51 protein-coding genes (1 of these 51 running past the window's edge) are annotated in these 57,671 nt (G+C 49.8%); 16 read left to right on the top strand and 35 right to left on the bottom strand.

The genetic code is table 11. From position 1 onward, the window contains the following. The first annotated feature begins 871 nt into the window (after nucleotides 1–871). Entirely contained in the window at nucleotides 872–2,104 is a 1,233-nt protein-coding gene (locus tag O4H47_RS11935) for a hypothetical protein (RefSeq protein ID WP_269394203.1), read from the top strand. 31 nt (nucleotides 2,105–2,135) lie between these two features. On the opposite strand, the gene O4H47_RS11930 is transcribed toward O4H47_RS11935, so the two are convergent. The 4 genes from O4H47_RS11930 to tpiA all read right to left on the bottom strand — a co-directional run bounded on the left by O4H47_RS11930 (nucleotide 2,136) and on the right by tpiA (nucleotide 5,322). Continuing rightward, complete coding sequence (locus O4H47_RS11930; RefSeq protein ID WP_269394202.1) at nucleotides 2,136–2,315, bottom strand: DUF4169 family protein; 180 nt, start codon at nucleotides 2,313–2,315, stop codon at nucleotides 2,136–2,138. Between the two features lie 12 nt (nucleotides 2,316–2,327). After that, nucleotides 2,328–3,956: a CTP synthase gene (locus O4H47_RS11925; RefSeq protein WP_269394201.1), complete on the bottom strand. Its 1,629-nt coding sequence runs from the start codon at nucleotides 3,954–3,956 to the stop codon at nucleotides 2,328–2,330. Nucleotides 3,957–4,070: 114 nt separating this feature from the next. Continuing rightward, entirely contained in the window at nucleotides 4,071–4,469 is a 399-nt protein-coding gene (gene secG / locus O4H47_RS11920) for a preprotein translocase subunit SecG (protein ID WP_269394200.1), read from the bottom strand. Nucleotides 4,470–4,569: 100 nt separating this feature from the next. Beyond that, on the bottom strand, nucleotides 4,570–5,322 hold the full coding sequence (tpiA, locus tag O4H47_RS11915) for a triose-phosphate isomerase (RefSeq protein WP_269394199.1): 753 nt from the start codon (nucleotides 5,320–5,322) through the stop codon (nucleotides 4,570–4,572). Nucleotides 5,323–5,470: 148 nt separating this feature from the next. On the opposite strand from tpiA, the gene O4H47_RS11910 reads away from it, so the two are divergent. Genes O4H47_RS11910 through glp form a run of 7 tightly spaced genes read left to right on the top strand, consistent with a single transcriptional unit; the run spans nucleotide 5,471 to nucleotide 13,037 of the window. Continuing rightward, nucleotides 5,471–7,351, top strand: a complete 1,881-nt coding sequence (locus O4H47_RS11910) for a peptidylprolyl isomerase (protein ID WP_269394198.1) — start codon at nucleotides 5,471–5,473, stop codon at nucleotides 7,349–7,351. A gap of 19 nt (nucleotides 7,352–7,370) precedes the next feature. Beyond that, nucleotides 7,371–8,879, top strand: a complete 1,509-nt coding sequence (gene trpE, locus O4H47_RS11905; protein ID WP_269394197.1) for an anthranilate synthase component I — start codon at nucleotides 7,371–7,373, stop codon at nucleotides 8,877–8,879. After that, nucleotides 8,876–9,490, top strand: a complete 615-nt coding sequence (locus O4H47_RS11900) for an anthranilate synthase component II (protein WP_269394196.1) — start codon at nucleotides 8,876–8,878, stop codon at nucleotides 9,488–9,490. Before trpE ends, O4H47_RS11900 begins: the two co-directional genes overlap by 4 nt. Next, complete coding sequence (trpD, locus tag O4H47_RS11895; RefSeq protein ID WP_419719628.1) at nucleotides 9,484–10,506, top strand: anthranilate phosphoribosyltransferase; 1,023 nt, start codon at nucleotides 9,484–9,486, stop codon at nucleotides 10,504–10,506. The genes O4H47_RS11900 and trpD overlap by 7 nt, the downstream gene beginning before the upstream one ends. After that, nucleotides 10,506–11,312, top strand: coding sequence for an indole-3-glycerol phosphate synthase TrpC (gene trpC, locus O4H47_RS11890; protein WP_269394194.1), 807 nt, complete (start codon nucleotides 10,506–10,508; stop codon nucleotides 11,310–11,312). The genes trpD and trpC overlap by 1 nt, the downstream gene beginning before the upstream one ends. Beyond that, a complete protein-coding gene (gene moaC / locus O4H47_RS11885) occupies nucleotides 11,313–11,792 on the top strand; it encodes a cyclic pyranopterin monophosphate synthase MoaC (protein WP_269394193.1) in 480 nt (159 codons plus the stop codon). It begins immediately after the preceding gene. Nucleotides 11,793–11,795: 3 nt separating this feature from the next. Continuing rightward, nucleotides 11,796–13,037, top strand: a complete 1,242-nt coding sequence (gene glp, locus O4H47_RS11880; RefSeq protein WP_269394192.1) for a gephyrin-like molybdotransferase Glp — start codon at nucleotides 11,796–11,798, stop codon at nucleotides 13,035–13,037. On the opposite strand, the gene O4H47_RS11875 is transcribed toward glp, so the two are convergent. Next, a complete protein-coding gene (locus O4H47_RS11875) occupies nucleotides 13,026–13,346 on the bottom strand; it encodes a hypothetical protein (RefSeq protein ID WP_269394191.1) in 321 nt (106 codons plus the stop codon). The genes glp and O4H47_RS11875 overlap by 12 nt on opposite strands. 280 nt (nucleotides 13,347–13,626) lie before the next feature. Between O4H47_RS11875 and O4H47_RS11870 the strand changes: the two genes are divergently transcribed. The 5 genes from O4H47_RS11870 to O4H47_RS11850 all read left to right on the top strand — a co-directional run bounded on the left by O4H47_RS11870 (nucleotide 13,627) and on the right by O4H47_RS11850 (nucleotide 19,416). Next, on the top strand, nucleotides 13,627–15,777 hold the full coding sequence (locus O4H47_RS11870; RefSeq protein ID WP_269394190.1) for a hypothetical protein: 2,151 nt from the start codon (nucleotides 13,627–13,629) through the stop codon (nucleotides 15,775–15,777). A gap of 133 nt (nucleotides 15,778–15,910) precedes the next feature. Further along, on the top strand, nucleotides 15,911–16,807 hold the full coding sequence (locus O4H47_RS11865; RefSeq protein ID WP_269394189.1) for a metal ABC transporter substrate-binding protein: 897 nt from the start codon (nucleotides 15,911–15,913) through the stop codon (nucleotides 16,805–16,807). A 5-nt stretch (nucleotides 16,808–16,812) separates the two neighbouring features. Further along, nucleotides 16,813–17,709, top strand: a complete 897-nt coding sequence (locus O4H47_RS11860) for a manganese/iron ABC transporter ATP-binding protein (RefSeq protein ID WP_419719627.1) — start codon at nucleotides 16,813–16,815, stop codon at nucleotides 17,707–17,709. After that, nucleotides 17,702–18,562, top strand: a complete 861-nt coding sequence (locus tag O4H47_RS11855) for a metal ABC transporter permease (RefSeq protein ID WP_269394187.1) — start codon at nucleotides 17,702–17,704, stop codon at nucleotides 18,560–18,562. The genes O4H47_RS11860 and O4H47_RS11855 overlap by 8 nt, the downstream gene beginning before the upstream one ends. Further along, on the top strand, nucleotides 18,559–19,416 hold the full coding sequence (locus tag O4H47_RS11850) for a metal ABC transporter permease (RefSeq protein WP_269394186.1): 858 nt from the start codon (nucleotides 18,559–18,561) through the stop codon (nucleotides 19,414–19,416). Before O4H47_RS11855 ends, O4H47_RS11850 begins: the two co-directional genes overlap by 4 nt. Nucleotides 19,417–19,466: 50 nt before the next feature. On the opposite strand, the gene O4H47_RS11845 is transcribed toward O4H47_RS11850, so the two are convergent. Continuing rightward, the gene (locus O4H47_RS11845) at nucleotides 19,467–19,664 is read right to left on the bottom strand and encodes a hypothetical protein (protein ID WP_269394185.1); all 198 of its coding nucleotides are present in this window, start codon (nucleotides 19,662–19,664) and stop codon (nucleotides 19,467–19,469) included. A gap of 514 nt (nucleotides 19,665–20,178) precedes the next feature. Between O4H47_RS11845 and lexA the strand changes: the two genes are divergently transcribed. Further along, on the top strand, nucleotides 20,179–20,898 hold the full coding sequence (gene lexA, locus O4H47_RS11840; RefSeq protein ID WP_269394184.1) for a transcriptional repressor LexA: 720 nt from the start codon (nucleotides 20,179–20,181) through the stop codon (nucleotides 20,896–20,898). Between the two features lie 265 nt (nucleotides 20,899–21,163). Here lexA and O4H47_RS11835 read toward each other — a convergent pair whose 3' ends face one another. Next, complete coding sequence (locus O4H47_RS11835) at nucleotides 21,164–23,290, bottom strand: ComEC/Rec2 family competence protein (protein ID WP_269394183.1); 2,127 nt, start codon at nucleotides 23,288–23,290, stop codon at nucleotides 21,164–21,166. Between the two features lie 134 nt (nucleotides 23,291–23,424). Between O4H47_RS11835 and gltX the strand changes: the two genes are divergently transcribed. Then, entirely contained in the window at nucleotides 23,425–24,843 is a 1,419-nt protein-coding gene (gltX, locus tag O4H47_RS11830; protein ID WP_269394182.1) for a glutamate--tRNA ligase, read from the top strand. Nucleotides 24,844–24,998: 155 nt separating this feature from the next. Further along, entirely contained in the window at nucleotides 24,999–26,288 is a 1,290-nt protein-coding gene (gltA, locus tag O4H47_RS11825) for a citrate synthase (protein WP_269394181.1), read from the top strand. Here gltA and O4H47_RS11820 read toward each other — a convergent pair whose 3' ends face one another. The 28 genes from O4H47_RS11820 to nuoG form a co-directional block, all read right to left on the bottom strand. Beyond that, nucleotides 26,289–27,392: a lipid-A-disaccharide synthase gene (locus O4H47_RS11820; RefSeq protein WP_269394180.1), complete on the bottom strand. Its 1,104-nt coding sequence runs from the start codon at nucleotides 27,390–27,392 to the stop codon at nucleotides 26,289–26,291. Beyond that, on the bottom strand, nucleotides 27,393–28,190 hold the full coding sequence (lpxI, locus tag O4H47_RS11815; RefSeq protein WP_269394179.1) for a UDP-2,3-diacylglucosamine diphosphatase LpxI domain-containing protein: 798 nt from the start codon (nucleotides 28,188–28,190) through the stop codon (nucleotides 27,393–27,395). It abuts the gene before it with no gap. After that, nucleotides 28,183–28,989: an acyl-ACP--UDP-N-acetylglucosamine O-acyltransferase gene (gene lpxA / locus O4H47_RS11810; RefSeq protein WP_269394178.1), complete on the bottom strand. Its 807-nt coding sequence runs from the start codon at nucleotides 28,987–28,989 to the stop codon at nucleotides 28,183–28,185. The genes lpxI and lpxA overlap by 8 nt, the downstream gene beginning before the upstream one ends. Nucleotides 28,990–28,991: 2 nt before the next feature. Next, nucleotides 28,992–29,450 (bottom strand): 3-hydroxyacyl-ACP dehydratase FabZ, encoded by a 459-nt coding sequence (fabZ, locus tag O4H47_RS11805; RefSeq protein WP_269394177.1) that lies wholly within the window; start codon nucleotides 29,448–29,450, stop codon nucleotides 28,992–28,994. 15 nt (nucleotides 29,451–29,465) lie between these two features. After that, nucleotides 29,466–30,503: a UDP-3-O-(3-hydroxymyristoyl)glucosamine N-acyltransferase gene (gene lpxD, locus O4H47_RS11800; RefSeq protein WP_269394176.1), complete on the bottom strand. Its 1,038-nt coding sequence runs from the start codon at nucleotides 30,501–30,503 to the stop codon at nucleotides 29,466–29,468. Between the two features lie 70 nt (nucleotides 30,504–30,573). Further along, nucleotides 30,574–32,886, bottom strand: coding sequence for an outer membrane protein assembly factor BamA (gene bamA / locus O4H47_RS11795; protein ID WP_269394175.1), 2,313 nt, complete (start codon nucleotides 32,884–32,886; stop codon nucleotides 30,574–30,576). Nucleotides 32,887–33,075: 189 nt separating this feature from the next. Beyond that, on the bottom strand, nucleotides 33,076–34,185 hold the full coding sequence (gene rseP, locus O4H47_RS11790) for an RIP metalloprotease RseP (RefSeq protein WP_269394174.1): 1,110 nt from the start codon (nucleotides 34,183–34,185) through the stop codon (nucleotides 33,076–33,078). Between the two features lie 29 nt (nucleotides 34,186–34,214). Continuing rightward, entirely contained in the window at nucleotides 34,215–35,075 is an 861-nt protein-coding gene (locus O4H47_RS11785; protein ID WP_269394173.1) for a phosphatidate cytidylyltransferase, read from the bottom strand. A gap of 5 nt (nucleotides 35,076–35,080) precedes the next feature. Then, nucleotides 35,081–35,827 carry an isoprenyl transferase gene (locus tag O4H47_RS11780; protein ID WP_269394172.1) on the bottom strand — a complete coding sequence of 249 codons (747 nt, stop codon included), beginning with the start codon at nucleotides 35,825–35,827 and terminating at the stop codon, nucleotides 35,081–35,083. 21 nt (nucleotides 35,828–35,848) lie between these two features. Beyond that, nucleotides 35,849–36,406 (bottom strand): ribosome recycling factor, encoded by a 558-nt coding sequence (frr, locus tag O4H47_RS11775; RefSeq protein ID WP_269394171.1) that lies wholly within the window; start codon nucleotides 36,404–36,406, stop codon nucleotides 35,849–35,851. A 12-nt stretch (nucleotides 36,407–36,418) separates the two neighbouring features. Continuing rightward, nucleotides 36,419–37,144 carry a UMP kinase gene (pyrH, locus tag O4H47_RS11770; protein WP_269394170.1) on the bottom strand — a complete coding sequence of 242 codons (726 nt, stop codon included), beginning with the start codon at nucleotides 37,142–37,144 and terminating at the stop codon, nucleotides 36,419–36,421. A 53-nt stretch (nucleotides 37,145–37,197) separates the two neighbouring features. Further along, entirely contained in the window at nucleotides 37,198–38,130 is a 933-nt protein-coding gene (gene tsf, locus O4H47_RS11765; protein WP_269394169.1) for a translation elongation factor Ts, read from the bottom strand. 68 nt (nucleotides 38,131–38,198) lie between these two features. Next, nucleotides 38,199–39,227 (bottom strand): 30S ribosomal protein S2, encoded by a 1,029-nt coding sequence (gene rpsB / locus O4H47_RS11760; protein ID WP_269394168.1) that lies wholly within the window; start codon nucleotides 39,225–39,227, stop codon nucleotides 38,199–38,201. Nucleotides 39,228–39,427: 200 nt separating this feature from the next. Then, the gene (gene dnaE / locus O4H47_RS11755; protein ID WP_419719626.1) at nucleotides 39,428–42,895 is read right to left on the bottom strand and encodes a DNA polymerase III subunit alpha; all 3,468 of its coding nucleotides are present in this window, start codon (nucleotides 42,893–42,895) and stop codon (nucleotides 39,428–39,430) included. 331 nt (nucleotides 42,896–43,226) lie between these two features. After that, the gene (locus O4H47_RS11750; protein ID WP_269394166.1) at nucleotides 43,227–43,919 is read right to left on the bottom strand and encodes an ABC transporter ATP-binding protein; all 693 of its coding nucleotides are present in this window, start codon (nucleotides 43,917–43,919) and stop codon (nucleotides 43,227–43,229) included. Then, nucleotides 43,912–45,276 carry an ABC transporter permease gene (locus O4H47_RS11745; RefSeq protein ID WP_269394165.1) on the bottom strand — a complete coding sequence of 455 codons (1,365 nt, stop codon included), beginning with the start codon at nucleotides 45,274–45,276 and terminating at the stop codon, nucleotides 43,912–43,914. Before O4H47_RS11745 ends, O4H47_RS11750 begins: the two co-directional genes overlap by 8 nt. Before the next feature lie 3 nt (nucleotides 45,277–45,279). After that, a complete protein-coding gene (gene proS, locus O4H47_RS11740; protein WP_269394164.1) occupies nucleotides 45,280–46,629 on the bottom strand; it encodes a proline--tRNA ligase in 1,350 nt (449 codons plus the stop codon). A gap of 362 nt (nucleotides 46,630–46,991) precedes the next feature. Beyond that, nucleotides 46,992–47,240, bottom strand: a complete 249-nt coding sequence (locus O4H47_RS11735) for a DUF1467 family protein (RefSeq protein ID WP_269394163.1) — start codon at nucleotides 47,238–47,240, stop codon at nucleotides 46,992–46,994. A 21-nt stretch (nucleotides 47,241–47,261) separates the two neighbouring features. Then, nucleotides 47,262–48,926 carry a ribonuclease J gene (locus O4H47_RS11730; RefSeq protein ID WP_269394162.1) on the bottom strand — a complete coding sequence of 555 codons (1,665 nt, stop codon included), beginning with the start codon at nucleotides 48,924–48,926 and terminating at the stop codon, nucleotides 47,262–47,264. After that, nucleotides 48,926–49,717, bottom strand: a complete 792-nt coding sequence (locus tag O4H47_RS11725) for a biotin--[acetyl-CoA-carboxylase] ligase (protein WP_269394161.1) — start codon at nucleotides 49,715–49,717, stop codon at nucleotides 48,926–48,928. The genes O4H47_RS11730 and O4H47_RS11725 overlap by 1 nt, the downstream gene beginning before the upstream one ends. After that, entirely contained in the window at nucleotides 49,718–51,166 is a 1,449-nt protein-coding gene (gene nuoN / locus O4H47_RS11720) for an NADH-quinone oxidoreductase subunit NuoN (protein WP_269394160.1), read from the bottom strand. A 9-nt stretch (nucleotides 51,167–51,175) separates the two neighbouring features. Then, a complete protein-coding gene (locus tag O4H47_RS11715) occupies nucleotides 51,176–52,693 on the bottom strand; it encodes an NADH-quinone oxidoreductase subunit M (RefSeq protein ID WP_419719619.1) in 1,518 nt (505 codons plus the stop codon). Beyond that, complete coding sequence (nuoL, locus tag O4H47_RS11710; protein ID WP_269394159.1) at nucleotides 52,690–54,738, bottom strand: NADH-quinone oxidoreductase subunit L; 2,049 nt, start codon at nucleotides 54,736–54,738, stop codon at nucleotides 52,690–52,692. The genes O4H47_RS11715 and nuoL overlap by 4 nt, the downstream gene beginning before the upstream one ends. A 4-nt stretch (nucleotides 54,739–54,742) precedes the next feature. Further along, complete coding sequence (nuoK, locus tag O4H47_RS11705; RefSeq protein ID WP_269394158.1) at nucleotides 54,743–55,057, bottom strand: NADH-quinone oxidoreductase subunit NuoK; 315 nt, start codon at nucleotides 55,055–55,057, stop codon at nucleotides 54,743–54,745. A 12-nt stretch (nucleotides 55,058–55,069) separates the two neighbouring features. Further along, complete coding sequence (locus tag O4H47_RS11700; RefSeq protein ID WP_269394157.1) at nucleotides 55,070–55,678, bottom strand: NADH-quinone oxidoreductase subunit J; 609 nt, start codon at nucleotides 55,676–55,678, stop codon at nucleotides 55,070–55,072. A gap of 9 nt (nucleotides 55,679–55,687) precedes the next feature. Next, a complete protein-coding gene (gene nuoI / locus O4H47_RS11695; RefSeq protein ID WP_269394156.1) occupies nucleotides 55,688–56,176 on the bottom strand; it encodes an NADH-quinone oxidoreductase subunit NuoI in 489 nt (162 codons plus the stop codon). A 12-nt stretch (nucleotides 56,177–56,188) separates the two neighbouring features. Then, nucleotides 56,189–57,241 (bottom strand): NADH-quinone oxidoreductase subunit NuoH, encoded by a 1,053-nt coding sequence (gene nuoH / locus O4H47_RS11690; protein ID WP_269394390.1) that lies wholly within the window; start codon nucleotides 57,239–57,241, stop codon nucleotides 56,189–56,191. Nucleotides 57,242–57,293: 52 nt separating this feature from the next. Beyond that, on the bottom strand, nucleotides 57,294–57,671 hold the final stretch of the coding sequence (gene nuoG, locus O4H47_RS11685; protein WP_269394155.1) for an NADH-quinone oxidoreductase subunit NuoG. The gene runs 1,719 nt beyond the window's last position; only the last 378 of its 2,097 coding nucleotides appear in the window; the start codon falls outside the window, past its right edge; its stop codon occupies nucleotides 57,294–57,296.

The raw sequence follows: 57,671 nt of genomic DNA, 5'->3' as shown, positions 1-57,671 counted from the left end.
CCGTCTTGTTGTTCGGCCATCCCCTTTTCTCTAAGAGTTACGCGCCGCCGTCGCAGACTTCGTCTGCTTCTTTTGGCGCTCTCGCCGCGCAGGCTACCCGGCACCCGAGCTTTTTACGCGCCGCCGTCGCAAGCTTACGCTTGCTTCCCCGGCACCCCTGGCTCTTTTTTCGCGCCGCCGTCGCAAGCTTACGCTTGCTTCCCCGGCACCCCGGCCAATTGGTGCAAAACACCAATGACTTTCGGGGGTAGTTAGACCCCGGATCAACCCGCGCGGCGCAAGCGCCACTTGATTGTCCGGGGCGGTGCGGGTGGAAATCAATTGTTCCTCTCGCACCGTCCCGCACTCGATGCGGGACCTCTTTAAAAAGCCCCCCACCCTTAATCCCTCCCCACAAGGGGGAGGGAAACTAGGGCAGCGCCATCACAACCCTCACCGCCCAACATTCGTCAATGCCCTGCGACGGTTTCAAGAAAAGGTCCGATCATTGTGGCATGAGCTTTTGGGTGCGGGGATAGATTTTATCAAAAAACCTCATCGAAGAGCCTGTCGAAGGATAAACTGCCGTGCACCAAATCCATGGCTCGACCAGCTCGCCATTAGGTTGGGGAAAAGCCGCACCCCCAAAAAAAACGCCTCACCTCACCCCGCACGTCATCCCGGATTTAGTCCGGGATCCAGGCGAGAACAACCGCCAACAAATGCGTTCGTGGTTTACTCCGGCCTGGATCCCTGCCTGCGCAGGGATGACGGATAATATTGGCGCGAGCTCCGTGCCCGTAGCGCTGATCGAAATGAGCGCTTCTTCATCTTCATCCTTGCAATTTGGCGGTTTAATCGTAATATTACGATAAAGGGAAAAGGTGAACCTATGCAAATTCAGAATATTGCGGAAAAACTGAACTTTAACAGAGCGCAGTGGCTCAATCAGAATTGCCCATGTACATCGCTTGAACGCAAATTGCTGCCAAAACTGGAGGCGGCAGGATTGCTGTTTTCTGAAACGCCAATGTTTCTTTCCCAAGCTGAGTTTAAGCAAATCGAGCAACAAGTGGCGGCTTTAGAAGCAGTCATCAAGTTGCCAGATTATCAAAAGGCAACTCTTGCCCACACACCGTCCGTTACATCGCATGGCAAGGGTCCGAGCGGCATGTTCATGGGATATGACTTTCACATGAGCGACGACGGTCCTCGCCTCATCGAAATCAACACGAATGCAGGTGGTGCTTTTTTGGTGGACGCCCTGTATCGTGCGCAAGATGTTTGTTGTTGGAACGGCAAACCCAAAGGCAACAAAGATTTTTCAAACACGATTGCAGAGATGTTTCGTAATGAGTGGCGCAGTGCAGGTCATCAACATCAATTAAAAACAATCGCAATCGTGGATGAAAATCCAACGGAGCAGTTCCTTTACGACGAGTTTTTGATTGCAAAAGAATTGTTGGAAAAACAAGGCTTTGAGGTCCTCATCGCTGATCCGAATGATTTCACTTTTCGGGAGGGTGCGCTATGGATTGGAGAAACAAAAATCGACTTGGTTTACAATCGATCGGTTGATTTTTATTTCGACAAGCCAAGCCATGCAGCATTGCGAGAGGCATTGATCAACGAAGCCGCCGTTATTACGCCCAATCCACGCCACCATGCACTTTTCGCCGCCAAACAAAACCTTACGATCTTATCCGACCCAAAGCGCCTTGCAGAAATGGGCGCGACTTCAGATCAGATAAGTGCCCTCTCCCCAATCCCAAAGACCACGCTGGTTAATGCTGAAAACGCGGACGAAATTTGGAGTAAGCGCAAAAACCTGTTTTTCAAACCATTGGCAGGTCACGGCGGCAAAGCGGTCTATCGCGGGGATAAGGTCACCAAAAAGACCTGGGCGCATATTCTTGAAAATGCCTATGTGGCACAAGAAATAGCTATCCCATGTGTCCGACAGGCAAAATCGGACTGTGAGGCCGGTGTTGCGCCACTGAAATCGGACATCCGACTATATACCTATCAAGGCAAGATGATCCTTGCCGCTGCAAGGCTCTATCAGGGGCAAACCACAAATTTCCGCACAGTTGGCGGCGGCTTTGCGCCTATCTATGTGGTTTAAAAAAAATGGCCGCCCAAAGGCGACCATTGAATTAGTCTTTGTCTAGTTTTTGCTGGTCTAGCTTTTTGGCGTCCAACTTGGCTTCCGCTTCCGTTTGCTTGCGCTCGGCTTTTGTGCGGCCAAACTTTAGGCGATTGGCATCGGCTGTCTTTTCTTTTTCCGCCCGCGCTTTGTTTTTGCGCATTTGTCGAAGATTGACGATTTCAGCCAATGCCTTTGCTCCTTAAACCAATCGGCTCTGCTCAACAGCCGCTGCAATAAACGACGAGAACAAAGGATGCGGCTCAAACGGACGCGACTTGAGTTCTGGGTGATATTGCACACCAATGAACCAGGGATGATCTGTGCGCTCAACGATTTCAGGCAAAGTGCCATCCGGTGAAAGGCCAGAGAACAATAGGCCATTCGCTTCGAGCACCTTGCGGTAGTCCATATTAACTTCCCAACGGTGACGATGGCGTTCTGATATCTCTGTGGAACCATAAATATCAGCAACACGGCTACCACGCACCAATTGTGCAGGGTAAGCCCCTACCCGCATCGTGCCACCCAAATCGGTGTCGTCCGTCCGCTCAAGCTTCTCGTTGTCTTTTGTCCATTCGGTCATCAAACCTACAACGGGCTCTTTGCTAGGGCCGAACTCAGTAGACCCCGCATCGCGAATGCCAGCGGTGTTGCGGGCAGCTTCGATACAAGCCATTTGCATGCCGAAACAAATCCCGAAATATGGGACATCGCGCAGCCGTGCAAATTTTGCCGCTGCAATCTTGCCTTCTGATCCGCGCTCACCAAAACCACCTGGCACCAAAATGCCGTGAATACCTTCAAGGTGCGGTGCCGGATCGCCTTTTTCAAAGATTTCAGAATCAATCCACTGCAGATTGACCTTCACTTTGTTTGCGATGCCGCCATGCACCAAAGCTTCGCTAAGCGACTTATATGCGTCGAGCAAACCTGTGTATTTGCCAACAATGGCAATGTTTACTTCACCATCAGGGTTATGAATACGATCGGAAACTTCAAGCCATTTGCTCAGATCAGGTTTTTGATCTGCTTCCAAACCAAAGGCCTTAAGCACTTCAACGTCCAAACCTTCGTCGTGATAAGCGATGGGCACATCATAGATGCTTTTAACGTCTAAGCCCTGAATAACAGCGCTTTCAGGCACATTACAGAACTGGGAAAGCTTGCGGCGCTCGCCTTCAGGAATTTCCCGATCACAACGCACCAACAAGATGTCTGGCTGAATACCAATTGAGCGCAACTCTTTTACAGAGTGCTGCGTTGGTTTGGTTTTAAGTTCACCCGCGCTTGGAATGTACGGCATCAACGTTAGATGCACATAAATCGCATCGCCGCGTGGCAACTCGTTGCCTAATTGCCGGATTGCTTCAAAAAACGGTAGCGCTTCAATGTCGCCAACCGTGCCGCCAATTTCGCACAACACAAAATCAAACTCATCGTTATCTGACAGAACGAAGTTTTTGATTTCATCGGTTACATGCGGAATAACCTGCACCGTCGCGCCCAAATAGTCGCCACGTCGCTCTTTTGCGATGATGTTTGAATAGATACGGCCCGTGGTAATATTGTCCTGCTGATTAGCAGAACGCCCCGTGAACCGTTCGTAATGTCCAAGATCCAGATCAGTTTCCGCGCCATCGTCGGTCACGAAAACTTCCCCATGTTGATAGGGTGACATTGTACCAGGATCAACATTTAGATAGGGGTCCAGCTTACGCAAGCGGACTTTATATCCACGCGCTTGAAGTGCCGCACCTAGTGCAGCTGAAGCTAGTCCCTTACCTAATGAAGAAACCACGCCACCAGTAATGAAAATATACCGAGCCATGGGCCTTTACCTTAATGCTGAATTTGATTGATTCGAAGCTAAAACTTCGCGTTAAACCCAAAAAAAGACGGGGGCCACAAACCCCCGCCTAAATTCTTCTTCAATTTCCGCCCCTTACTGGGAAGGAGCTTGATCTGTTGATGCTGGCGTTTCCGCCGCTGGAACCGGAAGATCAAGCCCGGAGGAATCATTGGATGGCTCCCCGTTCAGATCGTTCAAAGCATCCAGAACTGTTACGTTGCCATCAGTTTGCTCGGTTGCCCGCTCAAGAATGGCTGATGATTCATTGTTCAATTGGCTTAAAACAGTAAGGCCAATCGACGTCGCAAAAAACAGCGCCGCCAAAATACCGGTTGTTCGTGTCAAAAGGTTTGCTGAACCGCGTGCAGACATCAAACCGCCACCGCCGCCACCGCCGATACCAAGCGCCCCGCCTTCTGAGCGTTGCAACAAGATTACGGTAATAAGCGCAATAACGATAAACAGATGCGCAACAATAAGAACTGTTTCCATTTTGGAAATCTTCTCTTGAATTAGTTTGTGAATTTTGGGGTTCTACACACTAAAGCCGCGCTTGGCCAGAGCCAATACGCGCTTTTGTGTGATCTGGCAGCTAAGCGGCCGAAATGATGCCCCAAAAATCGTCAGCTTTTAGGCTGGCACCGCCAACCAAAGCCCCATTCACATTCTCAACACCAAGCAATTCTTCAGCATTGGCAGGCTTTACCGAGCCACCATAAAGAATTTTGATTTTTGCGCCTGCATCGCCAAAACGCTCCACAAGTGCTGCGCGGATAGCATTGTGCATTTCATCCACATCGCCAGATGATGCTGTTTTGCCCGTGCCAATTGCCCAAATTGGCTCATAAGCCACAACAATTTCTTGGGATTGGTCAAAATCAGGGCACGAAGCAATGATTTGCGCCACCACAACATCTATGGCCTTGCCGCTTTCGCGAATCTCTAGTGATTCACCACAACAAATAATGGGCACAACACCACCGCCCAGCGCAGCAGCGGCCTTGGCTTTAACATCTGCATTGGACTCAACATAAGATTCGCGGCGCTCAGAGTGGCCAACAATCACATATTCACCGCCTGCTTCGCGCACCATTGCGACGCTGATATCCCCAGTGTGTGCGCCACTTGGCGCAGCGTGGCAGTTTTGCGCACCTGTTTTAGCTGCGCTTTCGTGCAGAGCAACGCTGACCCGATGTAGCAACGTTGCCGGCGGGCAAATCACAACTTGTGCGTTCACTTCATTTGCGGCCAAACGATCTTTGATCACTTCCACTTCCAAGAATGAGCCTGCATCCCCATTCATCTTCCAATTTCCAGCAATTAGCGGCGTGATTTTTTGTGTCATGTTGGTCCCTCACGAAATAAAATTAGTCTTAAGCCAAAACAGCCCATTCTGTCTCTTGCGATTTTCTTCACACCCTGTCTATTATGCGCCGCTCCAAGCTGGGGAATTCTTCAGCTGGAATTCGGCAATAATAATAAACGGATGCGAAATGCTAGATACCTTTAAACGCTATTCAAACACTTGGGTCGCCAAAATCCTGATGGGCTTGTTGATCTTAAGCTTTGGCCTCTTCGGTATCGCAAATGTGTTCACAAATCTAGGGAGCACAAATGTCGCGCGTGTAGGCAATGTGTCTATATCCGCTGTCGACTTTGATCGCGCCTATCGCGGACAGCTAAACGATTTCGCACGCCAATACGGCCAAGTGCCCACGCCCGAGCAAGCAGCGGCCTTTGGCATTCCGGGTTCAGTGATCTCCCAGCTTGCAGGCAATGCAACGCTTGATAACCTCGTTGAGAGCTTTGGCGTTGGCGCATCCGACGAAATGGTTGCAAAACTTGTTGCCGATGATCCAAATTTTTCAAGCACACTTGGTTTGTTTGATCGTCAACGGTTCAACCAAATTCTGCGTCAAAGCGGCTACACAGAAAGCGAATATGTAAACTCGCAAGCTGACAACGCTAAACGCAGCCAGATCATAAACGGTCTATTTGGTGGCATTACCGCGCCAAAAACCATCCTTGAAATCTCAAACAGCTACCAAAACGACAATCGCTCGATCGACTTCTTCACATTGAGTGAAGCAGCGCTCGGCGAAATCGCCGCACCAACAGATGAAGAGCTAACAACCTATTTGGTTGAAAACCAGCAATTCTATCGCACCGAAGAAGTGCGCAACATTGACATATTGGTCCTGACCCCAGAAATACTCGGCAAAACGATTACAGTTTCAGACGCTGAAATCGAGGCGGAGTACGCTAAAACGGGTGCGTCATTTGTTGCGCCACAAACCCGCAACATTAAAACAGTTACCCTTGATAATCCTGGTCAAGCAGCATTGTTGGGCGGCCTTTCCGTCAATGGCCCTGAATTTGCAAATTTGTTGGCCAACATGGGCCTTGCCGATAAAGTGACCGATCTTGGTCAAGTTGCTCAGGCCGATGTTGCAGATCCTGCCATTGGTGATGCTGCATTTGCGATGGCAAATGAGGGACTGACGGTTGTTGTTGGCGAAACTGGCACAACTGCGCTTTTGGTCTCCAACATTGTTGAAGGTGGTCCGCAACCACTGGACCAAATTCGCGATCAAATCGCACAAGCGGCAGCCGAACGTCAGGCAAAGGCGATTATCATCGACAAAATCGATGAAATTGAGGAGCTTCGCGCAACGCTTTCCCCAATTAAAGAGATTGCGGCGCAACTCGGCCTAACGGCGCAAAGCGTAGAAGTTACACCTTCGGGTGGCGGATTTGCTGCCATTGATGGCCTGCCTTCTGGCGCAACGGCGCGTTTGCTTCCTGTCATTGGGTCAGCTGAATTGGATAAGCTACTTCCTGCAATCGCTTTGAGTGCAGATTCAATGGCTTGGTTCGACCTGAACCAAATCACGGAAGCACGTGACCAAACACTTGAAGAAGTGCGCCCCCTTGTTTTGGCATCTTGGATGCAAGGCAAAAAAAGCGATGCTTTGGAAACAAAGGCAGAGGAACTTGTTGCAGCGCTTAAAAGCGGCGAGGAACTTGAAGCCGTTGCCGCAACTGCTGGGGTTGAAACTCAAACAGCCATCAACCTCAATCGTGGCGGTAACGACGAGATTTCAAGAGAAGTTGCCTCAGCCGCTTTCCAAGGTGGTGAAGGTTACGTTGGTTCAGCCCTTACAGCTGATGGCGAACATGTGATTTTCAAAGTGACATGGCTAAATGCCGCTTCGGCTCAAGAAATCGATGAACAAATGCAAAATAGCATTGCCGCAGGGCTTGCCGATAATGCCTATCAGCAGTTTATCAATGCAAAACGCGATGATCTTGGTTTCAACGTAAATCAAGCAGCAATTAATCAACTCCTGTCGCTCAATGTGGCCGGACAATAACAAACCATAGGGAACTGAGATGCATGACGCACACTATGCCGCCTTTGCTGAAATCTACAATCAAAGCAAATCGCAAGTGGTGTGGCGTCGCGTGGTGGCCGACCTTGAAACACCAGTCGGTGCATATCTAAAGCTCTCTCAAGGACGCAAAAACACATTTCTACTCGAATCCGTTCATGGTGGTGCGACACGCGGTCGTTACTCCATGATCGGGCTAGAACCTGATCTGTTGTTCAAGATTCAGCGCGGCAAAGCCTCGGTTAATTTAAACCCACAGTTCGAGCCCGACAGTTTTGAGCCCTTGCCTGACGCACCCCTTGATGAGCTGCGTTCACTGCTCAAATGCTCAGCCCTTGAAATACCGCAAGACCTGCCGCCTATGTCAGCGGGCATATTCGGCTATCTTGGGTACGACATGGTGCGCGAGATCGAAGACTTGCCTGATGAAAACGAAGACACAATTGGTGCACCAGATGCCCTATTGATGCGCCCTTCTCTTTTGGCGGTGTTCGATACCATCAAAGACGAGCTTTATTTCGCAACGCCGGTACGTCCAAAAGAAGGTGTTAGCGCAGACCAAGCATATGATGCTGCACATGAGCGTCTTGATGGTGCAATCTCTAGACTGTCCAACACCGCACCGCTGGCCAAAGAACGAATTGACACAGCAAACATTCAGTTTGAAAGCAACACCACAAAAGAACAATTCGCTGGCATGGTGGATACAGCGAAGGAATATATTCGCGCTGGCGATGTGTTTCAGGTTGTTTTGAGTCAGCGGTTCACTGCAGACTTCACCTTGCCCCCGGTCGCTTTTTATCGCGCCCTTCGACGCACCAACCCAAGTCCTTATATGTACTTCTTGGATTTTGCTGATTTTGCTATCGCAGGTTCAAGCCCAGAGATTTTGGTGCGGGTGCAAGACCAAAAGGTCTCCATTCGCCCAATCGCTGGCACCCGCAAACGCGGCGCAACGCCAGAACGCGATCGCGAAATGGCTGATGAATTACTTTCTGATCCAAAAGAATTGGCAGAACACTTGATGCTGCTCGATTTGGGCCGCAATGACGTGGGGCGCGTTTCTGAAATTGGCACTGTAGAAGTCACTGACAGCTATTTCCTCGAGTATTACAGCCACGTGATGCACATTGTCTCGAATGTTGAAGGTAAGCTAAAGGCAGGCCTTGATAACATTGATGCGCTAGCCGGCGGTTTCCCCGCTGGTACGGTTTCTGGCGCCCCCAAAGTGCGGGCCATGGAAATCATCGACGAGCTGGAAAAGCACCGCCGTGGCATTTACGCGGGCTGCGTGGGCTACTTCAGTGCTGACGGTTGGATGGACACCTGTATTGTGTTGCGCACCGCCGTGATCAAAGACGGGAAAATCCATGTGCAAGCCGGCGCAGGTATTGTTGCCGACAGCAGGGCCGAGCTTGAACAGCTTGAATGCGAGAACAAAGCCAGAGCACTCACAAGTGCCGCGCAAGAAGCATTGCGCTATGCTGATGAGCCGGAGATGGGCCAATGACCAAACTGCTCGTGATCGATAATTATGACAGCTTCACCTACAATCTGGTTCACCTAATTGGTGCACTAGAAAATGTAGAAATGGAAGTTGTGCGTAACGACAAAATCACCATTCAAGAAATCGAAAAGATGGCGCCAGACGCCATTGTGATTTCGCCCGGCCCCAAGACCCCAAAAGAAGCTGGCATTTGCGTGCCCATGGTCGAACGTTTTAAGAATGAAATCCCAATGTTTGGTGTCTGCCTTGGCCATCAATCCATCGGCGAAGCTTTCGGAGCAGACGTGGTGCGCGCTTCAGCATTGATGCACGGCAAAACCTCAACCATTCGCCATCAGGGCAAGAGCGTGTTCAAGGGGTTGAACAAGGACGGCATCACCGCTACCCGTTATCATTCCTTGACCATTGACCCCAATAGTATGCCAAGCGAACTGGAAGTTACGGCAACTTCTGACGACGGCATGATCATGGGCATCGCCCACAAAACGCTGCCATTGCATTCCGTTCAATTTCACCCTGAAAGCATAGCAAGCGAAAGCGGCACCCAAATGGTGCAAAATTTCATCGATATCGCCAACGCGTTTAACGCGGCCAATCCCCGGAGCGCATCATGAACATCAAAGAAACGCTCAACTACCTCGGCGACAGCAACGATTTGTCATTCGACCAAATGCGCGATGTGATGAATATCATTATGTCTGGCGAAGCCACACCATCCCAAATCGGCGCTTTTTTGATGGCGTTGCGGGTCAAAGGCGAAACCGTTGAAGAAATTGCCGGCGCCGTTTCTATCCTGCGCGAAAAAATGAGCCCGGTAGCCGCACCTGCCAATGCCATCGATATTGTAGGCACTGGCGGCGATGGCGTTGGCACCTACAATATTTCCACCACCGCTTCGATCATTGTGGCTTCCGCAGGTTGCCCTGTGGCCAAACACGGCAACAAAGCCCTCTCGTCAAAGTCTGGTAGCTCAGAAGCACTATTGGCGTTGGGCGTAGAACTCGATCTACCCGCCGCAGGCATTGCCGCTTGCATCGAGCGCGCGGGCATTGGCTTTATGTTTGCCCCCAACCACCATGCCGCCATGCGCTTTGTGGGACCTTCACGCCAAGAAATGGGTGTGCGCACCATATTCAACCTGCTCGGCCCTCAGTCAAACCCTGCTGGGGTCAAAAACTATCTGCTTGGTGTTTTCGACAAACAATGGGTCCGCCCCGTCGCAGAATCGCTTTTGAAAAACGGCGCAAAATCCGCATGGGTTGTGTTCGGCAATGATGGTCTTGATGAATTGACGACGACAACCACCAGCTCCGTCGTGCAGATTAAAGACGGCAAAATCACCGAGTTTGAGATTTCCCCAAAAGATGCTGGACTGCCTTTAGCTGAAACAAAAGATATTTTGGGTGGCACACCGCAAGAAAACGCAGCGGCCATGCGCGAACTGTTTGATGGCAAACTTTCCCCATTTCGCGACATTGCGCTGCTCAACGCAGCGGCGGCTTTTTTGATCTTAAACAAAGTCGACACCCTCAAAGCTGGTGTAGACCTTGCCGCAAAACAAGTTGATAGCGGCGCAGCAAAAGCCAAGCTTGAAGATTTAGTTCGCGTATCGAACGAGGTGGCCAAATAATGACCGATATTCTAAAGAAAATCGAAGCTTATAAACGCGAAGAAATTGCGGCGGCCAAACTCGATTTGCCGTTTGGCGATCTTGAAACATTGGCCCGAAACGCCGATGCGCCACGTGGTTTTTTGAACGCCTTAAAAGCCAAACGCGACAATGACCAATATGCGCTGATCGCTGAAGTTAAAAAAGCCAGCCCATCCAAAGGCTTGATCCGAGAGGATTTTAACCCAGCCGCTCACGCATCTGACTATGAAGTTGGTGGTGCGGCTTGTCTTTCAGTTCTTACCGATGGCCCTTCGTTTCAAGGCGCACCTGCATTCCTCAAAGAAGCGCGGGCAGCAACGTTCCTGCCCGTTTTGCGCAAAGATTTCCTTTACGACACCTATCAGGTGGCAGAGGCCCGTGCATGGGGCGCTGATTGCATTTTGATCATTATGGCAGCGGTAGACGACAAACTGGCTGAAGATCTAAACGCTGCGGCCAAATATTGGAACATCGACGCGCTGATTGAAGTGCATGACGCCGAAGAACTCGAACGTGCGCTCAAATTAGACGCCGAACTGATCGGCATCAACAACCGCAATTTGCGGACCTTTGAAACCAGCTTAAACACCACGATTGAACTAGCGAAAAACGTGCCCGACGATAGATTGCTGGTCAGCGAAAGCGGCATTTTCACATTTGACGATGTGCAAATGCTCGAGGACAAAGCCAATGTGGGCACTTTCCTTGTGGGTGAAAGCCTGATGCGCCAACCTGACGTTGCGGCTGCAACACGATTGTTGCTAACAGGCAACGAGGCAGCTTAAATGGCCGACAAACTCACCCATATCAACGATGATGGCGAAGTCCACATGGTGGATGTAGGCGACAAGAATGTCACCCAACGCCAGGCGACTGCAACATCTCGCATTTCCATGAGCGAAGCAGCATTTGTAGCGGTGAAAAGCGGCAACCTGAAAAAAGGCGATGCGCTTGGCGTTGCTCGGGTTGCGGGCATTATGGCGGCGAAAAATACGTCGCAAATGATCCCGCTTTGCCATCCGCTCATGCTGACGAAAATTGAAATCTCGATCGAGCCTGATGACAACACAAACAGTTTTGATATCAAAGCCTTGGTGCGCGTTGAAGGCAAAACGGGAGTTGAAATGGAAGCGCTCGCCGCCGCGTCCGTTGCCGCGCTGACTATTTATGATATGGCCAAGGCGGTGGACAAATCCATGGTGATCGGCCCAACCCAATTGGACCAAAAGTCGGGCGGCAAGTCCGGCGATTACAACCGCGAGTAAAATATGAACCTTTTGCCTGTCGCTGACGCGCTTAAAACCATCATTGACGCCATTTCACAAACGAACAATGAAGTGGTGCCGTTGGCCAAGGCAAATGGCAGAATTCTGGCCCACGACATTGCCGCCGTGTTCGATCAGCCCCCGTTTGATGGCAGCGCCATGGATGGTTATGCCCTCAACGCCAAAGCGGGCGCCAAAGGCACACAACTTGATGTGATCGGCGTATCTGCTGCGGGCGAGGCGTTCGAAGGCACCTTGACCGCAGGGCAATGCACCCGCATTTACACCGGCGCGCCAATGCCAAAAGGCGCCAACGCGGTGATCATGCAGGAAAAAATTAGCCGCGATGGTGACATCATCACCCTAGAGGATGATGTGGTTGCGGGGCAAAATGTGCGCGATAAGGGCAACGACTTTGCTTTGGGCGATGTTCTGATTAGTATGGACACCAAACTATCGCCGTTCCACTTGGCACTGGCAGCGGCCGCCAACCATGCAACGCTGCAAGTGCGCAAAGCGCCTAAACTGACTTTGGTGGCAACCGGCGACGAATTGGTGCCCCCGGGATCAACGCTAGAAAAAGATCAGATCATTGCCTCCAACGGTTTTGGCCTAACGCCTTTGTTCGCCCATTTTGGTGCAGAGGTGAAAGATGGCGGCATTATCAAAGATGATCGGCAGACGCTGAAAAATGAACTGAAACGCATGTTGGATGAAAAACCAGACGTTTTGGTCACCACAGGCGGCGCAAGCGTGGGCGATCGCGACTATGTCAAAGAAGTGTTAGAAGAATTGGGCGTTGAACTCAGTTTTTGGAAAATCGCGGTGCGCCCCGGCAAACCGCTGATGTTTGGCACTAAAGGCAAAACCACCATTTTTGGCCTGCCCGGCAATCCGGTTTCAGCCTTGGTTACAGGCACCGTGTTTGTGGTGCCCGCCATCAAAGCCAAACTGGGCCAATCTCCAGATCACATGATCACCCAATTACCGCTCACCGCCGATATGGCAAGCAACGGCCCGCGTCAACACTATCGCCGTGCAAAGCTAACCCAAAATGCCAACGGCAGCCTAGGCGTTGACCCACACATGCAATCCGACAGCGCCCACCTCACCTCGCTCTCTGCAAGCGATTGTTTCGTGGTGCAAAAGCCGCTTGAAGAAAGCAAAAGGGTTGGTGAGATGGTGGATGTGTTGGTGATGCCCTGGGCGGGCGGTTGGATGAAAAAATCCGCGTTAGCGGATTAGCTCACAAACCACCTCATGACCGCCGGAGTTCTGCCGGATTTTGATGTAGCCTTTGTACTTCCACATTTCGAGCGCTCTCTGCTGAGAATACTTGCTGTAGTACATATCAACACCGCATTTCGTGCCGAAACCAATACAGCTATCGGTTTCCCCATCACAACTTGGATTGGTGTAAAGTGCTTGCGGGTTACTATTTTGGTCTTGAAAGTAATATGGCGCTGCCTGTGCAATGCCTGAGCTGCCAACGCTTACTATCACCGCTGCGACAAATGCCGCTGCGGTTCGTTTTGTCCTATTCGAAAATGTCATTATTGTTTTTTCGCTTTCGTTAGAAATTTATGTACAACAGTAGATGAGATTATCGATTGCAAGATATCTAAAACTTGACATTTATCAAGGGCGCCTTCATCCCGCACGGCGATAAACATTTCATTCATGCCGTTTGCTCAGGTTTAAAGCCCACGCTTTCCGATTGATCCAAATGTTTTCAATGCTGATTGGTAGTTTCAGGACCTATGGGCTAACATGCCTACATTCGTTGCGTTCGGAGTACACTCAAAAATCAATATGCTGAGACAAGGTGGAACCAATGTGGAAATTAGCAATTGCTGCAATAATGTTCGCAGGCGCGACCCTCAACGCCCTTGCAGACGATTGTACACTTCCCAAATTTGACCCCACTAATTTACCCACCAGTGGCGAAGAACATCGCGCGCTGATTGTCAAACTCACAGAATATAAGCTTTGCATTGCGCAAAAGGACGACCAAGCCGCGGCAAGAATAACTTTTCCAGGACAAGCAGAAATGCTTGCTTCGCACATTGAACGGCTCAAATCTGAATTAGAGCTTTGGCGCACCCGAAAAACAGTCCCAAATCTTAGCAAATATCGAGAAGCCTTGGCGGTTGAAGGCATAGCAGAAACCTACACGAACTTCGTTGTAAGTTTGAACATTGCTGGCGCTCTTTTTGTCGAAAATGAAATGCACATTCCCTCCCCCTATTTGGCGCAAATGCGAGCAGAAGGAAAAAATCCATCCCAAGAAGCCACGCGCATGTCCGCAAGCACAAGGTTTCCACCTCCTAAGCCGTGGTTTACGGTCACGAGTGTTGAAATATCACGTGCCAACCAAGACATCGCTTTGCAAAGGGCAACCAAAAAGTTGGACACGGCTAAAAAACGATATGCGGAAAGCAAGGCATATTACAAAAGTGTACAAACACGCGTCGATGACATTCTTACTGCACGCCGTGAATTCATAATCAAAAGCACTCAGAAACTGCAAACGATCAATGTGAAAATACTTGACGCAGTGCAAGCCAATTTGCCGCCCGGAGAAGACGATATTGATGCATTTGCGCGTGCTCAAAAAGATCAAGCCGACCACATCAAAGCCTATCATGAGACAGATTCTGAATTAACAACGACATTGGAAAATGTGAAAGCCAGCTTAGACGCAGTGGAACAAGAACTAAGCGCTGCGACACTTGAGTTTGTTGATGTTAAATCGCGGTATGGTAGCGCGATCAAATCCATACAAAGCAAGGACGCCCGACTGGTTCCGGTTTCTGCCGATGAGCAAAACGCACTCCGTGAGGAGGTCTATTTTCTCAGTGCAGAAATCGCAGGTCGCCGCGAAGCCTCTTTCGAATTGGACAAAAGGCGTTTAGCCGCCCGAGAACATCACGAAAAAGCAGTCAATGAGGCTTCTAATCAAGCAGATTGGCACGCCCTATCTGGAATCGCTTCGACCATCATTCAAGCGCAAATAGAATTACACTCCTCGGCATTGAATTTGGCGTTGGCGGCAAAAGGTGGTCCTACGGGCGTATTAGCAGAAGCCACAGGCCAACTCGCTGGAAACCTGATTTCTGGCCCGACCTATTATGACGCGAGTGGTATTGGCCGAGATATTGCAGTGATCCCACAGAAAAAAGGCAACGAAGAAAACGAGCAATCTTGGTGGGACGAGCAAGGTAAGGAGGCTGCACTAAATCAAATATATAAAGAGGCGATATCAACGCCATTTCGCACTTCCGGCAGTTATGCCAAACTAAACAAAGCAGCCTTAGAACACGAAGCCGCCAAGTTTGGCGCAGATGTATATAAGAGCTTTCGTCGCCCCCAAGACTTGGTCAATGGAAATTTCAGCTTGCCGGACCGCATCGCAAGCAAAATCGCTAAATCAGAAGAGAAGGTACTCAAAGCGGCTGAAGAATTTGGCAAAGCAACTGGAAAAAGGGGCATAGGGGCGCTCGTTACGAGTATTGGCCGGGACATTGGAATTAGCGTCGCGAAAGAATTGACCAAAGAAGCAATGAAAAAAGCGGCAGCAGAACTGATTGAAGGTGGTCCTTTGCGCGATTACATGGCCGCCCAGCTCGCCACACATGAGGCCTACGCCGATTTTTTGGCAAAAAGCCGCATCTACTGGGCCAATGAAGAGGCGATTGAGGTGGCACGTGTTCGCCGAACCGCTTTTCTTGATAGATTAAAATTTGGCGACCTTATCGTTGAAAAGAGCGACGCATTCTTTCCAATTCCTGGTTATCGCTTTGTGATTGAGCTTGAGCCAAACACCAGCATTAACCCGAAAAACTTCCGCGCCGGCGTAGAACTCGGAAATGTAAAGCTGGTTCGAGACCCCAAAAGTACCGAGTTGGCTTGGATTGTCCCGGATGAGGCGGAGTTCGGACTCGAGCTAGACGAAGAGTTGAAGATCACGATTACGATCAAGTGAGACACTATTCAAGTTCCGAGCAGTTAATAGCCACAACGGCTTTTGCAAATCATTCGCAATAGCTCTTGCAAACGATTTGCAATTGCATTACTGATTCTAATCAACGGATTATGTTTGTTGATAGGGTTCATCCATGAAGTTCAAAAAGCCAATTCTTGCCGCCGCGCTTATTGCTGCAAGCGCGATGTCGCTTGTCGCCACCCCCGCGATGGCTAAGTTCAAAGCGGTCACCACATTCACTATTATTGCCGACATGGCGCAAAATGTTGCGGGGGACACGGCGATCGTTGAATCGATTACCAAACCCGGAGCTGAAATTCATAACTACCAACCAACCCCGCGCGATATCATTCGTGCGCAGGGGGCGGATTTGGTTTTGTGGAACGGGCTGAACCTTGAATTATGGTTTGAAAAATTCTTTAACAATCTGCGCGATATCCCAAGCGTAACCATCACCGATGGCATCGAACCAATGGGCATCGCCAATGGCCCTTACACTGGAAAACCCAACCCCCATGCTTGGATGTCGCCAAGCGATGCTTTGATCTATGTGGACAATATCGCCAAAGCATTTGCTGAGCATGATCCTAAGAATGCTGCAGTCTATTTGGCCAACGCTGAGGCATATAAGGCCGAAATAACCGCCACAGTAGAACCGATCCGCAAAGCGATCCAAGCCATCCCCGCAGATCAACGCTGGCTGGTGACCTCTGAAGGGGCATTCAGCTATCTCGCCCGGGATTTTGGTTTGAAAGAACTCTATTTGTGGCCCATCAATGCGGATCAGCAAGGCACACCGCACCAGGTGCGCGATGTGATTGACCAAGTGCGCAAAAACAATATCAAAGCAGTGTTTTCAGAAAGCACAATATCCTCAGCTCCCGCAGAGCAAGTTGCGCGCGAAACAGACGCAGACTACGCTGGTGTATTATATGTTGACTCGTTAACAGACGAAAACGGTCCCGTACCCACCTTTTTGGACCTCTTGCGCGTCACATCGCAAACCATCGCAGACGGATTGTCAAAATGAATGATATGACCGGGGCGGAGAATTCCTTCGTCACCACTTCGGGCCTAAAAGTTTCAAACGTCACGGTGACGTACCGCAATGGCCATACCGCTATTCGTGATGCTTCATTTCAGTTGCCGCGCGGCACCATTGCTGCCTTGGTGGGCGTAAATGGTAGTGGCAAATCCACCTTGTTTAAATCCATCATGGGCTTTGCCCCGGTGACTGAGGGCGAGGTGCAAATTCTGGGTCGACCCATTCGTGAGGTTTTAAAAGAAAACCTTGTCGCCTATGTGCCCCAAACTGAAGATGTGGATTGGAATTTCCCAGTTCTGGTGGAAGACGTGGTGATGATGGGCCGCTATGGCCATATGGGCTTTTTGCGCCGCCCCAAAAGAATTGATCATGAAAAAGTCACAGAGGCACTTAACCGTGTGGGCATGGAAGAGTTCCGACTTCGCCAAATCGGCGAACTCTCCGGTGGGCAAAAGAAACGGGTATTTTTAGCTCGCGCTTTGGCTCAAGAAGGCGAAGTCATTCTGCTCGATGAGCCGTTTACCGGTGTCGACGTTAAAACCGAAGACACCATCATCGCCCTGCTGCGCGCGCTACGCGACGAAGGCAAGGTGATCCTTGTTTCCACTCACAATTTAGGGTCTGTACCAGAGTTTTGTGACCGCACTATTTTGGTCAAAGGCACTGTGCTCGCTTATGGGGATACCAAGGAAGTATTCACCCAAGACAACTTGGAAAAAGCCTTTGGCGGCGTATTGCGCCACTTTGTGTTCGGTGGCACCGACTTGCACGACGATGAAGATGCACGCCACATCGCTATTATTTCGGATGATGAACGTCCGCTGATCATGTATGGCGAACAAGACAATATGGAACACAAACGCAGCGGGTCAAACGACGATGATTGATCTTTTGTTTGAACCCCTCACTTATGGCTACATGCGCAACGCCATTTGGGTGAGCGCATTGGTTGGCGCTGTTTGCGCGTTTCTATCTGCCTATTTGATGCTGAAAGGCTGGTCGTTGATTGGCGACGCGCTGTCCCACTCTATCGTGCCCGGCGTTGCCGGCGCCTATATGCTGGGCCTACCTTTTGCTGTTGGAGCCTTCTTCTCGGGCGCATTGGCCTCTGCTGCCATGTTGTTCCTTAATCAACGCACAAAACTGCGTGAGGACGCCATCATTGGGTTGATCTTTACATCCTTCTTTGGCCTAGGGCTCTTCATGGTGTCCTTGTCCCCAACGTCGGTGAACATTCAAACCATCGTCTTGGGTAACATATTGGCGGTCACCCCAACCGATACTCTGCAGTTGGTCATTATTTCGCTGATCTCACTGGCGGTTCTGCTGCTCAAATGGAAAGACCTAATGGTCACCTTTTTTGACGAAGCGCACGCCCGCTCTATCGGCATCAACCCAACCGCGCTCAAAATTCTGTTCTTCACCCTATTGAGCGCCTGCACAGTTGCTGCATTGCAAACCGTTGGCGCTTTCTTGGTGATTGCTATGGTAGTCACCCCAGGAGCCACAGCCTATTTGCTTACGGACCGCTTTCCGCGCCTCATCATGGTCAGCGTGGCCATTGGCACGCTCAGTGCGTTGTTTGGTGCATATATCTCTTATTTCATTGATGGAGCCACTGGCGGCATTATTGTTGTGCTGCAAACCGCAATGTTTTTGCTCGCATTTGTCTTTGCCCCCAAACACGGCATGCTGGCCCAACGGGCACGCCGCAATGCAGAACCGGAGGCCGCGCAATGATTGACCTCTTAATTTCGGACCCACTTGCGCCCTTTCAATTTGAATTTATGCGCAATGCATTTTTGATCTCGGTTCTGGTGTCTATTCCCGCCGCGCTTTTGTCATGCTTCTTGGTGCTCAAAGGCTGGTCTTTGATGGGCGACGCCATTTCCCATGCTGTGTTGCCGGGCATTGTACTGGCTTATGTCATGGGTATTCCGCTGGCCATTGGAGCATTTTTTGCGGGCATGACCTGCGCAATATCCACGGGCTTCATTACCGAAAACTCGCGGGTAAAAGAGGATACCGTAATGGGCGTGGTCTTTTCGGGCATGTTTGGCTTGGGGATTGTGCTTTATACAAAAATCGAAACCGACGTGCACTTGGACCATATTCTATTTGGCGACATGCTGGGCATCAACACGTATGACATCATAGAAACCGGGCTGATCGCCCTCTTCATTTCAGCGGTTATCATTTTAAGATGGCGCGATTTGCTGCTCTATATTTTTGATCAACAGCATGCCAGTGCCATTGGTTTGCCTGTGAAAGTCCTGCATTACGGTTTGCTGGCCATCATTTCGCTCAGCGTCGTGGCCGCGCTAAAAGCAGTGGGCATCATCCTAGCCATCGCTTTGTTGGTTGCGCCGGGGGCTATCGCCTATCTGATTACTCGACGCATTGGTCAAATGCTGGTGTGGGCTGTTGGCTTGTCCGTCAGTTCAGCTTTCTTGGGCATATATCTATCGTTTTTCATCGATAGCGCGCCAGCACCAACGATCGTATTGTTGATGACCATATTATTCATCATCGCGTTCTTCTTATCGCCAAATGCCAAGAAATTATCAGGTGCTGAAACCAATATTGCGAGCTAATGCAGACAAAAAAGGGGCGGTCACAAACGGACCGCCCCTTAACGGCAATGCTACCGCAAATCGTATCTTTCGCGCACATGATCTAAACCAATGTCTTTCTTAATATGCGGACTTAAATCCACCGCATTGAGATAGTGGGCACGAATAGCTCTTCTTTTGCGACGTGCTTCGATGTTTTTCAGTATTTCCCTCACAATGCGGCCTAATCGCTCGAAATATTGCTCGGAAAGTGCATGTTGTTTTTTCATTATTCTTCGCTCGGCGAAAAGCTGTTTAAAGCTCCGCCGCTCCTAAATTTGGATAAATTTGTGCCGAAAACGCCACGCGAAACGCGTGCCAAATGCTCGACAAATGATGGTTGAACAACCAGCGTCTAGAAAACGCGGGTTATAGAAGCTGAAAACGTGAACCTAAAAAGCATCAGCAAGGCGCTGAGCAAAGGATCGGTTGCGCTAGTGTTAAACTGGCAAACGAGTTGCCAGGAGTGAATTGATGATTGTATGCATTTAAGAACCTCCTTGGCGTTGGGGTTGGTGGGACCAACCGAGTTGAAGACAATTGTGCAATACGCGCCGAACCACCTCTTTACAACCAAAAAATGAGACGATTTGGCACACCCTGCCCAATTGTTGCAATTTGAACACAGGGTTAGCTACTGCCCTAAAACTGGCATTTTAGCACGTACTTGCAGAACATATAAAGAACAGTTATAGTTGTTCAACGTTTGTTCCGATTCTATACCTGGCTGCAAAGGACTTCGAAATGCTGACCCGCAAACAACATGAACTGCTCATGTTTATACACGAGCGCATGAAGGAAAGTGGTGTTCCACCTTCTTTTGATGAGATGAAGGATGCGTTGGATCTAAAATCAAAGTCCGGCATTCACCGCCTTATCACAGCGCTTGAAGAACGTGGTTTCATTCGCAGGTTGCCCAATAGGGCTCGGGCAATGGAAGTTGTTCGATTGCCAGACAGTATGAACCCATCTTTAGGCGGTAAAAAATCCAAATTTGAACCTAGCGTTATTGAAGGTGATCTTGGTCGCGTGCCCAAACAGCCAATACGGGCCATCGATGATGATGATGATCGCGCAAACGCACCTGTATCTATTCCCGTTATGGGCCGCATTGCAGCTGGTGTGCCTATTGAAGCGATCCAAACGCAAAGCCATATGATTTCTGTACCGCCAGAAATGCTGTCGGGTGGCGAACACTACGCGCTGGAAGTTGCCGGGGATTCAATGATTGACGCGGGCATTTTTGATGGCGACACAGTGCTGATTAAAAAGCAAGATACAGCCTCTAACGGTGAGATTGTGGTGGCTTTGGTCGATGGTGAAGAGGCAACCTTGAAGCGTCTGCGCAAAAAGGGTCAATCCGTGGCGCTGGAAGCGGCAAACCCTGCCTATGAAACACGCATTTTCGGCCCTGACCAAGTTGATGTTCAAGGCCGATTGGTTGGTTTATTTCGCAAGTACTGACCCCCGTTAGGGCGTTAGGCTCTAACACCCCCGTTTGCGAACACTTGGCCCGGCAACATTGGTTGACCGGGTCTTTTTTGAACATTGTTGATTTTACTATTCAGTCTTATTGAAAAAGCTGGGTCACCATTTGAAGTCAAACCTTTGTGTGCTGTTCCCATTCAATCATTGTCAGAAACGCAACGAGCAACCCCGCACAAAAAACCCGACTGCGAGGGGGAGAAGCGGCCCCCAACTTGCTGGTTATGGCAAAAAGCGCATAGGACTATGGTCGCCAGGGTCGGCGCTGATCGTTTATGGCCCACCTCACCTCAAATTGCCCTTGCTCATCCAGAAAGATTGTTGCAACGCCCTGCCTATCCAACTGCTTTTGTTCGATCACCAACGCAGTTAAACAGGATACCTCCCGCCGCTGCCGCACTATAAGCACGTCGGCGCGGCCACAGTCTTCGTTTAGTCCAACACTATCCTTGACCACAGAGATAACACGCCCCCCAACTTCCGCGCTGCAACCATGCTTGTCGCACGCGCCAACGGCTTCATGGTCGATCAGGGAAGAGCCAAATCGTTCCGCCCAGGCCCTGCTGGTGAAACTATTGGACTTGCGCCCCATCTGAAAAAATTCATCCGCCTGCCGAACAATCACCGCTTGCGTGCTGTCCGAGACAACCATAAATGGCAAGGCGGCAGCGCCAAACCCAACAATTGCAAGTCCAAAAACGCCGGGTACGAAAAACTTCAACCACCCTCGGAAAAAGCTGAGCCAACAAAGCGCCACAAAACATCCGGGCAACACCCACTCTGCCAGCATTGGCGTTTGGGTATAGTTAGCACTCATGGCTGAAATGGTGCGCGCCACTGCAACCACCAGATCAATCCCCATCCCCATGCCAGCCAAAAATGGCCCCTCTAAACCTAAAGGCATCAACAATACAGCCGCTAAGCCGCTTGGCAGCACAAAGAAGCCCACAATCGGCACTGCAATCAAATTGCCGATCAATCCCATTGGGGCGAATTGTTGAAAATGCACAGCAGCAATAGGTGCCGTCGCCACCCCAGCGATCAAACTGGTCAACGCCAATCCACCAAATAATTTTGCCAAGAACGGCACCTGCAAGGCGCTGCGCCCAACAATCGCATAAACAGCAACCAAGCCAACAACTGCCGCAAACGACAGTTGAAAACCGGGTTTGAAAATTTCATGCGGGAACAAAACAATAATAACGATTGCTGCAATTGCCACATTGCGCATGGTAATGGCACGTCGACCCACCAATATGGCCACAAAGGCTAAAACAAGCATCAGTGTCGCCCTTTGGGTGGCAAGGTTGGCACCAGATATCATCAAATAACCAATTGCCACCCCAATCGCCCCGAGGGCCGCAAGGGGCTTTATCCAACGATCTTGCCCCACCGCTTGAGCAACGATTATGCGGATCATAAAAAACACAGACCCAACCACCAACGTCAAATGCAGGCCAGAGATTGCTAAAACGTGGGCAAGCCCCGCATTGGCAATATTCTCGCGCAACACATCATTGATTCCCGATTGGTCACCGATGATCAATGCCCGCGCGATCGCAGCTTGATCCGCCGACAAGTAGATATCCAACCGCTCACCAATCCCCCACCGCAGCCGATCAATCGCTCTCCAAACAGAACCATTGCCCGGGGTCAGCTTCTGCACCGGCTCAAGCGAACTGGCATAGCCACCAATTCCATCAAAAAACCCTTGAAACTGTGAATCGTAACTAGCGGGGTAAACTGGTTTGGGCAAAGGAATAATGCGGGCCCGCACTGTAATATGGTCACCAAGAGCAATTGGCTGATCTAGGTTTAAGTGTTTTGCTCGGATGGTCAGGCGCAACCGCCGCACACCGTCAAGCTTGTCATCCCCCGCCAAATCGCCAATCAACAACCGCAATTGCCCCTCGCCGCCCACCGATCGTTCAATGACTTCACCGCTCAGGTTTTGCACGGCAATAGGATAGGACAAAAGCTTTGTGCCCGCCCAACTTGCGGCAAAGGTGATCAATGAAAAGCCAAACCAAACCGCCAAGACCAATGCCAGCATCCGCGCTTGGTTTTGTCTAAAACGCTGCCAGCAAAAAAAAGTACCCAGCACAAACAGCACGGCACCAACCGCTAACAAGTTCGGCTCAACCCAAATATGTCGATAGAGCGAAATACCGGTGATCAGGGCAAAGGGAATAAGCACAACAAATTGGCGATGATAAAATGCATCTGCGATGGCACTTTTGTAGTCCACACGAAAGCGCTGAACGCCTCGGCTAGACGGGCCATTATTGTTGCGCACGACAATGGGATCGCCCTTGAATGAAGGCGGTTGAGTATTCTTCTTAAGTATCGTTTCGCTGTCGAAAGCGGCCATCTGCTCGGCCCCATCTTGCGCAATATTGCGCTTATGTTACACATGCGAGAAATTTCCGCCAGCTTTGCGCTTAAAATCGCAAAACGGATCGGCGACCAACAGTCCATCAATTCGACAAATTTGAGAACGTCCACATGACAGATAAAGTGATCACCCGGTTTGCGCCGTCTCCAACTGGCTTCCTGCATATTGGCAATGCACGTACCGCCCTTTTTAACTGGGCCCTTGCCAAATCCATGGGTGGCGACATGCTGTTGCGCATCGAAGATACGGATCACGAACGTTCAACCGACGAAGCCATCGCCGCCATCATTTCGGGCATGGACTGGTTGGGGTTAGATTACGCGGGCGAGCCTGTTTATCAGTCCAAAAACATCGACCGGCACACAGAAGTGGCGATGCAGCTTTTGGCTGAGGGCAAAGCCTACAAATGCTATGCGACGCCTGAAGAGCTAACAACAATGCGCGAAAAGGCAAAAGCCGAAGGCCGCCCAATGGTTTATGATCGGCGTTGGCGTGATCGGCCTGAAAGCGACGCGCCCGCTGGCGCGCCGTTTGTTGTGCGCATCAAAGCGCCGACCACGGGCGAAATTGTAGTCCATGATAAAGTGCAAGGTGACGTGACCTTTAAGGCTGAAAACCTGGATGATTTTGTAATTCTGCGTTCCGACGGCACCCCAACATATTTATTGGCGGTTGTGGTGGATGACCACGATATGGGCGTGACCCACATCATGCGAGGCGACGACCATTTGGTAAACTCGGCCCGACAGATCACAATTTTCAACGCCATGGGCTGGGAAATACCGGTGATGGCGCACACCCCACTCATTCACGGTCCAGACGGGGCAAAGCTCTCCAAACGCCACGGTGCATTAGGGGTAGAAGACTATCGGCGAATGGGATATTTGCCAGAAACCATCCGCAATTATTTCGCCCGTCTTGGTTGGGCACATGGCGACGATGAGATCTTCTCCTCAGAGCAATTTATCGAATGGTTCTCATTCGCGGGCCTAAACAAAGGCGCCAGCCGGATAGATTTTGCCAAGCTGGAAAACATGAACGCGCACTATATCAAGGCGTGTGATGATTCCCGCTTGTATGAATTGATGCTGGCTTTGGCCGAAGAATTGGACGATCAAACATCACTCGCGGGCCTAAAAGCCAACAAAGAAACGGTTATCGCGGCCCTGCCCGCCCTTAAAACACGCGCCAAAACCATTGTTGAATTGGTTAAGTCTGCCGAATTTATTTACCCTTCGCGCCCGCTTCAATATGAAGACAAAGCAAAAGCCGCAATTGAAGGCGAATCTTTAGATATTTTGCGCGAATTACAACCCGCGTTAGAACGGATAAACGACTGGTCGCATGATGGAATTGACCAAGCTTTGCGGGCTTTTGCTGAACAAAAAGAACTCAAATTTGGCAAGGTAGCTCAACCGCTTAGGGCAGCCGTTACCGCCAAAAATGCATCTCCTGGTTGTTTTGATGTATTGCTTCTGCTGGGCAAAGAAGAAAGTTTGTCACGATTGAGCGAAACAACTGCGGTATAAACACGCATATTGGGGTCGGATTTGCGTTCACCGCTTGCGGTTTTGCGCCAAATCCGATACCTCATGCACAACCTGATTTGCAGGTGCGACGATGCTAACGTTTGTGGGGACGATTTGCTGAGTCTATTTTTTGAAATCTTGAAGGAGGCCTCTTAATGACCGATCGGATTGCAAAATTAGAAATTGATGGCACAAGCTATGAATTCCCCATAATTTCAGGATCAGTAGGTCCTGACGTTATTGATATCCGCTCCCTATATGCCAAAACTGGGCATTTCACATTTGACCCTGGTTACACATCAACAGGCTCAACTGAATCAGCAATTACATATATCGATGGTGGCAAAGGTACATTGTTGTATCGTGGCTATCCAATTGAGCAACTCGCTGATAAATCAAGCTTCTTGGAAGTTGCTTATTTGCTTTTGAAAGGCGAATTGCCATCAAAAGCTGAGTTTGATGAATTTTCAAACACAGTAACGCGCCACACCATGTTGCATCAGCAAATGGTAAAGTTCTTTGAGGGCTTCCGTCGTGATGCGCACCCGATGGCAATTGTTTGTGGTGCTGTGGGCGCAATGTCCGCTTTCTACCACGATTCAACTGACATTACCGATCCAGAGCAGCGCACAATTGCGTCGCACCGTTTGATCGCCAAAATCCCAACAATCGTCGCATGGGCTTATAAATACTCAATCGGCCAGCCGTTTGTTTATCCGCGCAACGATGAGGATTATGCATCCAACTTCTTGCGCATGTGCTTTGCAGTTCCCGCAGAAGAATATGTCGTGTCACCGACCATCGCTAAAGCAATGGATCGCATTTTCACGCTTCATGCCGATCACGAGCAAAACGCATCTACTTCAACTGTGCGCCTTGCAGGCTCTTCACACGCGAACCCATTCGCATGTATCGCTGCAGGTGTTGCATCGCTTTGGGGCCCAGCACATGGTGGCGCCAACGAAGCTTGCTTGCAGATGCTACGTGAAATTGGCACAGTTGATCGCATTCCAGAGTTTGTGGCACGCGCAAAGGACAAATCTGACCCATTCCGTTTGATGGGCTTTGGTCACCGCGTTTACAAAAACTTTGACCCACGCGCGACTGTGATGCAGCAAACTGCCAAAGAAGTTCTTGCTGAACTAGGTGTTGAAAACAACCCAACCCTGCAAGTGGCTCAAGAACTTGAACGGATCGCCTTGGAAGACGAGTACTTCATCGAGAAGAAACTCTATCCAAACGTTGATTTCTATTCAGGCATCATTTTGGACGCTATTGGTTTCCCAACTGAAATGTTTACAGCAATCTTTGCTTTGGCACGGACTGTTGGCTGGACATCACAGTGGGCAGAAATGATCGAAGATCCAAAGCAGAAAATCGGTCGTCCACGCCAGCTCTATACTGGGGCGACATCACGCGACTATGTGGACATCTCACAGCGCTAGTTAAACCAGCGACAAGATACGATCTGCAACATTTTGACGGGGGGCTTCTGGCTCCCCGTTTTGCATTTTCGCTCGCATCTCTTCAAAGCCCTCACGCTGTAGATTCATTTGCTTGTCGCTATCCAACAGGTTCTGGGTCTCTTGCAGTATTTCGGCACCAAGTGCGCGCTCGCCAATTACTTCGGGCACGAATTTGCGACCAACAATAATATTATTCAAGTTGATCAATGGCCTACCGTTCGCTTCATAGTTTTTGATCTGCTTGGCTTCCGCCAAATAAGTCGTCACATGGGGCACACCGGCAAAACCAAGTTCCAGCGTTACTGTCCCAGAAACGGCAATGGCTGCATGAGCCCCGGCGACAAACTGTTTGAATTTCTCCCGACCTTCGCCAATTTGGATGTCAGTGTCTTGCAATAGCCGTTTGACCAAATTCATCCGCCCCGGAGCCGCTGCAAGGGTTTGGTTTAGGTTTGGGTGCGCTTGTTGCACCCATTTGCGCGCCAACGTCATTTCGTTCAAATTGCGATTTATTTCACCGTCTCGGCTACCGGGCAATAACAAAAAGCCTGATTGCAGTTCACTCGGTTTCTGAGTTGCTTGAACCCGTTCTGCCATATGGCCCACATAGGTACATGTGGGACCATCTAACTCAGCAAACACCCTGGGTTCAAATGGCAAGACTGCCAAAACCTCGTCATATAGGGGCTTGATTTGCTGCGCACGCTCAGGCTTCCATGCCCAAACAGACGGAGCCACATAAAGAACAATTCTCGCGTTCGGCAAACGTTTGCGCACACCCGCAGCCACACGATTGGAAAACTCTTGGCTGTCGATTAGAACCACAACGTCAGGCTTTTGACGAACGATGGCGTCAATTGTTTGCCGCAATCGAAACAACAAGAGTGGCAAACGCAAATAGACGTCGCGCCACCCCATAACGGCCAAATCTGACATGGGAAATAGGGACTTGAGCCCTACTTCATGCAACGCGGAGCCGCCTACACCTGTAACGTCGAGTTCGACACGTTGCTGTAGCTGGCTAACCAGATCAGCGCCCAATTGGTCGCCTGAGCTTTCGCCAGCAACGACAAACAGGCGCACTTACCCCCACCCCACAACGCTGACACTGCGCTGCTCCGCTAGATCTACTACGCGCGGCCGGTCCACAACCAGACATTTGTCGGCTTCAACAACAACAACACCCACGCCAGCATCCGCGCACAATTGAATTGTTTTTGGTCCAATTGTTGGCAAATCACCCAACCCACTCTGTTGTGGCTTTGCCACCTTTACAAGTACCAACTCACCAGCCGGAATGCGCAAGGTTGCCGCGATATTTTTTGCACGAACTAACAAATCGTCTGTGCCCAAAACATCCTCAGAAGCTACAGGCCGCAGGCCGTGAAAAACGATAGATTGTCCCAAATCAGTGCGCGCAATCGTACGTGCCAGCCGAATAAGATTTTCAGTTTCGTTGATCTTTGGGGGCACTTCAGGGCCACCAACATGACCACGCCCCGCCAATAGTGAGGGCACCAGCTCGTGAATGCCCTTAATGTCAACTTGTGCATCCTTGGCGATCGTTCGATAGGCAGTTTCCAATCCAATATCGCTCATATCAAGCTTGCCCTGATAGTGCTGCACAAGATATGCGCCAACATTTGCCCGCAATTCAGGAGATAGATCCACGCGCCCGACTGCACATAGGGTACACACAGAAGCAGCACGCAACCGATTGATCAACTCAAGTGGCTGTCCAACATCAATATTGTCGTTCGAATTCGGTGCATCGCCAACCATCGACCACACCACGAAATCGCCTTCATACCGCTCACGAATAGCCGCCTGAGCGGTTGCCGCGAGTTCACCCTGACCAACCAACAAAGCCAGTTTATTCATGAGAGCCAACACCGTTCTTCGGCATGCAAATGGAACGTTCAGATGGTTTGCGCACGAATGACACCACAAGATCTACTAGTTCGTGCCCTTTGAAGATCTCTGCAGCATCTTCAACCCGTTCGCGCAAGGTACCTTCATTGGAAAAAATCATTCGATAAGCGGCACGTAGCGTATGGATTTCTTCGCGATCAAAATTGCGACGTTTCAAACCAACAAGGTTCAACCCGCCCAAATAGGCGCGATTGCCCAAAACAGAACCGAACGGAATAACGTCATTTTCCACCATGCTCATAGCACCGACGATGGAATGAGCACCGATGCGCACGAATTGATGTACACCCGAAAGCCCACCAACAATGGCATGCTCATCAACAATTACATGACCTGCAAGGGCCACATGATTGACAAGAATAACGTGATCACCAAGTTGACAGTCGTGGGCCACGTGGGCACCCGCCATCAGTAAAACATGATTGCCAATCCGCGTTTCCATTCCGCCACCACTTGTGCCGGGATTAATGGTTACATTCTCGCGGATCGTGCAATTGTCACCAATGAACAAACGGCTTTGCTCACCTGCGTATTTTTTGTCCTGTGGTTGATGTCCAACCGAGGCAAAGGGGAAAATCTCGCAACCAGACCCAATTTCTGTTTCACCCGCAATGGCAACATGAGAGTGCAAAATTGTGTTGCTACCGATAGAAATCTTGCCATCTAGAACGCAAAAAGCGCCCACGCTGACATCTTCGCCCAGTGTTACATTTTCACCGATAACTGCCGTCGGATGGATATTTGACATTCTTATTCGTCTCGCACGATCATTGCGCCAACTTCAGCTTCTGCAACCACAACACCGTTTACAATGGCCTTGGCCTCATAGCGGCCAACATTGCGACGTCGATGCGCCTTTTTGATGTGATATTCCAACACATCGCCCGGCTCAGTCGGCTTTCTGAACTTCGCCTTATCAATGGTGAGCAGAAAGACCGTATATTTGTCGCCCTTCTTTTGCTCTTCAGCAATAACAATCGCGCCAGCGGTTTGCGCCATCCCTTCCAGAATCAAAACACCTGGAAATATCGGTTTACCGGGGAAGTGTCCCTGGAAAATGGGTTCATTAAAGGTGATGTTTTTAACACCGATTGCAGACTCGTCCCCGTCCACTTCAATGATCTTGTCGATCATCAAAAATGGATATCGGTGTGGCAAGCACTCCAAAACCCGACTAATATCCAAAGCTGACAATTCACGATCTGTCATAAAGCACCCCGTTACTTACTTTTTGCGAACCAACCTTCGGATGGCCGCGACCTCTTTGCGCCACATATTTATTTCGGTTGCGGGAGACCCGCCAACCATGCCGCCTGCCGGGACATCTTTAGTGACCAACGAACAGGCGTAAACTACTGCTTTATCGCCAACTTTTACCTTGTTGGAAATACCAGCTCGCCCGGCCAATAGAACACCATCGCCAAGCACAGATGAACCGGCCAACCCCACATGCCCCGAGAGTTGGCAGAACCGACCAATAGTTGAATTATGTGCAATTTGCACCAAGTTATCAATTTTTGTTTTCTCGCCGATCACCGTGTCATCAAGCGTTCCGCGATCAATGCTTGTGTTTGTGCCGATCTCAACACCGTCTTGAATGAGCACCCGGCCCAATTGCGGTATCTTTTTTGGACCGTTTGCGCCTGGCAGAAACCCGAAACCATCCGCCCCAATGCGCACACCAGAATGAATGAGATTGTCATCGCCAATATGGGAAAAATATATGGAAACATTGTCCGCAACAATCGAACCTCTGCCCAGCGTGACCCCGCGACCAAGGACGGTGTTTGGGCCAACTGAAACATTTTCGCCGATTTCAACGCCAGCCCCAACCATCACATTAGGGGCAATATCACAGCCCGTGCCAACACTAATGCGACCAAGCTTTAAAGCCTCAGACCAGGGCATCAACCCAGAGTATTGAGAGCGCAACGCCCCCTGATAGAGGATAGACACCAAGTCTGTGAAGGTCTGGTAGGGCTTTGGGGAAACGATGACAGACAGATCATCGGAACAGTGCTGCAACAAATGCTCAGGTACAATCACTATGCCCGCCTGCGTGGCCTCAAGGGCCTCCACATAGGCTGCATCGGCAACAAAGCCCAGTTCACCATCAACCAAATATGGAACCGTCCCTGCCCCGCTAACCTCTTGATCGAGGTCGACCCTACTCAGATCGCAAGCATCAAGCCCTTCGCAGTCCGCAACCAACTGTCTAACGGTCGGGCGAATCTCAAGCGGGAAAAAGCGATTATCAACCATGCAAAGTCCTAAACAAAAAGGATCGCAGATTGTGTCCGCGATCCCCTAATGCCGTCAAGTAGATTGTTGCTTAGAACAATGTCTGAATTGTGAGAGCAAATACTTGTGTGTCATCTGCTGCATCTTTGTCGAGTACATGTGCAAAGTCACCGCGCAATGGACCAAGTGGAGAATCCCACAAGATGCTGGCGCCGATTGACGTACGTGTTTGAACGCCATTGCCACTTGTAATCAAAGAGCCGTCCAAACCAGATGCGCCAAGATATGCAGCATCTGCCCAAACAGCACCAGACAGGCCATAGGCTTCTGGAACCACTGGAAGCGGGAACTCAACCTCAGCCGACACAGCAACATACTCGGAAATACCCAAAGCATTGGTGCCATTCTTTGGACCATAGCCATGCGACTTGAACCCACGGATCAACTGTGGTCCTGGAACAAACGCTTCAGTTGGGTGAACTGATCCACCACCAAGTTCGTTGATAATGCCAGCTTGACCTTTGATGCTGGCAACTACGCCGTGGTCAGGCAGCACTGGAATGTAATACCGGCCCTTAACTTCAGTCTTAAGCAAGTTGTGGTCGATACCAACATACTGTTGTGTCAAATTGAGCGCATAGCCTTCGCTTGGCGAAATCTGATTATCGACGTCCGTATAATTGAGCGTATATCCAACGAATGCTTTGTTCACTGCCCCACCAAGACCTGTGATGTAGGCCGGCGCATTGGCATCTGTATCAGTGTAAGTGGTTTGATCAAACCCGGCGAACACAGAAGCTCTCAGCTTGTCAACAACAGGTGCACCAACACGGAACTGGAAGCCCGTTGAATCTGTACCATAGTTGTAAGGCTTGCCCTCATCCACAGTCCGACGATAAGCATCAATTCCTGCAGAGACATCAAGGCCCATGAACTTCGGCTCAGTGAACGAGAAGTCGTAAGTTCTACTGCTCAAAGTTCCACCAATAGCAAGCTTCAGTTTTTGTCCCTTGCCAAGGAAGTTTGTTTCTTCAAGCGATAATTCGGCACCAAAACCGGTTTGCGGAGAATAGCTCGCGCCACCGCCCCAGCTGCCTGTTGATTTTTCTTCAACAACCACATTGATCACAACACGGTCAGCAGCAGTACCCTGCTCCACGTTGACTTGTACACGAGAGAAGAACCCTAGCGCTTGCAACGCATCGCGGCCAGCGGCCAAGAATGTACGGTTGAACGGGTCGCCTTCAGCGAATTCAAACTCACGACGGATAACAAAATCACGTGTGCGTGTGTTACCAAAAACATTGATACGCTCAACATAAAGCCGCGCGCCTTCATCCACCAAATAGGTCACGTTAAAGCGCTTCGCTTCAACATCGCGATCCAAACGTGGGCGAACCTCTGCAAACGAATAACCTTGATGCGCAGAATCACGAGACATATCAGCGGCAGTGCGCTGTAGGCTTGTGAGTGAATAGCGACGACCCTCATGGGTCCGAATTGATGATCTTAGTGCATTCGCATCAAGGCCAACAATGCTTGTTTCAATGTCAATCGTGCCAAACTCATAACGCTCGCCTTCATCAATGGTAAAGTTGATGAAATAAGCATTTCGGTCTGCATCAAAATCTGCAACAGCAGACAAAACCTGCGCATCTGGGAAACCACGATCCGCGTAATACAAACGCACAAGCTCACTATCTACATTGAGTTTGTCTTCGTCATAAACGTCATCACGGAACAACCAGCTCAACAAATGAGATTCATGGGTGCGCAGAATTGCCTTCAATTGCGCATCGCCAATAGACTGGTTGCCCGTAAAGTTGATTTTGGCAATGCTCGCGCGATCACCTTCATTAATCAAGAATGTCAGCTTAATACGTGCGTTTTCGCCAATTTCAGTCCGTGAAGTCACAGAAACCGAGTTAAACCCGGCTTGATCGTAGGCAAGTTCAATATTGCGCGCGTCTTGAGCAACCGCCGCCTCGGTGTAAACACCGCGAGAGGACGTCTCAATCATATCGGAAAGTTTGGCGTCAGAGAATTTCTTGTTACCCTCAAACAGCACAGAAGACACAATTGGGTTCTCTTTTACGACAATCCGAAGTGTGCTGCCCGACATCGAAACGCTAACAGATGAGAACAATCCGCTTTGATACAAAGCGTCAATTGATTCATCGATCTTTGACGATGTTGCATTCTGCCCTTTGCGCAAGGCAAGAAAAGAAACAACAGTGCTGTCATCCACACGTTCGTTTCCGGTCACTGTAATAGACCGGACAGTTGCAGCATAAGCCGCCTCAACACCAAGTAAGCCACTGATTTGACTTGGCATCAAAGGCCCACCCAAAATCAGCAACATCCCCAAAACCAAACTTGGTATAAGCTTTGCTCGTGCAATCATATTCCCGACGCCTTCCAGCACTTCCCGCGCAAACACAGTATTCCCTGCCGATTGCGACACTAACTCCATGATCTGTTTTACTGTTTCTTAAGCCAAACGCAAGACCTAATAGGCTTTTACGTTACCAAAAGATGTGCAGTGCACCCCTTGCGCAACACTTTATAAATACCTAAGCAAACCGATCACATTCTAAAATATATCGTTGACGACCGAAAAGACCATTAGTGACAAAACAATAAACATTCCAAATCGATAACCCATCTCTTGGAATTTCTCACTTAGCGGTTTCCCGCGCACAACTTCGTAAAAATAATAGACCAAGTGCCCACCATCCAACATGGGGATGGGGAACAAATTAAAGATCCCAATATTTAGCGACAGTAGCGCCATCAGGTTGATCAGGGTGAACACCCCAAGCGTAGCGGCTTCTCCGGAGATCTTTGCGATTTTAACCGGACCACCCAATTGGTCCACATCGCCTTTGCCAACCAACAATTCGCCCAAGAACTTAAATGAGCGGTCGACAATCAAAATCATCTCGTCAACTGTGATGACCACCGCTTCAACTGGATTTGGGCGCACAAAAATCACATCTTCTTGCGTTGCGTTGCGCGAAACCCCCAAATACCCAACGTTAGATATATTGCCAAACTGGTCCGTGCGCTCGCGGACACCGGTGCGCACATCCAAAGTCATCGCTGTACCAAGTCGATCGATTTCAACGAGAATGTCACGTTCAGGGCTGGTGGCAACAATCCGTTGGAAATCACCAAAGCTACGAATCAAATAGCCATCCACCCTGACTATTCTATCTTCTGGCATAAAGCCGGCAATAGAAGCTGGTGATTGGGGTTCAACGCCATCAATCTGGGCTTCCAGCGTGTAGCGACCCAACCCAACCAAAAGCGCATAGAGCACAATGAAGGTGAAAATGATGTTCGCAATCGGCCCAGCGATAACAACAGCTATGCGTTGCCAAACATTTTTGTAAAAGAACAGAGATGATTGCGTTTGCGCATCAAATTGCTCCAACCCTTCACGATTGGGCATGCTCGCCGCGTTCATATCGCCCACGAACTTTACGTAACCACCAAGCGGAATCGCACAGACTTTCCAACGCGTACCATTCTTGTCGTTAAACCCGAACAGTTCAGGCCCAAAGCCAATCGCAAAGACTTGCACCGCGATCCCGTTCCAACGCGCCACAAGATAGTGCCCCATTTCGTGCACGAACACGATGATGGTCAGCACCGCCAAAAAGGGCACAATCATGAAGAATAGCGCTACAATGTTTTCCAAAACTTATCCTTTTGCCGTGTCGGGCAGCTCTACCACCACAAGACACCTTCAGCGACGCGATCAGATGTAAAATGAGCAACGCCAATGAAATAGAGCAACACCGCGCCAACGGTGAAACTATCAATGCGATCCAGAATTCCGCCGTGGCCGGGAATAATGTCGCCGCTGTCTTTTATGACAAAATGTCGTTTGAGTGCACTTTCAGCCAAGTCCCCGCCTTGAGCGGACATGCTGATGGCCGCCGAAATCAAAATCCCGATAAATAGCGGTGAACCCGTGCCAAAGCCCCAAACAATGGTACCGCCAAGCGTGCCCAAAACCAAACCGCCAATAGCGCCTGACCAGGTTTTAGAGGGAGACAACACGGGGGCCAGTTTTTTGCCGCCAAACAATCTACCCGCAAAAAATGCGCCACTGTCCGTCATCCAAATAACCACCGTCAGATAAACGGTGGCCAGAATGCCCACATCATCTTGTCCACGCAAAGCCAGCACGCAAAGGCCAGCAAAGCCCAGAAAACCAGCGGCCATTCCAGAAGTGGGCCACCGCCCGACACCATCAGTAAGAACCGCGGTCAAAACACCCGTCGCAAGGAACAACCCAAGACTGATCCAAAAACCAACAATCGGGTAAGCAATGGCAGAAACGGCCAACATGCCCATTGTGAAATAGCTAAACCGCGAAAGTTTGCCTGCGTTGGTCATCAGTGACCACTCGTGGTAAGCAACAACGAGCACACCAGCAATCAGCAGCGCGACGGCCAGATGACCAATAAAGATTGCCGCAGCAACAATGGGAATCAGGACCACAGCAGAAAGCAATCGAGGTTTTAGATCTCCCCAATTCGTGCTCTGCTTCGCTTTATCTGATCTCTCAACATCCCCCGACACGCTACTTACCCCACACATCCAAAGCGTCGCTTGCGACCTGTGTACGCATCAAGCAATCGCAAAAAGGAAGCGCGGTCAAAGTCAGGCCAATACTCTTCTGAAAAAACAAACTCAGAATATGCCGCTTGCCACAACAAGAAGTTTGAAAGCCTTTGCTCTCCACTGGTGCGAAAAATCACATCAGGGTCAGGCAAACCGGTAGTGTATAGTGATTGGCTGAAAAGGTTCTCGTCGATATCATCCAATTGGATCTCGCCGCTCGCAACCTTTGCAGCAATGGACTTTGCAGCATCAAGCATTTCACTGCGCGCGCCATAATTGAAAGCAACATTTAGCTGCAGGCCCGTGCAATGCTGGGTGCGTTGCTCAGCATCGTCAATCATTTTAAGAACAGAATTGTTCAACCCAACGCGACTGCCAAGAATTCGCACTCGGACATTGTTCTGCACAAATGTGCCAACGTCCGAGGCGACAAACTTCTTCATCAACCCCAAAATCGTGTTCACCTCGTCCGCTGGCCGCTGCCAATTCTCGGAGGAAAAACTGAAGATCGTGAGGTATTTGATGTCAAACTCCACAGCACAGGTAATGAGGCGCCTAAGTGCCTCAACCCCTGCCCGGTGCCCTTCGGTCCGATGTTTACCGCGCGCTTGCGCCCATCGACCATTGCCATCCATAATCACACCAATGTGCACCGGCAACTGATCCGGTGTAAATTCTAGCGGTGTTGATTTGGCGAGGGCGCTGTCCATGAAGTATCGTTTTTCCGTTCTTTAAACCCGCATGATGTCGGCTTCTTTGGCCGTCAAAAGCTTGTCAATTTCAGCAACAGCGTTGTCGGTTAGTTTTTGCACTTTCTCAGATTCTGTGTGCAAATCATCTTTCCCAATGTCGCCATCCTTTTCCATTTTTTTCAATACGTCCATGCCATCACGACGAATGTGACGAACTGCAACTTTCGCGGCCTCAGCATATTGGTGCGCCACTTTGGTCAGTTCCTTGCGTCGTTCTTCATTCAACTCCGGCAACGCTACACGTATTAGCGTGCCTTCTGCGGCAGGATTAAGGCCAAGGTTGCTTTCGCGAATGCCTTTTTCTACGGCTTGGGTCATGGATTTGTCCCAAACCTGTACGGTCAACATCCGCGCGTCCGCTGCAGAAACGGTTGCAACTTGGCTAATTGGCATCTTTGAGCCGTACGCATCCACCATCACTGGTTCAAGCAAGCTTGGGCTTGCGCGGCCGGTGCGCAGTCCGCCAAACTCTTCTTGCATAGAAGCGATGGACTTCTTCATGCGGCTATCAAGTTCACTGATTGAAAATTCTGACATATTTTTCTTCCTTTATTCCGCGCTTTCAGTGACCAATGTGGAAACCGCCGTTCCCTCAATCACTGCGCTTACGCCCCCTTCAACATCAAGCTGATATACATATATCGGCAGTTTGTTGTCTCGCGCTAGGGCAAATGCAGCCATATCCATGACTTTAAGATTTTTTGAAATCACATCATCGTAACTGACCTGCTCGAACCGAACCGCGTCAGGGTCCAATTTGGGATCAGCAGAATACACACCGTCAACCTGCGTACCTTTGAACAAGGCATCACATTGCAACTCAACCGCTTTCAACGCGGCGGCCGTATCTGTGGTAAAAAACGGGTTTCCAGAACCGCCCGCGCAAATGGTCACTTTTCCCTCTTCCAGGGCCCTTCGGGCATCCCGAACCGTAAAAGTGTCTGCAACCGCAGGCATGGCAATATTGGAGTAGACCTTTGCCATTCCCCCGCAACGCTTTATCGCATCGCCTAAGGCTAAAGAGTTTATGACCGTTGCCAACATCCCCATGTGATCGCCAACAACGCGATCAGCGCCCCCGGCGGCAACAGACATGCCACGGAAAATGTTGCCGCCACCGACAACAATCGCAACTTCTAAACCTGAATTGGAAAGGTCCCAGAGCTGGCGTGCAACCTGGTCAAGAAATTCGGGTTCAATCCCGAATGAATTGTCTCCGGCAAGTGCTTCGCCGGAGACTTTAATCAATATACGCTTAAGCGAATGAGAGGCCATTGCCACCCCAACCTTTGTTACACTTTGAGAAAGAGAATCTCTTTGTGCAAAGGTTAGGCTGTACCAGCCACTGCTGCAACCTCGGCTGCAAAATCTTGCTCTTCTTTTTCAATGCCTTCCCCAATTGCGAAGCGAACAAATTCAGTCACTTCAACTGGAGCGCCGGCATCTTTTTCAGCGGCTTTCAAAACGTCAGCAATTTTGCTTTCGCCATCGATCACATAAGTCTGAGATAGCAAGCAAACTTCTTCGTAGAATTTGCGTACGCGACCTTCGACCATTTTCTCAACGATTGCAGCAGGTTTGCCAGATTCAGCAGCTTGTTCAGCAAACACAGCACGTTCTTTTTCAACAACTGCTGGGTCAATACCGTCTTGAGAAACAGCCAATGGAGCTGGATCAGCTGCAGCAACGTGCATGGCCAATTGACGACCAAGTGTCACCAAACCATCGGTGTTGCCGGTTGTTTTCAAACCAATCAAAATACCAATGCCACCCATGCCATCAACAACAGGGTTGTGGATGTATGAGCCAACAATGCCGCTTTCGACTTCAACACGTGCACTGCGACGCAGGTTCATGTTTTCACCAATTTTGGCTACTTTTTTAGTCACTTCATCCGCAATTGAATGGTCAGCGCCAGGGAAAGTTGCGGCTGCAAGCTTTTCAACATCAGCGCCATCTTCCAAAGCAACTTTAGAGATTTGGGCAACCATTGCTTGAAACTCTTCGTTGCGGGCAACAAAATCAGTTTCAGAGTTTACTTCGATCACGGCACCAACAGTACCATTTGTTGCAACAGCAACAAGACCTTCAGCAGCAACCCGGCTCGCTTTTTTAGCCGCTTTGGCCAAACCTTTGGTGCGCAACCAATCAACCGCTGCCTCCAAATCGCCATTGGTTTCACCAAGAGCTTTTTTGCAATCCATCATGCCTACGCCGGTCATTTCGCGTAGTTCTTTTACAAGTGCAGCTGTGATAGCCATATTATCACTCCTTCTTGCCGGACAAAGCCGGCAAATCATTTCATCAATCTAGGCTCAATACGCGTGGATTATGACGCTGATTTTGCAAGCTCTGCAGCTTGTGCCAACCAACCATCACGATCAATGCGACCTTTAAAGCTCAAACGCTCATCAACATTGGTGATGTCGTCTTGGGTAAAGGCTGCAACTTGTGCGTATGTGTAGATGCCAAGTTCATTCAACTTGCCTTCAAGCACCGGGCCAACACCTGAGATTTTTTTCAAATCGTCAGCTTCGCCTTCAGGCTTTTCAAACAATGGCGCATCAACAGCAGGTGCTTCTTCAGCAGCAGGTGCTTCAAGTGCAACTTCAGCAGCCAAAGCTGGCTCTTCTTGCAACTCAACAGCTTCGCCCAAATCGCCACCAAACTGTGAAGATGAACGTGAAATGCCGTCCAAAGCCGCGCGTGAGATCAATGAGCAATAAAGCTCAATGGCGCGTGCGGCATCGTCGTTACCAGGAATTGGCAAATCAACGGCTTCAGGATCACAGTTTGTATCTGAAATCGCGATAACAGGAATGCCCAAGCGACGTGCTTCGTGCAAAGCAATTGCTTCTTTGTTAGTGTCGATAACGAACAACAAGTTAGGCACATTGCCCATGTCTTTGATGCCGCCTAGATCGCGCTCAAGACGCTCTTGCTCGCGTGAACGCTGCAAACGCTCTTTTTTGGTCAAGCCAGCAATGTCTTTTTGCTCTTCAAGTTCACGCAAACGGGCAATCGACTTAGAAATTGTCTGCCAGTTGGTGAGCATGCCACCCAACCAACGTGAGTTCACATAGTACTGAGCGCACTGTTGTGCAGCTTCTGCAACAACTGGTGCAGCTTGGCGCTTTGTGCCAACAAACAACACACGACCGCCTTCAGCAACTGTATCAGAAACAAGCTTCAACGCGCGGTGAAGGTTTGGAACAGTTTGGGCAAGATCGATGATGTGAATGTCATTACGAACACCAAAGATGAACTTTTCCATCTTTGGGTTCCAACGGTGTTTTTGGTGACCGAAGTGTACGCCCGCTTCGAGCAATTGACGCATAGAAAAATCTGGAAGTGCCATTGGCCTTCTCTCCTTTAAACCGGTTATGTCCGCCGCAAGGCATTGCAACACTTTGTTTCGTGTCACCGGTAGGCGTCCAAAAGGAAAACCTTACCCTGCGTGTGAATTTAACAGCGCGGATGTACAACAAGTTCAAATGAATAGCAACACCGAAGTGCCCATGTGCGAACAAAAGGCCAAAAGGGACACAAAACCGCGCGTTATTGGGCCTTTTCTACGCTTACCTTGGCATCTTCCACGCCTGGAATGACCTTCAAAGAGCTTGCCAATTCATGGGACAAACGATAGCTGCCGGGTAATTCAATCTCAAACTCTTTGGATTTATCTTCACCCATAACAATCACGCTCACCTGTCCCTCACCACCTCGGGTCAATTGGTTCTTCAATGAAGATAATCCATCAACATTCTCCAGATAGAGCGTCAATTTATTGGCCATGCGCGCCACTGCTTTGTCGATGGATTGCAGATTGATCAAGCGCAACCGAACACCGTCAGGTTGCGAATCTGCCTCAACTTCCAACACCACCGACTGCCCCGCCGTGAGCTGGGCATCAAAACGGTCAAGCTGTTCGGAAAACACCAAACACTCAAACGTACCAGTTGGGTCCGACAAGGTGAGGATCGACATGTTTGAACCTTTGCGGGTTTTCCGGTCGTTCCGCGATGCAATGGTGCCCGCCAAACGCCCCGCCTTCGCACCGGAGCGCGCTGCTTTTTCAAACGAAGTCCATCCCTGCACATAACCTTCAGTGTAAAGCGACTTGTGATCATCTAGCGGGTGCGCAGATAAATAGAAGCCAATGGCCGAAAACTCTTTCGCCAACCGCTCAGAAAGAGGCCAAGATTTAATGCCCTTAGCCGCCACAATTGGTTCGGGCCGATCGGCGGAGAACATATCAATCACCCCTTCATTCCGATTGGCTGATGCCCGTTGCGCAGAACTGACGATCGTATCCACTAACGAAATCACATCTTCGCGCCGTTGCCCCATTTGATCGAATGCGCCGGCACACGTCAGGGTTTCAAGTGTACGTCGATTGACAATTTTGGGGTCAATACGGGACGCAAAATCCGCCAAGTCGGTAAACGGCTGGTCGCCACGCACAGCAAGAATATGCTCGGCAACATTGCGCCCAACGCCCTTTACCGCACAAAGACTATAATGGATCGCTTCACCATGAACCGAAAAATGAACTTCTGAGGAATTAACGCATGGCGGTTTAACCTCAATATTAAGTCTATTCGCTTCACGTTTGAAATCGTTCAGTTTTTCGGTGTTCCCCATATCGAGCGTCATTGAGGCTGCCAAGAACTCTTTGGGATAATGGGCCTTCAAATATCCCGTCTGATAAGACACCAAGGCATAAGCGGCCGCGTGGGATTTGTTAAAGCCATAATTGGCAAATTTGGCCACAAGTTCAAATATATTGGCCGCTTGGGCCTTATTGACCCCTTGCTTTACCGCGCCGTCTACGAACAAGGCTTTTTGCTTGTCCATTTCTGACTTGATCTTTTTACCCATCGCCCGGCGCAACACGTCCGCTTCACCAAGCGTATAGCCAGACAAAACTTGGGCAAGCTGCATCACCTGTTCTTGGTAGACGATAATGCCAAACGTCTCTTCAAGGATGGGCTTAAGCTTTTCATGCATATAGTCAGGCTTCTCGGTGCCATGCTTACGCGCACAAAAACTTGGGATATTGTCCATCGGACCGGGACGATAAAGCGCCACAAGCGCAATAATATCTTCAAACCTATCCGGCTTCATGTCCAGCAGTGTGCGGCGCATACCCGGGCTCTCCACCTGGAACACACCAACCGTTTCGCCTTTGGCATAAAGTGAATAGGTCAACTCATCGTCAAGTGGCGCTTTTTCGATTGAGAAGTCGCCACCATTGCGGTTGATGTTTTTGACCGCATAATCAATCACGGTAAGCGTTTTGAGGCCCAAAAAGTCAAATTTGACCAGCCCCGCATTCTCCACCACTTTCATATTGTACTGGGATACGGGCATGTCCGAACGCGGATCACGATATAGGGGCACCAATTGCTGCAAAGGCCGATCGCCAATAACGATACCCGCAGCATGCGTGGAAGCGTGCCGATAAAGGCCTTCTAGCTTTTGCCCAATGGCGAGCAAATCAGCTACCGTTTCTTCCTCGTCCCGCATTTCTTGCAAACGAGGCTCACCATCAATTGCTTCTTTCAACGTGACAGGATTGGCGGGATTTGAAGGCACAAGCTTACAAATACGGTCCACTTGTGGGTAAGGCATTTGCAGCACACGCCCCACATCGCGCAATACCGCACGCGCCTGCAGCGATCCAAATGTGATGATCTGCGCCACCTGCTCAGCACCGTATTTTTGCTGAACGTAGCGAATGACTTCTTCGCGACGATCTTGGCAAAAATCGATATCAAAGTCGGGCATGGACACACGTTCAGGGTTCAAAAACCGTTCGAACAGCAACGCATATCGCAGTGGATCAAGATCGGTGATGGTCAAAGAATAAGCAACCAAAGACCCCGCACCAGACCCCCGGCCCGGCCCAACTGGAATGCCCTGATTCTTGGCCCACTTGATAAAGTCAGCCACAATCAAAAAATAACCGGGGAACTTCATGTTCACAATGACGTTCAACTCAAACGCCAATCTGTCGCGATAGTCCTTTTCGGTTAGTCCCTCGGCGGGACCAATCTCTGCAAGAAACCTATCAAGTCCTTCTTCCGCTTGGCGCGCCAACTCTTTGCCTTCAGCCTCAACCGCTTCATCCGCACTTAGATGAGCAGGAGCGGCAAAGTTAGGTAGAATTGGCCCACGCTCTTGCGGGCTGAAGTGGCAGCGCTCAGCGATCTCAATGGTTGACGACAATGCCTCAGGCAAATCGGCAAACAGATCACACATTTCCTGGCGCGACTTAAAATAATGCTCTTGGGAAAGCTTTCGCCGCTCGGTTTGCGCCACCACACTGCCCCCAGCAACGGCCAGCAACGCATCATGAGATTCAAAATCATCAGATTTTGCAAAAAACGGCTCATTGGTGGCCACCAAAGGAATGCCGTTCGCATAGGCGTAATCGACCAATTGGGGTTCGGTGAGTTGTTGCCGTTCAATATCGTGGCGCTGCAACTCGATATAGAAACGATCTCCAAACCGTTCTTTCAAGGCATTCAACCGCTCAATAGCAACAGCGTCATAACCTTGCGCAAAAGCAGGATCAATCCCACCTTCTAGCCCACCGCTCAGACAAATTAGATCGCCAGTAAGTTCTCCATCAAGCCAATCCAAATGCAATTGGGCCAACCCATCTGCACTTTGCAAATAGGCTTGAGACACCAATTCACTTAGATGCTCAAAACCCGTCTCAGACTGCGCAATCAATACAATCGATTCTTTGGCGAATTTTTTGCGCTCTTTGCCTGGAATATCCTCAGGTGGTTCGAACTGCAGCGGTATTTCACACCCAACGATGGGCTGCAATCCTTTGGAGCTTGCCATGGTGGAAAATTGCAAGGCCCCGAACAGGTTGCTTGTATCTGCAATCCCTAGCGCCGGTTGCTCATCGGCAATAGCCAAGTCAATAAGCTTGGGCAACTTGATCGCCCCTTCAAGAAGCGAATAAGCCGAGTGTGCGTGCAGGTGAATGAAGCCGGGACCATTTGTCATCATATTCTACTTTTAAGAGAGCCGATGCTCGCCGCCAAGCCAGTATATGGTTTCATGCACAAGTGTCAGGACAGCGTAGACAGAATATCAAGCCAAACCAGCGTTGCAGCGCTGAATGCTGTAATTGAACAAAGGGCCATCACGTCTTTAATCAAATGTGTCATGCTTATCTCCATGTTTCCTATTTGTTCTTATATATTCTCCTTTTGTTCTTGTCCACAGCATTCCCACAGGACAAAACTAGCGAATTCAATTATGGTAAACATACGTAGGGACGCGCCTTGAGGTCATAGACCCCAGGGCAATTTCGCAAGATATCCAAGGCTGTGGATTAAAACGTGAACGGTACCAGTTTGCCGTCTTTAAGCGTCAGCACACGATCGGCGCGTTTAGCGATATCATAGTTGTGCGTTGCGATCAGGCCTGCAGCATCATGATTGCGGATCGAGTTTGCCAACAAATCAAACACAATGGTGCTTGTTTCAGGATCAAGGTTGCCAGTCGGCTCATCGGCCAAAATAAGTCCCGGCGAGTTGGCCAACGCGCGTGCAATCGCAACCCGTTGTTGTTCTCCACCTGACAATTGCGCAGGACGGTGCGTTCCGCGTTGTGTCAAACCCATCATTTCCAACAGTTCATCACCACGCGCACGCGCTTCACTGTCGCTAATACCCGCAATAAGCAAAGGCATCATCGCATTTTCTGTGGCGTTGAATTCTGGCAAGAGATGATGGAACTGATAGATATAGCCAACGTGTTGGCGGCGAACCAAGGTGCGCTCGCGATCTGACAAACCATCTGTGGGCACATCACAAATAGTGACACGCCCCTCGTCCGCCCGTTCTAGCAAGCCAGACACATGCAACAATGTTGACTTGCCCGCACCAGAAGGCGCAACAAGCGCAACTATTTCGCCACTCATAATTTCAAGATCAGCGCCTTGCAAAATCTTGAGTTCGCCCTCACCTTGCTCATATGTGCGGTGAATATCTTCAAGCTTCAGCTTCACGTTTTTATCAACCATAACGCAATGCCTCAACTGGATCATATTGTGCGGCGCGCCACGCGGGGTAAAGCGAAGCCAAAAAACTCAAGATTAACGCCATGCCCACAACAAATGCCACTTCAACCGGATCTGTTTTAGACGGTAACTCGGACAAAAAGAACACTTCGGGCGGAAACAAAGCAATGCCGATGGTATCGGATATCCAAGCGCGCAATGCCTCCGCATTGGACGCGACAAGCAACCCAACCACAAGGCCAATTAAGGTGCCTGCCACACCAATGGCAGTACCAGTCATACAGAATATGCGCATAATCGACGCCCGGGTGGCCCCAATGGTTCGCAATACCGCAATATCCGCATTCTTTTCCTTCACCAGCATCACGAGCGAAGAAATAATGTTGAAAACAGCGACCAAAACAATCATCGACAGAATGACAAACATCACTACGCGCTCAACTTGCAAAGCTGAGAAAAATGTCTCATTGCGCCTTTGCCAATCGGTGAAAATCATTGGCCGCCCGGCAGCCAACTGCAGCGGATCACGCATGGCGGTGGTGGCATCGGGATTGTCCAAAAACACTTCCATGGCGCTCACGCGATAAATTCGCTCGTATGCATTGTCTATCTGCTCGTCCGTCGCATCAAACGGCAGTGGTTCCTGCCCGTCCTTTAAGACATCACGATAAAGCTGAAAATAGTCTTGCCCTTGTTGCAGCGGCATAAAAACATAAAAGCTGTCGAACTCCACCATGCCCAATTCAAAGATAACGCTCACCGGGTAGGAACGGATTTGTGGCGTGGTACCAAATGGTGTGATGATCCCATCTGGCGTAATAATTGTTACTGGATCACCAACCGACACCCCTAGCTTTTGTGCCAGACGAATGCCAATCGCAAGGCCCCGGCTTTGATCCCAGCCTCCAAAGCCACCAAGTATGACGGATTTCTTTAGAGACGGTAGTTTTTCAATGTCATGCAAAGACATGCCACGCACTGAAACGCCCGTAGATTGCCCAACGCCAGAAGCAAGCGCTTGCCCTTCTGCAAAGGCCACCACGGACTGCACCCCGTCCACTTCTTCCATCCGCATCAAAACATCGCCATAGTCTTCAAACTGCGCTTCGATCGGAAACACAGTAAAATGGCCGTTCAACCCAAGGATCTTATCCAACAACTCCGCGCGAAAACCATTCATCACAGATGTCACAACGATCAGTGTGGCCACACCAATCGCAATGCCGGTCAGCGTCAGCGCGGCAATGACTGAAATAAAAGCTTCTTCCCGTCGGGCCCGCAGGTATCGCCAAGACACCATAAACTCGAATGGGGAAAACGGACGGTTCTTTTCAATCATCTTCGCGCTGTTGTTCGCCATAAACTAGATCGTATCCAAACGCAGAGGTTCAATGATTGCGCGAATGTGCTCAGCGGCTGCCTCTATAGAAACTGTGCTGCGCTCGCCCGTTTTGCGATCTTTGATTTCAACTTCGCCATTTTTAAGGCCGCGCGGCCCAACAATCATCTGGAATGGCAAGCCAATCAAATCAGCTGTTGCAAACTTGCCGCCTGCACCCATGTCACGATCGTCATAAAGCACGTCGATGCCTGCAGATTTCAACTCGCCATAAAGCTTTTGGCAGGTCTCAACACATGTCTCATCACCGGCTTTCAAGTTGATCAGACCAAGTTCAAATGGTGCAACCGACACAGGCCAGATGATGCCGTCGTCATCGTGACTGGCTTCAATAATGGCCGGCAACAATCGCGTAAGGCCGATTCCGTAAGATCCCATATGCACAGCAACTTCTTCGCCGTCCGCATTGGTCACCTTCGCGCCCATTGGTTCAGAGTATTTTTCACCAAAATAGAACACTTGGCCAACCTCAATGCCGCGCGCCGCAATTCGGCGTTCCTCAGGCACATCAGCTTCAAACTTATCCATTTCAATCATGTCTTCAGTGGCGGCATATAGCGACGTCCACTCGTCAACGATCGGGCTTAGATCACCATCATAATCCACATCAATCGAAGGAATTGGCTTGTCCAGCAAAGCGCTATCGCAGAACACACCACTTTCGCCCGTATCTGCCAACACGATAAATTCGTGGCTCAAATCGCCGCCAATTGGGCCCGTTTCGGCCTGCATCGGAATCGCGGTCAAACCCATGCGCTTATAAGTGCGCAAATAGGCCACAAACATGCGGTTGTAGGCTTTGATCGAGTTTTCTTTATCAAGATCAAACGAATAAGCGTCCTTCATCAAAAATTCGCGGCTCCGCATCGTGCCAAAACGCGGACGAATCTCGTCACGGAATTTCCACTGAATATGATAAAGGTTTAGCGGCAAATCTTTGTATGATTTCACGTTCGCCCGAAAAACTGACGTGATCATTTCTTCGTTTGTTGGTCCATACAACAAATCCCGGCCATGTCGATCTTCTACGCGCAGCATTTCCTTGCCGTAGTCGTCGTACCGTCCACTTTCCCGCCACAAATCTGCTGGCTGCAACGTTGGCATCAGCATTTCGTGGGCGCCTGCCCGGTCCTGTTCCTGCTCAATAATGGCTTGAACTTTGCGCAACACTTTGTAACCAAGCGGCAACCAAGCATAAAGGCCACTGGCTTCTTGCTTGATCATGCCGGCACGCAACATCAGGCGGTGCGAAACAATCTCAGCTTCTTTTGGTGTTTCTTTGAGGACGGGCAAAAAATAACGGGAAAGACGCATTTCTAAAGCTGCTCTTTTCGACTCGAGAATTGAGAATTGAAGGTTCAGTGGCGAGAAAACGCCATATGGGCGGAATTATCAAGATAAAAGGCGGATTTTACCTATTAAGCACCCCAGTAAACCAAACATGCCAAAAATCGCATAATCATGACAAAAATGTGATGACACCTGCCAAAACCCTTGTTAGTGTCCAATCCCAATGAGAGGAGTGCCAGAACTTAAATGGCAAACCCATCTCGCTGACAAGGTCAAGGGAGGAACATTGGCAACGTCTTGAACGCATAAGACCAATGCATTGTCGCGACACTATTTGGCAGAGCTTCGGCTCTGCTTTTATTTTGACTACTGCTTAGCCAAATGACCTAGCCCCAGTAGTTTTGCAACCACTCGCTAGAAATGCCCAAACGCACCAAATAGAGCATTATAAATGCCAAGACGGTCGCAAATCCCATTTTAAACAAAAGCTTTGCTTTCATCGGAGCGCCGGGCTCATTTCCGCTTTCAACAGCGGCACCCGCTTCGTGTGACGAGCGCACACCTATTGGCAGTGCGATAAACAGGCAAAGCCACCAGAGCACAAAATACAAAGCAATTGAACTTAATAGATCCATAATATTTCCCCTATTCAAGCTCTATACGCGGTGCACAAAAACCTTCACATGTGGCTTTTTGCCCCAAAGCTGATTGATTTCAGAACGCACTGAACGCCGCAGCGCTTCGGCTAAGACTTTCTTATCCGCACGTTTCTTCGCTGGCATAGACTTTACAGTTGATTCAATAGCGGCTTCTACCACCTCGGCAAAATCACCATCTTCGTCAACCAAAGCCGGCAAACCAACCAACTCAAACTCAGGCGCATGCAACACTTGCCCCTTTGAATTGACACAAAGCGACAGGTTTACCGTACCGCTGAATGAAAGACGACGGCGATCACGCACACCGCTCTCTTCAGGCTGACACAAAATCTCGCCATCCAGATAAACACGACCACTTGGCACCTCGCCTTTGTTGACACTGGCAACCGGATAAAGCTGCGCCAAATCGCCATTTCGCACGCTGAGGCAATGCTTGATACCAAGGTCTTGGCCAAGTTTTAAATGAGCATCCAAATGCAGCGCCTCGCCATGCGCAGGCACCAAAATGTCAGGCTTGAGCCAATCATATAGCTGGCGCAATTCGTCACGACGCGGGTGCCCCGAAACGTGAATCAATGCGTCCCGATCTGTGATGATTTCAACGCCTTGGTTGATCAACATGTTTTGGATGTCACCAACGTCGCGCTCGTTACCCGGAATGGCTTTTGACGAAAAAATAACCCGATCACCTTTTGCCAAGGTAATCATAGGGTGATCGTCCCGCGCAATCCGTGCCATAGCGGCCCGGCTCTCACCTTGCGAACCGGTGCAGATCAACACAACTTTTTCGCGAGGTAAATAGCCGTACGCATCTTGATCTAAAAACGGTTCAAGATCATCCATCAACCCCAAATCGCGTGCGATTTCACTCACCCGATGAACAGAGCGACCAGCGGCGACCACATGGCGACCCGCCTTTTGCGCAGCACGTGCAATCGAGATCATACGCCCAACGTTTGACGCGAAAATTGTAACAGCAACCCGGTGGGGCGCATTGCTGATCAACTCGAAAAGCGTTTCAGCAACCTCACCTTCGCCAGGGCTAGAGCCCTCACGAATGGCATTGGTACTATCACCAACCACTGCGAGTGGTCTTGGATCTTCTCCAATTTCACGGAATCGTTTTTCGTCTGTCTTATCGTTACCAATCGGCGACGGATCGAGTTTCCAATCCCCCGTATGCAACACACGGCCCGCAGTTGTTTCAATGTAAAGCGAGCAGCTTTCTGGAATCGAATGTGAAACATTGATCAATTCAAGCGCAAAAGGACCAGCTTTAAATTTCTCGCCAGCATTCACAACGGTGATCGGCACCGATTCAGTGAAGTTATTTGATTTGGCTTTGCTGTCTGTCATCGCCTTTGCGAAGGGGGTCGCAAACACTGGGCATTCCAAATATGGCCAGAGGTCCAACAGCGCGCCGTAATGGTCTTCATGCGCGTGGGTCAGCACTAGGCCTTCAATATTGTCAACTTCATCTTCCAGAAAACGAATATCTGGCATCACCAAATCAATGCCCGGAAGGTCAGGTTTGGCAAAGGTTAGGCCGCAGTCCACAATAAGCCACTTACGCTTCTCAGGCGCGCCATATCCATAAAGGCCAAAATTCATTCCGATTTCGCCAACGCCGCCAAGCGGAACGAAAATCAACTGATCACTCATCAATTATTGCTTTCAAAATTCATATCGAGCGGAAATATCTCGCCCGCTGTAATGGTTCGTGGTCGACCCATTTGGTCCACCATCAAATTACCTGTTTCATCAACGCCGTTTAACCGGGCAACAAAACTCTCTGTACTTGTGTTAATCCGCATGTCTTGGCCCACTTTATAGGCATGTGCAAGCCAATCCTGCCGAGTCGCCGAAAAGCCTTGTCCCATTGCCCATTGCTCTAACCGCAATGCAACCGCATCACTTAGATACGGAAAAAAGTGCTCAACGGATGTGTGAATGCCCCATTCATTTAGATTACCCGCCGGATGGTTTGCTTTTTCCGGGTGCGAAAGTACGTTTACCCCCAGACCAACCACCACAAAACGCGACTGGCCCTTCACGCCACCTTCTAGCAGCAATCCCGCGCACTTCTTATCACACAAAATCAGATCGTTCGGCCATTTGACTTCAATATCATCGTCTGTTGGTCCAACGCCAGGCTCATTGATCGCCACAACGGCATCACGCAAAGCAAGCGCCATAACAAACGACAACTGCGCAATCTTTTCAGATGGCGCAGGGTCAGTGAGCAACAATGATGCATAAAGATTGCCCTTGGGTGAATTCCAAAAGCGCCCTCGACGACCTTTGCCGTCTTCTTGTTCATCTGCCACCAGCCATTGCGGACCAGTGGCACCGGCGAGCGCATCCTTCATTAATGCTGCGCTTGTTGAATCTATCTTTTCAACATGGCTCAGCCTAAATCCGTTTTGCGCTGCCTTTTCACCTAAACTGATCACCTAGAACAAGCTGCCCGCAGCAACACCTGCAATGTCTTTGAGCGGCCCAGCAACGACCACTGCATATGCAACAATCAAGAAGCCTGACAAGGCGATGACAACGTTCAATTCGTTTGGCGTATTGATGAACTGATGGTTTGGTTCGTCAAAATACATGGTGCGGATAACCCGCAAGTAATAGAATGCGCTTACCGCACTGGCCAATACACCAACAACTGCAAGCACAAACAATTGCGCTTCAATTGCAGCAAGGAACACTTCCCACTTTGCAAAGAACCCAGCAAGTGGCGGCAGTCCGATTAGCGAGAACATGATGAGCGCAATACCTGCAGCAACGAATGGACGTGTCTGCGCAATACCTGCAAGATCAGATATATCTTCGACATACCCTTGATCCGTGCGCAGCGCCAAAATGCAGGCAAACAATCCAATCGTCATGACAAGATAAATCGCCATATAAATCGCAACACCTTCAACCCCGGTTTGTGAACCAGCTGAAAGACCAACAAGCGCAAAACCAACGTGCCCAATAGAAGAGTAGGCAATCAAACGCTTTAACTTCTTTTGCCCAATCGCCGCAAAGGCAGCCAGAACCATTGAAGCCAAAGACAAGAAGATCACAATTTGCTGCCAGTCTTTTGCAATGGGCTCAAATGTGTCGAACACAATGCGAATAAACAAAGCCATCGCCGCCACTTTTGGCGCAGAAGCAAAGAATGCGGTTACCGGTGTCGGTACGCCTTCATAAACATCTGGTGTCCACATGTGGAACGGCACAGCTGAGATTTTGAATGCCAAACCAGCAAGCAAGAACACCAAGCCAACAATCAAACCAAGTGACGGATCACCAAGTGAGATCACTTTGGCGATTTCGTCGATTTGTGTTTGACCCGTAAAGCCATAAACCATGGAAGCGCCATAAAGCAGCATACCAGATGAAAGAGCGCCAAGGACAAAATACTTAAGGCCAGCTTCGGTGGCGCGACCACTATCACGCTTAAAGGCAGCGATGACGTAAAGCGACAGAGACTGCAACTCAAGGCCGATATAAAGCGACATCAAATCATTTGCCGAAATCATCATCAACATGCCCAACGAAGCAAGAATGACCAATACAGGATATTCAAACTTATTGAGGTTGTGATCCGACGCGGTGGAAACAGATAGCACGAGCGCCGCGGCAGAGCCGATCAGCACCAATACTTTCATGTAGCGCGCAAAACCATCTTGAATGAATGCACCATTGAACAGCACACCATCTTCAGATTGAAATGCAACCAGTACCGCAGTAACGGCCAATAGACCGATTGCCACACCAACAATGGTGGTATTGCCAGATTTGGCGTCGCTAAATACACCCATCATCAGCAAGATGATCGCCCCGACCGCGAGCAACAGCTCAGGATATGCGGGAGCAAGAGCAACAAAACTTGTTAGATCAGATACCATTTGTTCCTCCTAGTGCGCGACTTCGACGAGCGCACCGACCTGCGTGAGGCCTGCTTGATAATGTGAAACCAGTGCCTCAACCGACGCAGCGGTCGCGTCCAAAATTGGCGCTGGATAGAAACCGAAGAAGATGGTCAGAACGATCAATGGCACAATAATGACCATTTCACGCGGTGACATATCCAAAATCGATTTCAATGTGTCTTTTTCGAGCGCCCCAAAGATCACCCGACGATAGAGCCAAAGCGCATAGCAGGCGGAGAAGATCACACCGAATGTGGCACCGAATGCGACCCAAGTGTTGACCTGGAACACGCCAACAAGAACCAAGAACTCACCCACAAATCCACTTGTGCCCGGCAAACCAACGTTTGCCATTGTGAAAATCATGAAGGCAAATGCGTATTTTGGCATCCGTTCAACAAGGCCACCGTAAGCGGAAATCTCACGTGTGTGCATCCGGTCGTAAATCACCCCAACACTGAGGAACAATGCGCCCGAAACGATACCGTGTGAAATCATTTGGAAAATCGCACCCTGAATACCAAGCGCATTACCCGCAAATATCCCCATCGTCACATAACCCATGTGGGCAACAGACGAGTAAGCAATAAGCTTTTTAATGTCGTCTTGAACCAAGGCAACCAGAGAAGTGGCAATAATAGCAACCACAGACAAGACGAACACAAAGTCGGCAAAATAGGCTGACGCGTCTGGGAACATGGGCAATGAGAACCGCAAGAACCCATAGCCACCCATTTTCAGCAAGATCGCGGCCAGAATGACCGAACCTGCAGTTGGCGCTTCCACGTGCGCTTCTGGCAACCAACGGTGGAATGGCCACATTGGCATTTTCACCGCAAAGGATGCAAAGAAGGCAATCCATAACCAGAATTGTGCCTCAGGCGAAAACTTGAACTTGAGCAATTGCTGAATGTCCAGAGTACCTGCCTGCCAATACATGGCCATAATGGCCAACAGCATCAAAACTGAACCCGCAAACGTATAGAAGAAGAACTTGTAGCTCGCCTGAATACGGTTTTTGCCGCCCCAAATACCAATGATCAAGAACATTGGGATCAGGCCACCTTCAAAGAAGATGTAGAACAAAGCCAAATCAAGCGTTGCAAACACGCCGATCATCAAGAACTCAAGTAACAAAAACGCGATCAAATACTCTTTGACCCGCTTGTCAATGCTGTCCCAACTGGCAAGCACACACAAAGGCATAAGCATCGCGGTGAGAACGATAAACAGGATTGAAATCCCATCAACGCCCATCCGATAGCCAATGACATCACCAATCCATTGGTGGTTCTGCACGAACTGGAAATCAACGTTCGTTGCGTCAAACATCGACCACATGACCAATGAGAAAACAAAGGTCACCGTGGTTGTTGCCAACGCAATATAGCGCATGTTGTTTTTCGCCAAGGCATCACTGCCCGGCACGATCAACACAAAGAATACGCCAACCAGCGGCAGGAACGTAAGGATCGTGAGGATGTTGTTGTTTATAATATTCATCCTAGGAGGCCCCCTGCAGCAATCGCCCAGGTTATTAGCGCCGCAACACCGATCAGCATCGCCAACGCATAGTGATAAAGATAGCCAGACTGCAAACGCACGACTTGAGTTGTTATGTCTCTCACCCGTTGGGCGATACCACCAACAATCATGCCGTCAATCAGCCAATCATCGAACCCGCGCCAAAGCGCAGTGCCGATCCATTTGGCTGGTCGAACAAACAAGAAGTCGTACAATTCGTCGAAGTACCATTTGTTGAGCAAGAAGGCATAAAGACCAGAATGCTCTTTCGCCAATGTCTTTGGTACGTCCGGCTTCACGATGTAGAAATACCATGCCGCCAAGAAACCGATGATCATTGCAAAGGTCGCTGAAAGCTTAACCCAAACCGGCACGTGGTGCGCATCGTCAATCAATTGTGCATCAACAACCACCGCACCTTTGAAGAAGTGCTCGACATGCTCAGCATGGCCAAAGAAGCTATCGTACCAAATGTAGCCAGCAAACACCGCGCCAGCAGCAAGCACAAACAATGGCACCAACATTACCATTGGGCTTTCATGCGCATGGTCAAACGTTTCTTTAGACGCACGGGTTTCACCGTGGAACGTAAGGTGCACCAAGCGCCAAGAATAAAAGCTTGTGAACAGTGCAGCAACAACAAGTGCCCAGAAGGCAAACCCGCCGGCCGCAGTGTGTGCGCCATATGCCGCTTCAATGATGCTGTCTTTTGAGTAGAAACCTGCAAATCCAAGATTTGGCAAAGCGTCAAACAGAAGATTTAGAGGCAAACCAACACCGGTAAGCGCCAAAGTACCAATCATCATCATCCAATAGGTCAACGGCACTTTGTCTTTAATGCCACCCATTTTGCGCATGTCTTGCTCGTGATGCATAGCATGGATCACCGAACCAGCACCTAAGAACAATAGAGCTTTGAAAAACGCGTGCGTAAACAAGTGGAAAATGCCAGCTGAATAAGCGCCCAACCCCAAGGCCACAAACATGTACCCAAGTTGTGAACAGGTTGAATAGGCAATAACACGCTTAATGTCGTTTTGAACCAAACCAACAGTTGCCGCAAAGAACGCGGTGATCGCACCGACATAAACAACAACTGTCATTGCTGTTTCTGATGCTTCAAACATGGGGGACAAACGCGCCACCATAAATACACCAGCTGTCACCATGGTTGCAGCGTGGATCAAGGCCGAAACAGGTGTCGGCCCCTCCATCGCATCAGGCAACCACGTGTGGAGCAAGAACTGCGCTGACTTACCCATCGCCCCTAAGAACAAGAGCAAACAAATCACGGTCATCGCGTCCCAATTCGCCCAAAGGAACGAAATGGTTTTGCCTTCCATACCAGCCACATGGCTAAACGCGGTGTCAAAATCGAGTGATCCGAGCATCAAAAAGGCTGCAAAGATACCCAAAGCAAAACCAAAGTCACCCACCCGGTTGACGATAAAAGCTTTCATCGCCGCTGCGTTTGCACTTGGCTTTTTGTACCAGAAACCAATCAGCAAGTATGAAGCAACGCCCACACCTTCCCAGCCGAAGAACATTTGCAGGAAGTTGTTTGCTGTCACCAGCATCAACATCGCAAATGTAAACAGCGATAGGTAAGCAAAGAAACGCGAACGATGCGGATCTTCGTGCATGTAGCCAATCGAGTAAATATGCACCAAGCTGGAAACAGTCGTCACAACCACCAGCATCACCGCCGTCAATGTGTCAACGCGGATCATCCAATGCAGATCAAGACCTGCGGTCGAAATCCAGCGGAACAATTCAACTTTGACCGATTCAGCTGCAACAAATGCGTGTTCACCACCGTGCCCTGCTTCAGCCCCGTGACCAGCGTCACCGCCGCCCATGGTCCATTGCAAAAACACAATCCAAGAGAAAAGCGCAGACAAAACCAAAAGGCTTGACGTCACAATTTCTGAGGAGCGGTGCCCAATTGAGCGGCCTAGAAGGCCAGCAATCAACGCGCCGAGCAACGGCAGGAAGACGATCAATTGAAGGAGAGTTTGGTTCATGCCCTTAGCCCTTCATCACGTTCACATCGTCAACAGCGATGGAACCTTTATTACGGAAGAAGACCACAAGGATCGCCAAACCAATCGCGGCTTCAGCAGCTGCCACTGTCAGAATCAACAAGGCAAATACTTGCCCCGCCAAATCTTGCAAGTGCGCGCTAAACCCAATGAAATTGATGTTAACGGCCAAAAGGATCAATTCAACTGACATCAGGATAATGATGACGTTTTTCCGATTAAGGAAAATGCCAAACACCCCAAGAGTGAACAGTACGGCTGCGACGGTCAAAAAATGACCTAGTGGAATAACTGGTATCATTTGAGCCCCTGATTAAATCCCTTTGCCACTTTCAACAGATACAACTTCCACTGCATCTTCACGTTTGCGGCCAACTTGTGCCGCAATGTCTTGGCGTTTTGCGTGTGGTTTATGGCGCAATGTCAAAACGATTGCCCCAATCATCGCCACCAACAAAATCAAACCAGCTGCTTCAAACAGATAGACATATCTAGTGTAAAGCACCAACCCGAGCGCCTCGGTGTTTGAGACACCTTCAACCAACGGCAACACGCTTGAACCAGCCACCTCGGGCGTGATCAAAAACGACCCAGCGACCATGATCAATTCGACCAACAAAATGCCGCCCACCATTGCCCCGATGGGTGCATATTGCAAAAAGCCCTGCCGCAATTGCGCGAAGTCTACATCGAGCATCATCACCACGAACAAGAACAGCACCATAACAGCGCCCACATAAACAACGATCAGCAGCAGCGCTAAAAACTCAGCGCCAGCCAACATGAAGATCCCTGCCCCGTTCACAAACGCCAAGATCAAGAACATCACCGAATGAACTGGATTACGCGATGAAATCACCATCACCGCGCTCACGATCGCTGTTGCAGCAAACAGATAGAAAAAAGCAATTTCTAGTGTCATTTGTTTTCCCTACCTATATGCCGCGTCAGCATCAAGATTTGCCGCAATTTCGCGTTCCCAACGGTCGCCGTTCGCCAAAAGCTTATCTTTATCGAAATAAAGCTCCTCGCGTGTTTCCGTCGCAAACTCAAAGTTTGGCCCCTCAACGATCGCATCCACCGGACATGCCTCTTGGCAAAAGCCACAATAGATACATTTCACCATGTCCAAGTCATAACGCACGGTACGACGGGTGCCGTCATTCTGGCGCGGACCGGCTTCAATGGTGATCGCTTGTGCCGGGCAAATCGCTTCGCAAAGTTTACAAGCGATGCAACGCTCTTCCCCGTTCGGATAACGCCGCAGCGCGTGCTCACCCCGAAAACGTGGGCTCACATATCCTTTTTCAAACGGATAGTTGATCGTTGGTTTTGGTTTAAAGAAATAGCGCATCGCCAAAAAGAACGTCGAAACGAACTCTTTGAGCAATAGCGAATTGAGAAACTGTATGGCTCGCATTATTGTTTCCCCTTATGCCACGCCGCCATGCCAACCCCAGCCCGTAAGCTGAAGGACAAATGCAACGGCAAAAATCATTACGATGGATATTGGCAGGAATACTTTCCAGCCCAAACGCATCAATTGGTCATGGCGATAACGCGGCACGATGGCTTTCACCATCGCAAACATGAAGAACACCATGCAAGTCTTGATGATGAACCACACAAGACCCGGAACCCACGTGAATGGGGCAACGTCCAGTGGGGGCAACCAGCCACCCATGAACAGGATCGTCGTCATTGCGCACATCAGAACGATGGCCACATATTCACCCAACATGAACATCATGTAAGGGGTGGAGCCATATTCAACCATGAAACCAGCAACCAGTTCAGATTCAGCCTCTGGCAAATCAAATGGAGGACGGTTTGTTTCGGCCAATGCCGAGATGAAGAAGATCACAAACATTGGGAACAATGGGATCCAGAACCAATTCAGGAACGATGCCCAGGGTATGCCCAGCATATGTGCCAAGCCCATATCGCGTTGTGCCACCACAATGTCGGTTAGGTTCAATGAGCCAACGCACAATAGAACGGTGATGATCACAAAGCCTAGCGAGACTTCGTAAGAAACCATTTGCGCCGCAGACCGAAGAGCGCCCAAGAACGGGTATTTGGAGTTTGATGCCCAACCACCCAAAATCACGCCATAAACGCCAAGCGACGAAATCGCCAACACGTAAAGCACACCAACGTTTAAGTCGGCCAATGCCCAACCTTCATCAAGCGGAATAACCACCCATGCAGCCAAAGCCACCAGCACAGTGATCAAAGGTGCCATCAAAAATAGCACTTTGTCTGCACCAGCGGGGATTACCGGCTCTTTGAACACAAATTTGAGCAAATCGGCAAAGCTTTGCAGCAAACCAAATGCGCCAACCACGTTGGGTCCGCGCCGAATTTGAACTGCTGCCCAAATTTTTCGGTCAGCCAACAAGAAGTAAGCAACGAAAATCAACAGCACGACAAGCAACAACAAAGCTTTGTAAACAAAGCCGACCATTGTGCCCCAACCAAACATCGGCACGCCGAGCAAATAATCCAATGCTAGGAGTATCCAGTCCCACATAATCTTACTCCGCCGCCTCGTTTATGCCACCAGCTGCCAATTGCGAACACTCGGCCATAACAGCTGAGGCCCGCGCAATTGGGTTGGTGAGGTAAAAATCATTGATTGGGGTGTTAAGCGCTGCAGATTTGATTTTGGCAGCCACTTTCGCCAGTTTCTCAATTGCTTTGCTGTCTTCTTGAGCTGGTGCATCAATGTCCGCAAAATGAGGATATTGCGCAATCAACGCAGAACGCAATTGATGCAAATTGTCGTAAGGTAGTGGCGCGCCAAGATGAGCAGACAATGCCCGAAGGATCGCCCAGTCTTCTTTAGCTTCACCAGGACCAAACACCGCGCGCGATGCACGTTGCACCAAGCCAGCGGTGTTGACGTAAGTTGC

This window comes from Maritalea porphyrae (assembly GCF_027213965.1).
Lineage (GTDB): Bacteria > Pseudomonadota > Alphaproteobacteria > Rhizobiales > Devosiaceae > Maritalea > Maritalea porphyrae_A.
Note: the sequence above shows the minus strand (reverse complement) of the source record. Positions and strands in the feature narration are given on the sequence as shown.

Excerpts from the sequence above, each read along its gene's own strand:
- lpxA (WP_269394178.1), bottom strand. The coding sequence starts at position 28,989 with ATGTCAAATATCCATCCGACGGCAGTTATCGGTGAAAATGTAACACTG.
- tpiA (WP_269394199.1), bottom strand. The coding sequence starts at position 5,322 with ATGACACAAAAAATCACGCCGCTAATTGCTGGAAATTGGAAGATGAAT.
- O4H47_RS11715 (WP_419719619.1), bottom strand. The coding sequence starts at position 52,693 with ATGAATATTATAAACAACAACATCCTCACGATCCTTACGTTCCTGCCG.
- O4H47_RS11865 (WP_269394189.1), top strand. The coding sequence starts at position 15,911 with ATGAAGTTCAAAAAGCCAATTCTTGCCGCCGCGCTTATTGCTGCAAGC.
- trpE (WP_269394197.1), top strand. The coding sequence starts at position 7,371 with ATGCATGACGCACACTATGCCGCCTTTGCTGAAATCTACAATCAAAGC.
- nuoH (WP_269394390.1), bottom strand. The coding sequence starts at position 57,241 with ATGTTTGGTTGGGGCACAATGGTCGGCTTTGTTTACAAAGCTTTGTTG.
- O4H47_RS11750 (WP_269394166.1), bottom strand. The coding sequence starts at position 43,919 with ATGGTTGATAAAAACGTGAAGCTGAAGCTTGAAGATATTCACCGCACA.
- fabZ (WP_269394177.1), bottom strand. The coding sequence starts at position 29,450 with ATGACAGATCGTGAATTGTCAGCTTTGGATATTAGTCGGGTTTTGGAG.
- O4H47_RS11745 (WP_269394165.1), bottom strand. The coding sequence starts at position 45,276 with ATGGCGAACAACAGCGCGAAGATGATTGAAAAGAACCGTCCGTTTTCC.
- O4H47_RS11850 (WP_269394186.1), top strand. The coding sequence starts at position 18,559 with ATGATTGACCTCTTAATTTCGGACCCACTTGCGCCCTTTCAATTTGAA.
- O4H47_RS11730 (WP_269394162.1), bottom strand. The coding sequence starts at position 48,926 with ATGAGTGATCAGTTGATTTTCGTTCCGCTTGGCGGCGTTGGCGAAATC.
- O4H47_RS11925 (WP_269394201.1), bottom strand. The coding sequence starts at position 3,956 with ATGGCTCGGTATATTTTCATTACTGGTGGCGTGGTTTCTTCATTAGGT.
- O4H47_RS11910 (WP_269394198.1), top strand. The coding sequence starts at position 5,471 with ATGCTAGATACCTTTAAACGCTATTCAAACACTTGGGTCGCCAAAATC.
- O4H47_RS11870 (WP_269394190.1), top strand. The coding sequence starts at position 13,627 with ATGTGGAAATTAGCAATTGCTGCAATAATGTTCGCAGGCGCGACCCTC.
- O4H47_RS11860 (WP_419719627.1), top strand. The coding sequence starts at position 16,813 with ATGACCGGGGCGGAGAATTCCTTCGTCACCACTTCGGGCCTAAAAGTT.
- O4H47_RS11900 (WP_269394196.1), top strand. The coding sequence starts at position 8,876 with ATGACCAAACTGCTCGTGATCGATAATTATGACAGCTTCACCTACAAT.
- moaC (WP_269394193.1), top strand. The coding sequence starts at position 11,313 with ATGGCCGACAAACTCACCCATATCAACGATGATGGCGAAGTCCACATG.
- lpxI (WP_269394179.1), bottom strand. The coding sequence starts at position 28,190 with ATGAATAAACTGGCTTTGTTGGTTGGTCAGGGTGAACTCGCGGCAACC.
- nuoI (WP_269394156.1), bottom strand. The coding sequence starts at position 56,176 with ATGCGAGCCATACAGTTTCTCAATTCGCTATTGCTCAAAGAGTTCGTT.
- lpxD (WP_269394176.1), bottom strand. The coding sequence starts at position 30,503 with ATGGTTGATAATCGCTTTTTCCCGCTTGAGATTCGCCCGACCGTTAGA.
- gltA (WP_269394181.1), top strand. The coding sequence starts at position 24,999 with ATGACCGATCGGATTGCAAAATTAGAAATTGATGGCACAAGCTATGAA.
- O4H47_RS11935 (WP_269394203.1), top strand. The coding sequence starts at position 872 with ATGCAAATTCAGAATATTGCGGAAAAACTGAACTTTAACAGAGCGCAG.
- O4H47_RS11845 (WP_269394185.1), bottom strand. The coding sequence starts at position 19,664 with ATGAAAAAACAACATGCACTTTCCGAGCAATATTTCGAGCGATTAGGC.
- trpC (WP_269394194.1), top strand. The coding sequence starts at position 10,506 with ATGACCGATATTCTAAAGAAAATCGAAGCTTATAAACGCGAAGAAATT.
- nuoN (WP_269394160.1), bottom strand. The coding sequence starts at position 51,166 with ATGGTATCTGATCTAACAAGTTTTGTTGCTCTTGCTCCCGCATATCCT.
- nuoL (WP_269394159.1), bottom strand. The coding sequence starts at position 54,738 with ATGAACCAAACTCTCCTTCAATTGATCGTCTTCCTGCCGTTGCTCGGC.
- bamA (WP_269394175.1), bottom strand. The coding sequence starts at position 32,886 with ATGATTGCACGAGCAAAGCTTATACCAAGTTTGGTTTTGGGGATGTTG.
- glp (WP_269394192.1), top strand. The coding sequence starts at position 11,796 with ATGAACCTTTTGCCTGTCGCTGACGCGCTTAAAACCATCATTGACGCC.
- O4H47_RS11780 (WP_269394172.1), bottom strand. The coding sequence starts at position 35,827 with ATGGACAGCGCCCTCGCCAAATCAACACCGCTAGAATTTACACCGGAT.
- O4H47_RS11875 (WP_269394191.1), bottom strand. The coding sequence starts at position 13,346 with ATGACATTTTCGAATAGGACAAAACGAACCGCAGCGGCATTTGTCGCA.
- O4H47_RS11735 (WP_269394163.1), bottom strand. The coding sequence starts at position 47,240 with ATGGATCTATTAAGTTCAATTGCTTTGTATTTTGTGCTCTGGTGGCTT.
- dnaE (WP_419719626.1), bottom strand. The coding sequence starts at position 42,895 with ATGACAAATGGTCCCGGCTTCATTCACCTGCACGCACACTCGGCTTAT.
- pyrH (WP_269394170.1), bottom strand. The coding sequence starts at position 37,144 with ATGGCCTCTCATTCGCTTAAGCGTATATTGATTAAAGTCTCCGGCGAA.
- lexA (WP_269394184.1), top strand. The coding sequence starts at position 20,179 with ATGCTGACCCGCAAACAACATGAACTGCTCATGTTTATACACGAGCGC.
- secG (WP_269394200.1), bottom strand. The coding sequence starts at position 4,469 with ATGGAAACAGTTCTTATTGTTGCGCATCTGTTTATCGTTATTGCGCTT.
- O4H47_RS11855 (WP_269394187.1), top strand. The coding sequence starts at position 17,702 with ATGATTGATCTTTTGTTTGAACCCCTCACTTATGGCTACATGCGCAAC.
- O4H47_RS11835 (WP_269394183.1), bottom strand. The coding sequence starts at position 23,290 with ATGGCCGCTTTCGACAGCGAAACGATACTTAAGAAGAATACTCAACCG.
- rpsB (WP_269394168.1), bottom strand. The coding sequence starts at position 39,227 with ATGGCACTTCCAGATTTTTCTATGCGTCAATTGCTCGAAGCGGGCGTA.
- O4H47_RS11700 (WP_269394157.1), bottom strand. The coding sequence starts at position 55,678 with ATGACACTAGAAATTGCTTTTTTCTATCTGTTTGCTGCAACAGCGATC.
- gltX (WP_269394182.1), top strand. The coding sequence starts at position 23,425 with ATGACAGATAAAGTGATCACCCGGTTTGCGCCGTCTCCAACTGGCTTC.
- proS (WP_269394164.1), bottom strand. The coding sequence starts at position 46,629 with ATGCGTCTTTCCCGTTATTTTTTGCCCGTCCTCAAAGAAACACCAAAA.
- nuoK (WP_269394158.1), bottom strand. The coding sequence starts at position 55,057 with ATGATACCAGTTATTCCACTAGGTCATTTTTTGACCGTCGCAGCCGTA.
- frr (WP_269394171.1), bottom strand. The coding sequence starts at position 36,406 with ATGTCAGAATTTTCAATCAGTGAACTTGATAGCCGCATGAAGAAGTCC.
- tsf (WP_269394169.1), bottom strand. The coding sequence starts at position 38,130 with ATGGCTATCACAGCTGCACTTGTAAAAGAACTACGCGAAATGACCGGC.